This window comes from Marinoscillum luteum (genome assembly GCF_044005705.1).
GTDB lineage: Bacteria > Bacteroidota > Bacteroidia > Cytophagales > Cyclobacteriaceae > Marinoscillum > Marinoscillum luteum.
Genome location: NZ_JBIPKE010000016.1, coordinates 1 through 57,671, shown reverse-complemented (window position 1 = coordinate 57,671; position 57,671 = coordinate 1). Strand labels below are relative to the sequence as shown.

The window sequence follows — 57,671 nt, the reverse complement described above, 5'->3', positions numbered from 1 at the left end:
ATTTATATCAAGCCAGCCAAAGAGTATGTAAAAGTGGGTGAGCCCATGAATTTCTATACCATCCTGGAATCTGCTGCCCGAAAGAATGAAGTGGCCATTGGCTATCGTGTAATCAGGGAAGCCAAAGAAGCCAACAAAGGATACGGCGTATATGTGAATCCACGCAAGTCAGATATGTTTACACTCACCGATAAGGATATGGTGATTGTTCTTTCAGAGGATTAAAGACTACTATTTCTGTCCGCTGAGAGCCTCCCTAATTTGTTTCATAGCCTTTCTCCTGTACACTCTCGTGCTGTGACTCATTTTAGGAATTTTTTCCAGGTAGTTAAGCACCGCACTTTTTTGATTTCCGTTGAGTCCCTTCATTTTTGAAATGATCTCCGTTTCAAGTTCTGTATGATACATGATTTTGGTGGTTTGTTTATCTCCCTAATATAACGTGGAGATGTTATCGAGTGTTTAGATCAGCATCATGATATCATTATGATCCGAGAGTTTCCGTTACCCAAGTTTGATGACTGGCTCTATGTTTTTCTGTAAAAAACTTCTATCTTGAATAATCAATTTTCCCAAAAAACACCCGCAAATAATATGGCCAATCATTCGAAAAAAGTTGATGAGTTCATCCAGAGAATAAGTCAGCGTAATCCACATGAAAAGGAATTTATTCAAGCAGTAAAAGAAGTTGCAGAAACCATAGTCCCGTTCATAGAGGATAACCCAAAATATAAGCAGACCAATGTATTGGAAACCATGTGTGAGCCTGAGCGTGTGGTCATGTTCAGGGTGCCCTGGGTAAACGATCAAAATCAGGTTCAAATCAACAGGGGCTATAGAGTACAAATGAACTCGGCCATTGGTCCATACAAAGGAGGCTTGAGATTCCACCCTTCCGTTAACTTATCGATATTGAAGTTTTTGGCTTTCGAACAGGTATTCAAAAACAGCCTCACCACTCTGCCGCTGGGAGGCGGAAAGGGAGGGAGTGATTTCGACCCCAAAGGCAAATCAAACGGAGAGGTCATGAGGTTTTGTCAAAGTTTTATGACCGAACTATCCAAGCATATTGGTGGCTTTACGGACATTCCTGCAGGAGACATTGGGGTGGGCGGTCGTGAAATTGGCTTTTTGTTCGGCCAGTACAAGCGACTCAGAAATGAATTTACGGGAGTGCTCACGGGAAAAGGTCTTCAGTATGGAGGTAGCCTGATTCGTACTGAAGCCACCGGATATGGTGTGGTTTACTTTAGCAAAGAAGTTTTGGAAACCCATGGAAATAGTCTGGAGGGTAAGGTTTGCGCGGTATCCGGAAGTGGTAATGTTGCCCAATATACCATTGAGAAATTATTAGAACTCGGTGCAAAGCCGGTTACGGTCTCCGATTCGGGAGGGTGTATCTATGACAAAGAGGGTTTCAATGAGGAGAAGCTTGCATTCATCAAAGAGCTCAAAAATGAAAAAAGGGGCAGGATTAGTGAATACGCAGATCAATTCAAGGGGTCCGAGTTTCACGCCGATGTGACACCATGGAACTTTAAGGTAGATTTGGCGTATCCTTGTGCCACCCAAAACGAGCTTCCGCTGGAAGACGCCCAGTTGTTGGTGAAAAATGGATGTATTGGGGTTTTCGAGGGAGCCAATATGCCCACTACTGATGAGGCGCTGACTTTCATCAGAGAGAAGAAGATTTTCTTCAGCCCCGGCAAAGCATCAAACGCGGGAGGAGTGGCTACATCCGGTCTGGAAATGTCTCAAAACTCACAACGCTTGTATTGGACACGAGATGAAGTGGACTATCGCCTCAAAATGATCATGAAGAGCATCCATAATAACTGTGAAGAATACGGTCGTGAAAGCAAGAATTATGTGGACTATGTGAAAGGGGCCAACATTGCAGGCTTTGTGAAAGTGGCCGATGCCATGATTGCTCAGGGGGTGGTTTAAAGTTTGGATGAATGTTGGTTTAAACCTATGAGTCCGGTTATCTTTACACAAAAAAATAGCGCGTTATGGCCATGTTAGTTTTTATTCTTGTGTTGTTTGTTTTGGCAATCATTTGCCCAACGATCTTGCCAAATAGAAAAGTAAGCAAGCACGCAAAGGACGACGTATAATCTCCCCTATTAAGGTTTTGAAAAGTGTGGGAGTTTAGGCTGCGTGTACCCATCAGCCTGAACTGATCATCTGGGCATATCATATATGACACCAGATGTTCGCATCAGGAAGGGCACCAAGTCAAAAACCGAAAGTTTCCGCACCAGGCGCACTTAAATAAGATCAGTCTTTCTTCTGACTTTCCTTTCTCATATCTACGAGAGAAAGAGCTGCCCCAAAGGCAACAAGAAAAATAACGATATTCACGAATAGATTTACACCGTCGGTTACTGCAGGGTTAGTAATGTCCATGATTGTAATTTTTATTATGCGAATATAGAAAACGGTCAAGCCAAAATGAAAGAGGAGGTCATATTATTCCAATCCATTTCCGCACTTGATTCCGTGTTGAAGGATCGTAAAATCATTCAAATCAGCTACAACGAGCAAAAGTATGCTTTGACCAGGTTCGGCACCAGGATCTTTGTGTTTGAACCGAAGTGTCCACACTTTGATTATCCGCTGGTGGAAGCCAGCGTAAATGGGGCATGCAGAGTGGTGTGTCCGTGGCATGGCTATCAGTTTGACCTTAGTACAGGACAGGAATTAATAGACCGCTGCCGTCCGCTTTCCGTGCAGGAGGCCACCTGGAACGCTGATGGTCAACTCGTGACCCAGCTCTAAGAAAGACTGAAATGTCTGACGATGGAAACCAACCAATCTGCAATGGCCTGTGCATATTCATTACCAGCACCCCGACCTACAACATATAGGACAAACAGAAAATACAGAGCAAGAAGCAGGCTTGCCTTAAATCGACCTATATATCCTCCCCAGACGAATATAATGAGCACAACGGCCGTTAGTAACCAAAGTAGAAACCGCAGTTCACCGCTCAGGTCTACCATCTCTTGAGACATGGCAATGGGCCCGTGTATCAAAGTGAAGATAAAAAGCGGGAACCCAAGCGCAAAGCAGATATCAAAAATATTGCTACCCAGGGCATTGGAGATAGCGTCATCATATTGTCCCCTTTGGGCATCTTTGATAGAAATAATTGTATCAGGGAAACTGGATGCCGCTGATGCCAAAATCAACGCAACAAACATTACCGGAATACCTAACCCTTGAAACTCGCCCAAAAAGGGAACCGTGTAGGTGTCATCACCAATCCACTCACAGGCGAGAACCAAAAGATAACAAACTGCAGCAATACACACTGTGGCCGAAATGAGCAGAGACCAGGCATTCAGGTTGTTGATTTTTTTCCTTCCGATAAACACGCGGTGAAGGTCCAGGGTGAGCAACCCGACCAAAAAAGGCTTTTGTTTTGTCTGATCCACCTCAAAATCCTCTTCACTGATGTGACTTTCTTCGAGCATTATCTCCCGCTCCTTTTTGTCCATAGACCAAAACATGTAGACGATGTAGACCACATATACGAGCATGAGCAACAAACCATGATACCAATCTAAAGAAGAACCACTGATCAGCACGATGAATAACAATTCTGCGATGAGCAAACTCAGACCATCTCTGAGCATTACCTTTTTGGAAGCCCTTACCTTATTAGTAAGTCCCATACCAATCACTGCCAAAACAGCCACTGCCGGAATCACCATACTGTTGAAGATAGCAGAACCTGCTGTGGTGCCGATCCCACCGGAAAATCCTTCGGCATCCTGCATGATAAACAAGAAAAAGAATGAGGTGAAAACTTCCGGCATTGAGCTGGCTATGGCGTTGATAGTTGCACCCCTTACTCCGTCAGAAAGGTTGCGGCCAATGTACTCTGATGCAGTCATAAAGCCATCTCCCGCGCGCCATATAACAGCGCAACAAATGGCTATAAGAATTAAAGGTATGATGATGCCCATTTTTGACGGTTAACTTGATGGAAAATTGTAATATACAGCTGGAGGAGTGACTAATATAGTAATTTTATTTCTCCCACATGTGCCGTGCAGTGATTAATGACAAAGATATTGAATATGGATTCAAACACCCTTTTTGATCTGACGAGTGCCATTGCAGCGTGTGCATGGGCGCTAATGATTTTTACACCAAGGTGGAAATACACCCAGAGAGCGATTCAAACCATCGCAATACCTGGCGTGTTATCTGTTTTCTACTTAGGCATTGTTATCACTCATTTTTCCACAGGACTACCGGATTTCTCGTCCCTGAGGGAAATAAGGGTTCTTTTTTCCAATGACTACATGCTTTTGGCCGGGTGGATTCATTACTTGAGTTTTGATTTGGTCATTGGCTCATGGATTCTCACCAAGTCTCAGGCACAAGGATTTTCACATTGGTTAGTTGCCCCAGTTTTGCTCCTTACTTTCATGATGGGCCCTGTTGGGTTGTTGGCTTTTTTCATTCTTTATTATTTGAAAATCAGAGAATGGCCGTTGATAACAAATTGACCAATGGAGTCTTAATTTGCTGATGTTTAACTAATTTTCGTACGAATAATTTTAGGGATCAGATATGTACATCAACCTTTCAGGTCTAAATATATTAGTGACAGGCGCGAGTCGGGGTATAGGAAAGGCCGTGGCTACCAAGCTGGCAGAAGCAGGAGCCACCATTGCTATTCATTATAATAAAAACGTCCGTGAAGCAGAGAATCTCGCTCATATTTTGGGCAACGAGTCCAAGGCTTTTCAGGCGGATCTTTCCTTGCCAGATGAGGCCTCCAAGCTTTTCGACCGGATTGCTCTGGAGATGGGCAGCATAGAAATAGTTATTAATAACGCAGGAGTGGCCATTCCGGCACCCATCAATGCATCAGAGGAGGATTGGCAAAAGGCGTGGGATGACACCATGATGGTGAACCTCACTTCTCCGGCGGTCATTTGCAGAAAGGCGATCGACCATTTTCTGAAACGAAAATCTTCTGGGCGAATTATCAACATCAGTTCCAGAGCGGCCTTTCGTGGAGATCAGGCAGAGTATATGGCCTACGCAGCGTCCAAAGCCGGGTTGGTTTCCCTCACCAAGTCCATTGCCCGGGCATATGGCAAAGATGGGATCAAGGCATTTGTGATCGCCCCGGGTTTTGTGCGTACGGATATGGCGAAAGAATTTATGGATATGTATGGGGAAGAGCACACCAAAGGGGATGTTGCACTGGAGCGATTGACAGAGCCTAAAGATCTCGCCCCACTCATCACTTTTATTGCCAGCGGTATGGCTGACCATTCTACCGGGTCCACATTTGATATCAACGCCGGCAGCTATATGCATTGAGGTTGTCTTGAGTTGTGAGTTTTAATTTTTATATTTAAAACATAACGAGCCAACTTACTCAGCCATGGATAATTTTAAAAGCCACCTACAATCACTCATTCAGCTAGCCGTATCTGATCAAAACTTTAACGAGGAAGAAAAGCAGCTGATTTATAGCATAGGAAAAGCCAATAAAGTAGAGGAATCAGAGATAGATGCTTTGATCCACGAAAACATCTCCAGAAAAGGTGAGGTTGATATCTCCTTCTCTGCATTATCCTTTGAAGAAAAGTTCCAGTTTTTGTATAACATCATTCAGCTGATGAAGATAGACAGTAAGGTCTTCCTTAGCGAAATCAAATACTGTGAGGACTTGGCCCAAAGGCTTGGTTTTGATAAAAAAGTAGTCAAAAAATTATCTTCACAGATCTATTCTAACCCTTCCATCACCGGAAACAGGGACAAACTGATTAAAGAAGCGCGTAAATTTGAATTATAGGAATCCTTGTTTCTAATCGCGCGTAAATCTATCTTTAAAGTTAATTGATAACTGACCTTACTTAATTATGAGTATACAATCCCAACTAAGTACACTTATTCAGCTTGCTAAAATTGATGGAGAGTTTGCAGGAGAGGAAAGAAGCTTGATAATGATGCTGGGTAAAGCAAATGGTGTTTCGGAAGCAGAAATACTGAACCTCGTGGAAAACCCCCAGCCCCTTCCCCCTTTGTCCACGATGACAGATGAGGATAGGTTCGAGTATCTATACAACATTGTCCAGTTGATGAAAATCGACAGTCAGGTATATTTGAGTGAAATCAAATACTGTGAAGAGTTGGCTGAAAAGCTGGGCTTCAAGAAGGGAGTAATCTCCAAGCTTAGTTCCAAAGTATTTACAGACCCGAGCATTACCTCTAACAGAGAGGCCTTGAAAAGGGAAGTAATGAAATATTTGAATTAAATAATGAAAGGCCTTTAAGGCCTTTTTTGATTTCCGGCCACTACCATCCATGCAAACATTCGAATGGAGATCACTTCAAAAGACAGATCCGGATCATCTTCGTGCGGCCAGAGAACAGCTACATCAGGCCATTCAAAATGTGGCGGCTGTCGGTAGAAAATTTTCTCCTAAGTCCCGGTATGATGAATATGCTGTCCTCACTTGGGTACCTGGTCTTTCGCGGCTGGCTGGCCAGTGGGTGTCAGGATCCGTAACCTTTAGAAGCTCCCTCAGTCTGGAATCATTTACCATTTATCTGGTGGATCAAAAGGTGAACGTGTTGGGTTCCTATCCGGTGGAAGGTCAGACCCAGCTACAAATGATGATCTGGTTGGAGGAGCAAATAGGTAAACTTGGCCTCAATGCCGCCAACCTCACGATGAACCTCCCTTATGAATTACCTGAATACCCCACTCAGTCAGGAGAGCCATTTCACATGCAATATCCGGCGGCTGCTCTGGAGTTGGCCAAGTATTATCACAACTCCTATGTTTCGTTGCGGGAAATAAAAGTAAAAATGGGTGTTGAGAACAATATTCAGGTATGGCCTCATCACTTTGACCAGGCACTGGAGGTGGTGCTAAAAAACTCAGGTGACCCGGAAACGGATACGCATATTCTGCTGGGGATGTCACCTGGCGATCATCTTTTTGGCAGCCCTTATTTTTACGTGAGCACCTGGCCATTTACAGATACCGCCCAGTGTGGCCGACTAAGTAACAATGCCATTTGGGTGAGCGAAGAATGGACCGGGGCAGTGCTGTTTTCTAAACATCTTTTTGAGGGAGATCAAAAAGCAATGGTGGACTTGTTTTATGAAGAGGCTTCTGCTCAGTTAATTGAACTTTTGACGAAGTAGAGACCTCACGTTGATCTTGAAAATTTCCTGCAGCTGCGCCAAAAACTCATCTTCATTTAATATTTCAAGCTCCTTCTGCTCACCGTAAAGGGATCGCTTTATTTTGCGATCGGTCAGTGTTATCCGCCCTTCACTGAAAAGCTGGGTGATCAGCTTTTGTTTGGTGAAGTGTGACTGATCAGATTCCTGGTGAAAATTACAGCGGGGTAGGAACTCTATCATTTGGCGAGGTTGTAGCGTGAATACATAAATGGATTCATAGAGGCTGTTATCATTCGATTTTCTTAGTAGCCACTCCCCATCGGGGTTATGCTCAAACCGGAAATAGCGCGTATAGTCCAGCTGAACGTCACCGGTCACCAGGCGCTTGGGTTCGGAAAAGAGCTCACCAAAACCAACATCACATAGAAAGTTACCTTCATCCAGGGAAACAAAAACAACCATATGATCAAACTCCGGAGAAATAGACCCGTCCTGAAAAACCCTGGCGGACCCCAGGAAGGCCCGGAATCCAAGACGAGCCAGTAGGTGATAGAGTAACCCATTCAACTCATAGCAAAACCCCCCTCTGCGGTGGCGGATGATTTTGTCATAGATAGAATTGATGTCCAGAATGATCTTTCTCTGATAATGAATGTCCAGATTCTCAAAAGGGATTTGGAGGAGATGAGCCCGGTGTATTTTCTTAAGAAATGCCAGTGATGGCTCGTCTTTTTGCACCCCGATTCTTTTCAGATACAGATCGGTATCAATGGGTGGTACTTTTGGTCTGGTCTGAAAATAATTGAGGTCGGACATTACCTAAAGGCTTGATTGAGGTTGTAAATGAAGTTTTCAAGCCCCTGCTCCCAACTCACATCTGCGTCCCATACTTTGCCGGGATGTATGTCTTTTACGATGGTTTGTTTGACGTAGTATTTTGTCACATTCGCGTTGATGGGAATCCTCTTCAGTGCAGGACGGTTTTGAACATCAAAAGTGCTCGTCATATAGTGTGTTTCAGTAGCGGTGGTCGGGTAGTTAAGTACTTTTTTCACGGAATGGCCAGTGCTGGACAATGGCATCAGAGCATATTGATACCCGGCTTTATATAAGGCATCCTCATTGGTTTCGGTGACAATATCATATTTAAAAGGATATGCCGCCATGATAGCATCCAGGCGCTTGTTTTTCTCTTCTACTTGTTGGTTGTATGCAGCAATTTTCGAAGCTAGCTCAGCATCTTCTACATTGTCGCCAGGCACTTTCTGAAAAGCGACTACCGCCAGTTTCAGGCTTTTGAGACGACTGGGATAATTTTCGAGTCTTGTTCCTTCAAAAATGACCAGGTCCTGGAGATATTCTGGCTGCTCAGGTATGAGTAGATTGCTGCGCTCAATTTTCTGTCGGAGAACCTGCCTCCCAAGCCTCACCATCACCTGGTTCAGCTCCTGATCACTTTCTTTCCAACCATTCTGGCCATTTTTGATATAATTTTCTGCACTGAACCCGGTGATCAATATGGTGTAAGTCTCTTCCGGAAACAGACCTACCTGATTGAGGATAATCAGGTTTTTCACATTGCGCTTCTGAAACAGAGATAAGTAGGCGCTATTCACCTCTGGTCCCGCATTCAGATCGTCCAGATATACATACGCAATGGGATCTACACCTATTTTTCTGAAAGTCTTGTGTGCATTGGCAGCCAACTTTTTCCAGTCACCTCTTATCACAAAGCCATCCTTCATTTGGGTAGGAATATCCAGGATCACCACAGACCGCTCGGAAGTGAGGTTTTCAGGCAGTTGATTCGAAATATTAATAATGCTTGCGCCACCCACGTTGACCATTTCAGGTTGAGTGTAGGCCTGTTGGATGAGAAAGAAAGAAATGAAAAGAATTATTCCCCGTTTGATTACCATATGCTGCTTATGAAATCTAAATTTATATATTAACCAACAAAGCGCAAGCGTATTATCTATGGACAAGAAAAGATGCAGGTGGGCAGAGGGGACTTTTGACGAGTACATTCGATATCATGATGAAGAGTGGGGGGTCCCAAATCACGATGATGCCATTCATTTTGAGTTTTTGGTATTAGAAAGCGCCCAGGCAGGGTTGAGCTGGAGTACCATACTGAAAAGGCGAGAAGGTTACAGGAAGGCCTTTGCGAATTTTGAGGTGCATAAGGTAGCGGCCTTTGATTCCAAGAAGATCAATGAACTGGTGGGAAACACCGACATCATCCGAAACAGAGCCAAGATAGAAGCTGCTGTTAATAATGCAAAAAGGTTTTTGGAGGTTCAGCAGGAGTTTGGCTCCTTTGACAAATATATTTGGGGCTTTGTGGGCCATCAGGTCAAAATAGGCCGGTGGGAAGAAAAGGGAAGTATTCCGGCTACGACAGCAGAGTCGGATCTTTTAGCCAAAGACCTGAAAAAACGGGGTTTTAAATTTTTGGGATCTACCACCATTTATGCACATATGCAGGCCGTGGGTTTGATCAATGATCATACGATCGATTGTTTTCGATTTAAAGAACTGACATGAAAATAGCTTTCTTTTTTCTTGCACTAGCAGCAGGCTGCACCCGGACCTCCGAGGTGTGTATAGATGAAGACAAAATCAATGAGCAAGCCATTTGTACCATGGACTACAATCCTGTGTGCGGCTGTGATGGGCAAACTTACAGCAATGCCTGCCATGCCGAATCGCGCGGCCTGATCAGCTATGACCCGGGTGCCTGCGAATAACTACAACTTACTGACTACTGCTTTTTTGGGAATGATAATGCGCCACATCCCCCTGAAATTTCCCACCTCATAATTGACAGCTTCGTCGTTGGGGTACCGGGATTTGATCAGACTGTAATTTTCCGGTGTAATGTCGGAACCTACTTGCCCATGACAGTTGAGGCACAGCGTGGAGCCAATCGTTATGGGTTTGGTGTAAATAAGGCTTTCCGCATTATATTCCTGAATCTGTCCATCCAGATTCTCCGGCACATAGGCATAAGCTTCCCAGATGGCTTTGTCTGATTCCGAAAGCACGTTGGCCGGGTTTCTGGGCTTATCGGTCACACGGCTTATGGTTACTCCCAGGCTATCCTGCAGGCCGGCGGTAATGCCCGAAGCACTCAGTTGGCAGAAGTCAATAGCCCCACTGATCCCATTTTCCACAATCGCACGCTTGAGTGTATTGAGGTAAGCACTTGCTGTGGCCGATACTATTTCTTCTCCGAGTTCCTCACCTTTGAGCATCAGATCTGCAGGGACAATCCGTTTTAACTCGCGGGCGGCTTTTTCCTGACGAAAGCCTTCTCTATCCACTGGTTTCTTGGGTGTGCAGGAGTAGATGCAGAGGAAACCAAACACTAGAATCAAGGTGTTTTTAGTAGGTCGCATAAAAGTCTTTTGGCTTTATATAATTTTGCAGACTAAAGTTAACGGAGATGATTGATAAACTTGAAGCAATCAAGAAAAGGTTTGAGGAGGTAAGTCAGCTGATTGTGCAGCCAGATGCGATGGCTGATATGGGTAATTATGCCAAGTTGAATAAAGAATATAGTGACCTGGGGAAGGTGGTGAAGAAATATGATGAGTACACTCATCTGTTGGCTAACCTCAAAAGTGCCAAGGAGGTGCTCGAAACGGAGAAGGATGAAGAGTTTCGGGAAATGGCCAAAATGGAGTTGGATGAGCTGGCGCCCAAAAGGGATGAACTTGAGGAAGAATTGAAAATGATGCTCATCCCTAAAGATCCGAATGACAGTAAAAATGTGATTTTGGAAATACGGGCAGGTACTGGCGGGGACGAGGCAGCCATCTTTGCTGGAGACCTTTTTAAAATGTACGAGCAGTTTGCGGCGGATCAGGGTTGGAAATTTTCAGTAATGAGTCTTACCGAAGGCACAGCAGGCGGTTTTAAGGAAATTGTGACCAGTGTGGAAGGCGAAGACGTCTACGCCAAGTTGAAATTCGAATCGGGTGCTCACCGGGTGCAGCGTGTACCTCAGACTGAATCTCAGGGCAGGGTGCACACCTCGGCAGCCACAGTGGCGGTGCTGCCAGAGGCCGAAGAGGTGGATGTGGAGCTGAATATGGGTGATATCAGAAAGGATACCTTTAGGGCTTCGGGAGCAGGAGGTCAGCACATCAACAAAACAGAATCTGCCGTTCGTCTGACGCACGCACCGTCTGGTTTGGTGGTGGAGTGCCAGGACGGCCGCTCTCAGCATGCCAACTATGACAAGGCTTTGAAAGTACTGCGGTCAAGGCTCTATGAAATAGAACTTAAAAAACACAATGACGCCATTAGTTCTCAGCGAAAAACCATGGTGGGCTCCGGAGATCGATCTGATAAAATCAGAACGTATAACTATCCGCAAGGGCGGGTGACAGATCATCGAATCAACCACACGGTCTACAATTTGCCCACAATTATGAGTGGAGAAATAGGTGAGTTTATTGAGAAACTTAGAATAGCGGAAAACTCAGAGTTACTAAAAGCTGAGGGTCAGGAATAAACCCAGCGGTTTTCCGTTGATCTACAAATGAAAAAATTTTTACCTGTCTTATTTATTCTATTAACAGGAATACTGGCCTGCGAGCCTGAAGAAGAGAAGATCACCACTTCTCTGGACGTGAAGCTGGCGTTTAGCACAGACACCGTCCTCTTTGACACACTCCTGACGGAGCGCCTGAGCGTGACCAAGCGCCTGAGAATTTACAACCCCAATGATAAGGCAGTAAAAATTCACGATATCAGGCTGGGAAAAGGCAGGGCCTCTGACTATTCCATGATTGTCAACGGACAATCAGGTACCACCATCAAAGATCAGGTGCTTTTCGGAGGTGATAGCCTGCTGATATTAGTAAGTGTGGAAATAGATCAGCAAAACAAAGACCTGCCTTATCTGGTCAAGGACTCCATCACCGTCTCATGGGGCAAATACCTGGCTAATGTCAAGCTGGTGGCTTATGGTCAGGACGCCAACTTTGTGAATAGCCGCCTGATTTGTGATGAAGTGTGGACGGCAGACAGGCCTTATGTTATTTACAATTTTGCTTTACTGGACAGCCTGTGTACCCTCACCGTTCAGCCGGGCACCAAAATTTATCTCGACAATGGGGCTTCATTTTTTGTACAAGGGAGCCTCAAAATTCTTGGAGATTCTGGTAGGCATGTTACCATTAGGAATACCCGGTTCGATCCGGACTATCTGGAAGCCCCCGGTCAATGGGGCGGCATTTACTTTTTGGAGGGTAGCAAAGACAATGAAATCAGGTATGCAGATATAGAAAATGGTGAAATCGGCTTGCGGGTGGGCACTCCCGACAATGACGAAAAGTATGATCTGGAGATTTCCCATACCACCATTCGTCATATGTCGGTGGCTGGTATCCTGGCTTTTTCTTCAGATGTTTATGCTTACAACACACTCATTCACAATGCCGGAGGCTTTCTCGTCGGTAATCTGGCGGGAGGAAATTATAAATATGAGCATTGTACATTTACCAATGTGCCTAGTTTTTTCATCTCGGATGATCCTATGATCCAGTTTTCTGATAATGTGATTCTGGCGGATGATGACGTGCTGGTTGGTGACCTGTCTGTAGAAATCACCAACTCCATTTTGTGGGGAGAAGGAGTCAATCAACTTTTTGTAGGAGATGGAGGCGGAGCCACGGTGGTCACCAAGATTCAGTCGAATATTATCAAATCCAAAGAAGATTGGCCAGATAACTACGTGTCTCAGGAGCGAAACTATCCTGGCTTCAAAGATCCATTTACGTTTAATTACCAGTTGGATTCATTGGCTTTTGCCAGAGACAAGGGTGTTAATATTAGTATATCGGATGACATCACGGGTCATCTTCGCGATAGCAAACCAGACATAGGGGCGTTTGAAAGAATTGATCCAAAATGAAGACTTTCCAGCAGACGATTCACTTGCAGCCGTTCGGTCGTGGTTTTCATTTGATAACACGTGATGTATTGAATGCTATACCTGAAATCAGGGAGCTGAAAACAGGAATGCTTCAGGTTTTTATTCAGCATACCTCGGCTTCACTCACCATCAATGAAAATGCGGATCCAACAGTGAGAATGGATTTTGAGAGTCATTTCAACCAAATGGTACCGGAAAATGCGCCTTACTATCAACACAACTATGAAGGCCCGGACGACATGCCGGCACACATCAAAGCAAGCCTTTTGGGCCCATCGGTGCTAATTCCCATCACCAATGGAAGACTGAATCTCGGTACCTGGCAGGGAATTTACCTATGTGAGCACAGAGATTATGGTGGCTCGCGTCATTTGGTGCTCACTGCATGGGGTACATGACTTAGTCGTACTGATATGTGTTTAGCTTGGCTTTGAAGAATTTTCCATGGCGGGTGAGCTCTTTGTATTCCCAGTCACTGAATAAGCTCGGGGCCCACCGGGCATCAAAAACCCAGACCACATAAGAGATGTCTTTTTCATCGCAGTATCTAGTGATGGCTTCTCCATAGCGCTCATCACTGATTACGGGCACATGAGCGCCTCTTTCTTCTGCTCCCGAAAAGCCGATTTCTGTTAGAATGACAGGATATTTTTCTTTCATCCGGCCCCAGTCCATGGTCCACTGGCTTTCCCAGGGCTGGTTTCGCTTTTGAGGGTAGGGATGACTCACATAGCCGATCCCTACCGCCTCAATGGGATGCTCAAAAGCAGCGGATAAATCGTAAGCCCAGTTAAACCCGGCTACCAGCGGGATGCCCTGACCCCCACAGGCCCTGATGATGGTAATCATTTCTTCGTTGATGGCCTTCCACTCGTCCCATGAGCAGACCCCGAGCTGTCCATTGTTGGTCGTGGGTTCATTGAAGAGCTCATAAAAGGCGACTGTTGGATTGTCCCCATATTTCCTGGCGATGGTTTGCCAAAAGGAAAAGGTTTCATTGAGCGTGGTTTCATATCCGGGTCTGAAAAAGAGCCCTGACTTGAGATTGCCGATGCTGTGCCAGTCGAGAATCACATACATACTTTGCTCTGCTGCCCATCGGATACCACTATCCAGCAATGTTAGGTATGCAGACTCACCTCTTTCCCTCCATGCTCTTGGGTGTATGGGGAAGCGCACTACATTGGAGCCCCATGCTTTCATTTCCTGAAAATAGGCTCGTCCCCATTGTCCTTGTTTTTCCAGGTTATCCGGGTCGCTGGCATTATACCCTCTAAGGACTACCTTTTTGCCGGACTCATTGACAAATTGATTTCCATTGACCGTAATTCTTTCCAGGGATTGTTGTGCCAAGGCGCTGTTAACCACCAAAAACAATGTGCAAATCAAAAGTCTCATATCGTTGTAGAATTTACGAGACCAAAAGTAGGTCAGGATAGAATGCAGTTAGGTACTTAAATGTTCAGCATATAGGGCCGAAAAGGATAATTCGGGATACCGTTTTACTTATTGAGTTTTTTGAGGGGGAGTTTCTTAATCATACCACCCCGAATGTCCTTTACTTTGGACATCACCAAAAAGGCCCCCGGGTCTATTTTTTCTATCTCACCCTCTAGCTTGGAGACCTCCAGGCGAGTGATTACGGTATAGAGAATGTTGGTTTTGGCTTCTTCTTTCTGCTGCAGACTGAAGCCCTTACTTCCATGATAAATGGTAGCACCCCGTCTGAGCTTGGTCAAAATCATTTCGCGGACCTCCGCATGCTGATCCGAGATGATCGTTACACCAATGTATTCATCAAAGCCCTCCAGCACAAAATCCACCGTGCGAGATGCGGCGAAATAGGTGATAATGGAATAGAGGGCGGTATCCATTGACAAGAGGTAGGCGGCCACTGAGAAAATCACAATGTTGAAGATCAGAATGAGCTCCCCCACGGAGAAGCCGATTTTTTTGCCCAGGTAAATCGCTAACACCTCCGTACCATCTATGATCGCACCCCCTCGGATAGAGAATCCTATGCCCAGGCCCAGAAAGAAACCGCCAAATATGGCAATGAGCAATGGATCGTCTGTAATGACGGGAAAGTCAAAGAAATAGAGGATCAGTGCCAGAAGTGAGATACTGGCAAAACTCTTGATGGCAAAGCCCCGGCCTATCTGGATCCAACCCAGGGCCAGAAAAGGAATGTTGATTAAAAAGATAAATAATGATGGCCGACCATCAGTGACTATGGCGAGTAAAAGCGAGATGCCGGTGACTCCCCCATCGAGCACATCATTTGGGAGCAGGAAACTTTCCAGTCCAAAAACAGCACACATAACACCTATAAACATGAGGAATGCTTGTCTGAGGTAATGACGTACAGTTATATTGAGAGAGGAATGGTTTTCGGGCATACCCGTCAAAATTAAGCCCAAACCCTGACATATGCAGGAGAAACAATTTTCCATTTTAGCTGCGCCCAATATTTTGTAAGGATTTCCATCTGGAACACGAGCCATGTTAATTAGGGTGTCCATCAATGGCGGTTATTTCATACATTTGCGAAATGGGGACTAGGAAAATCAGTCTGAAAAGTAAAATACTCACCATGATGCTGGTTGTTCTCATTTTTCATGAAGGGCACCACTTCACGGAGCTTTCCAGCAAAGGGATTGATTTTTCGAATCACCCGGTGGAATCATTGGCTGGAATAGTGTGGTCTTTTATTACCGGCGACTATGACGAACATTCCCCGGCAGAACCACTCACCGACAACAGTCCTGAGCAGAATGAAGAATCTCAGGAAGAATCATCAGAGCAGGATGAGACTAAGAAATTATTTGAATCTGGCGCCGAAGGAATTCTGGGGGGTTTACAGATGATCAAGGACAAGGATTACTACCATATTTTGGAACTCACCAATCACCCACGGCAGATTCCGACCCCACCTCCCGAGGGATAAATCACCTCTTTTCCCACCCTGTTGATTGACACAGGGAAATTATTCGAATTTCTAGATCCGTGTTATAGCCTATCAGGAGAGGTACGCTTTGTAAGTGTACCATGTCCGGGCTATAGAAGGGTTCATTTTTACCAACATTCATGAATATTAAACAAGATCTATTTAAAGACCTGGAAAGAGACATGCTGTCCGGCGTGGTGGTTTTTCTGGTAGCGTTACCCCTTTGCCTTGGAATTGCGCTTGCTTCAGGAGCACCATTGTTTTCAGGAATCATATCAGGTGTTATTGGGGGGCTGGTAGTCAGCCTTCTTAGTAAATCCCAACTGAGTGTAAGTGGCCCGGCTGCTGGCCTGGTGGTGATTGTGCTTGGTGCCATTGAGACATTGGGAAGTTATGAAGCATTCTTAACGGCCATTGTGCTGGCCGGAGTTTTTCAGTTCCTACTCGGTCAGATGAAGGCTGGCATTGTAGGAATGTATTTTCCTTCGTCAATTATCAAAGGGATGCTCGCCGCGATTGGGCTCATACTGATTCTAAAACAGATACCACATTTGGTGGGATTTGATTCGGATGCTTTTGGTGAGATGGAGTTTATCCAAAAGGACGGCAGCAACACCATCAGTTCACTCTTTACTTCTTTTGAGCATTTGGTTCCGGGGAGTGTGACCATCGGTCTTTTTTCCTTGATTCTACTGGTGCTCTGGGAGCGTCCTCTTATCAAGCAAAACAAACTGCTCAAACATATACCCAGTGGATTGCTGGTGGTTTTATGCGGGATTGCGATCAATCAATTCTTCAAGTTTTCCGGATCAGATCTGGTTGTCAATAGTAGCCATATGGTGAATATTCCCATTATTGAGGGCTTAAGTTCTTTGAGTACTGTATTCAGGACGCCTGATCTGGGGGTGCTCGGTGATGTGAATGTCTATATCACCGCCGCTACTCTGGCTATTGTGGCCAGCCTGGAAACACTACTCAGCATAGAAGCGATAGATAAGCTGGATCCTCAGAAGCGACGGACGCCGCATAATGCGGAGTTGAAAGCGCAGGGAGTTGGGAATATGCTGTGTGGATTGGTGGGAGGATTGCCGATCACAGCAGTTATTGTGCGGGGTTCTGCCAATGTTGATGCGGGGGCCAGGTCCAAAAAGTCAGCGTTTATTCATGGACTGCTCCTCCTGATCTTTGTGGCGTTTCTGCCCCATGTGATCAACGAAATACCTCTTGCTTCTCTGGCCGCCATTTTGATCATGGTCGGATTCAAACTGACCAAACCGGCGCTGTACAGGCAGCAATACGGGTTGGGGCGCGAGCAGTTCATACCCTTTATAGTGACCATCATTGCCATTCTTTTCACGGACTTGTTGATCGGTATTCTCATCGGCATGGGTGTAGGTGTGTTTTACATACTCAGGGCAAACTATAGGGTGGCCTATCACTATGAGGAAAAGGAGCAAGATGGCCGGTCGGAAATTCACCTAAGGTTGAGTGAGCATGTATCTTTTCTCAACAAGGTGGGGCTGCAACTGTCACTGGATTACCTACCGGAGAACAGTCAGGTGATCATAGATGGCTCACAGTCTAAACAGATAGATCATGATGCCCTGGAGCTGATTCACAATTTCAAAAAAACTGCGCTGGAGCGCAACATCAATTTTACACTTAAGAATGTCCCGGAGTTGAACTCTGGATATTAACTAAATAAAAAAATCATGGAACAATACTATAGGAGTTTATTAGAGAATAATAAGAAATGGGTAGCCTCGAAACTTCAGGAAGACGCGGCGTTTTTTGACAAATTGGCCAAAGGTCAGAAGCCACCGGTGTTGTGGATAGGGTGTGCAGACAGCCGGGTGCCAGCCAATGAAATCACAGGCACGGCGCCCGGGGAAGTTTTTGTACACAGAAACATTGCCAACATGGTAGTACACACAGATATGAATATGCTAAGTGTGCTGGATTATGCCGTGAATGTGCTGGAAGTAAAGCACGTGATTGTCTGTGGTCACTATGGGTGTGGTGGTGTGATGGCAGCCATGGGCACGGAGGAGTATGGAATTATTGACAACTGGATTCGCCATATAAAGGATGTATACAGACTCCATAAAAAAGAACTGGACCAGATTACCGACAACAAAACCAGGACCAACCGGTTTGTGGAGTTGAATGTGCTCGAACAGGTAAAAGATTTGCATGAAACATCCATCGTAAGAAATGCCATTAAATCTGGTAAGGAGTTGCAAGTGCATGGCTGGGTATATGACATAGCCAATGGGCTGGTGAAGGACCTGGACTATGATTCAGCAGAAAATCAGGCACTATTGTTTCAATAGTCAGAAATCAGGAGTGTAGGGACGGGAGGTTCATCCTTGGGATGAACTTTTCGCTTCCGGATTTCTTTGTATGGATATGACCAAACATAGATTCCTATGAGCACTATCTTTTCAGAAATTGAGCATTGGGGCGATGCCCACCGGGCCAACTGGCTGGTTGTTTTGCGGGTGGCATTGGGCGGTTTTATCGTTTTCAAAGGGGCATACTTTGCACTGCACATTGATCAGCTGCAGGAGATGTCATTGAGTGTGGCTTACCTTTCTGTGGGGCTGGCACATTACGTACTTTTTGCACACCTCATCGGTGGGCCATTGATCCTGCTGGGATACTACACCCGCACAGCCAGCATCCTTCAGTTGCCGGTTTTGCTGGGGGCGGTCATTTTTGTGAATGCTCCTCAGGGGCTGGCCACAGTGGGGGGTAATTCTGAGCTGTGGGTATCAGTGATCACCCTTTTTATATTGATTGCTTTTAGCATCTTTGGAGCGGGCAAGTACTCGCTGGATGAGATGCGGAGAAAAGAGGAAATGCGACACTGAAAATTTTCCGGACACCACAGAAATTTAGAAACCCGGCCATTGGTCGGGTTTTTTTGATTCTGGTGACCTGTCCTTTGGGTGTTCAATAGTCCTGTTAAATCACCCGCTACCTTTTTTTATTCCTCAATGTAACCTTCCCTCTCTTTTCAGGTAACTTATCCGAATCAACAAAACCTAAACCGATCGATCTTGAGTAAGGAAAGTGATGAGCAGCTAATGTTGGCGGTGCAGACCGGGGCGCTGGAGAAGCTCAATGAGCTTTGTGAGCGCTATCAAAAGCGGATATATAACTACTGCCTCAAGTCGGTATTGGATGCGGACGACAGTGCTGATCTCACGCAAAACATTTTCATCCGGGTATTGAAGTACAGAAAGTCTTATAAGCCCGGAAGTAATTTCGAATTCTGGCTTTTTCAGATTGCCCGCAACCAGGTGAAGGATCATTTCAGAAAAATGAAAGTTCACCGGGATCAGTTTCAGGCGGCAGATGTGCTGCCAGACCATGCTGATGATTCGGATGAGGAGCAGCAGGAGAGAGAACAGCGGTTGATGCAGGCTTTGAGCCTACTGCCTGAAGAGAAGAGAGAGTTACTGGTGTTGAGCAAATTTGAAGGGATGAAATACGAACAAATCGCGGCCCTGAAATCTACCTCAGTATCCGCGGTGAAAGTGCAGGTGCATCGCACCATCAAGCAATTGAAGGAATTATATTTTGAGATTAAAAGCTGAAGCAATGGCACATTTGACAGACGAAGACCTGGTGGCTTATTTAGAAGGAGACCGATCACCTGAAAGGGAAGACCACCTGAGGAAGTGCGATACATGTCAAAGTCGCATGAAGGAAACGGAAGAGCTCCTGTTATTAATGGAGACTACAAGGGAGTTAGACCCTCCTGCGTCCATTGCCTGGAATGTGGCAGAGGCCATTCGGGAAGAAAGAAACGAGGGATCCCCGTCACGGAACATTCCTTTTTGGCAGATCGCCGCGGCGGTGGCACTGTTGGTTGTGGGTTTTGCGGTGGGACAGTGGTCTGTGACTGATCACAGAGATGAAGTGATTGCCTTGCGTTCGCAGGTGGATCTTTTGAAGGAAGTCTCCATGATCAATGCGCTTCAGACTTCCACAGCGAGTCAGCGCCTACAGGTGGTCAGCCGGATAGAGGAGGAAAAATCCGAAGCGAGTGACCAGTTGGTAGCTACGTTGATGAAAACCCTGAATACCGATGAGAGTCCCAATGTGCGCTATGCGGCGGCACAGGCTCTGGCCCGGTTTACTGATCAGGAGCAGGTACGTCTCGAGTTGTCAAAATCGCTGGAGTATCAGTCGGACCCGCTCATACAGATTGCGCTTATCAGCATTCTCATGGAGGCACAGGAAAGAAATGCTGTCCGACCACTCAAGAAACTCCTGGATGCCGAGGGGACATCTCCGGAAGTGAAACAACAAGCCAAAGTAGCATTGGAAATACTAAGTTGAGCACCTTCAGGTGCATATAGAAGAGCATTCAAAATGGCCAATTGAATATAGATTATCATAAAAACAAATTGGAAACTAAACATTGAAAAAGAAATGAAACGAGTTTATACACTTACCCTGCTGATGAGCCTGGTGGCTCTGGCGGCACATGCCCAGCAGTACAAGTACACCCCCAAAGGGAATATTGCGGAAACCATTGTGGTGATACAGAATCTTTATGCAGACATTTCTATAGAGGGTGTGTCCGGCAATGAAATCACCATAGAGACAGATGAGTACGAAGGAATACCTGAGAAAGCCAAAGGCTTGAAACCACTTTCTGCCACGGGCCCTGAAAATACGGGAATTGGTCTGAGCGTGGTGCAGGAGGGAAATAAGATCACCATAAGTGGCGCCAGCAGGAAAGCGGACGGAGAGTACAGGATCAAACTACCTAAAAACATGATGCTCAGGGCTGATCTGAATAGCTGGCAGTCAGGGGATTTTTATGCCAGAGGGTTAACCAACGAGGTGGAGGTAAAAAGTCAAAATGGGGATTTGATCTTTGAGGACATCACAGGCCCGCTGGTTGCCTACTCTTTGAGTTCCGATATTTCAGTACGCTTTTCCTCGCTCAATCAGACCACACCTACATCTATCTCATCTACCAGCGGTGATTTGGACATCACCTTGCCGGCAAGCTCCAAGGGCAACTTCAAACTATCCTCAGTGTCGGGTGAAATATACACGGATGTGGACTTCAAGTTTGGAGATGAAAAAGACCTCAAAAGATGGGGCGGGGGGATGTCTGCCAATGCTACCCTAAATGGTGGTGGAGTAGAGGTTTCTCTCAAGAGCATCAGTGGAGACGTCTACATTCGAAAAGCCAAGTAAACCACTCAGACTTTAACCAAACGGAAATGAAAACACTAATAACCGTGCTGCTCCTCGCAGCTACCTGGGTGGGCTATGCCCAGACTCAGGTGACCGAATCAGCGAATGTGGGAAAACAAGAGCTCCTGCAACTCAATTTTGATTTTGCAGATGACATCACCATCCAAACATGGGATAAAAATGAAGTGTATGTAGAAGTGAGTGTTTCCATCAACGATGGAGAATATGATCACATTTTCACATTGGATAAAATGGTCACCGAGCGAGCTATCACCATTTCCATGGACAAAGACATGTGGAAGAAAGTGGACCGAAAAGGGGAGAATTGTAATTTTCAGACGGAAATCGCCTATCGGGTTTTTTTACCCAGTCAACTTCGGCTTAAAGCCAATACAATCAACGGTAATTTCATCATTACTCCCATGACCAGGGAAGTGGAGTTGAAAACCATTTCAGGAGATATTGACATCACTGTCGCTCGAGAAGAAGGGCTTGATTTCAAAGCCAAAACCATCTCCGGCGAGATCTTCTCCGACCTGGAAATCGATTTCCCGGAAGGAAAGGAAGGCCTACGGCAGGTGGTAGGGATGAATGTGCGAGGAAAAGTGAACAGTGGAGGATCCCCCATGGAGCTGGAAACGATCAGTGGGAATATCTACCTGAGGAAAGGTTGAGAACAAAGCATCACAAAGACCTAAGAAACCCGACCTGAAGAGGCCGGGTTTTTTTGTAATCATCGCTCCCAGACTATCAGCTCATCGTCCATCACATTGCCTATGAAAACCAGGTTATTGAAGGGAACAGCTACCGTAGAGGCAGAAATAATGGACCCGTCATCCAAAAAGACAGAGTTGACATCATAATCACCAGTACTGCGATAGGTTAGTTGAATCACTTCTGAAGGGGCTATTTCTGATCGGCCTGATGCATAGCTGGCAAACTTCATCAGATTCGGATGCGCACCGATCCAAAGGGTTCCCGATTCATCAAACTCAATATTATCCACTCCTGTGCCTACATCTATATCCTCGATAAGGGACAGCTTTCCACCCGGATTGGTCGCATAGACTTTCACCAGAAAATCCCTGGGAGAAGCCACGAAAAGGAGGTTTCTGTTCTCATCATAGTTGATGCCGTTGGCATAGGCAATGCCATGCGCCACTTCACGGTAGGAGCTTCCATCTGAGTAAACCACATTGGACTGACGGAGGCCCAGATAATCTTCCATTAACCGCCAGGTGCCCGTGGTATGTCGGTGGTCATTGGTGAAATAGAAAGTATTGGCGGAGGTGGCTACTACATCATTGGGGCTAACCATTGATTCGTCTGAGAGGGTATTTTCATGTACCAGCCGATCACCAGAGAGTAGAAATTTTTCTATCGTGTGCTTTTCATTCACATGGTTGATGGCCAAAACCTGATAGCGCCCGGAGTCCAGGCGAAGGAGAGAAATGCCATGTGGGAAAAAGGGCTGCTCAAAACGCTCAGTGAGTAGTTTTGGCGAGAGGGGCTCCTCCCGGAGGTCTACGAGATAGAGGCCTCCTTGCTCTGGTTGACCGTCTCTTCGGGCAGCTCTGTTGTCGGACGAAACGATCAAAAAATGATCTTCCCGGCTGATGGCGATATCTTCTGCTCCCGGCAGTTTGATTTTTTGAATGATGTTCCCTTCAAAACCGGGAGCAACTTTTCTGAAGAAACCACCCGAGTGGAGGATTTGCAAAACAATGGCTGTCAATAAAACGAGCAGAATCAGGAGGCTGTATAGGAGTCTTTTCATGGTAGGCGAAATATATGAGAAATATAATTCTTTCCCGGCAATAAGGACTTTAAGAAGTAGTGATAGATCATCAATGATTCATCATAAATTGCATGGGGCAAGAGGCTTATTTTTATGAAAATTGAAGATGAAATCAAAGGAGAGGGTTTTATGTCTGTTCAGCATAAGTTGCGGGTAAACCTCAGTTTTACTCATGGCTGGACTTACGAGCGAATGCAGCAGTTTTTTGCCGGGTATGACCTTACCGCGCAGCAGTACACCGTACTGAGGATACTGCGTGGAGCTTTTCCTCTCTCTTATACCACCTCTCAGATTCTGGATCGCATGGCGGAGAAGAATGCCGGGGTCTCCAGGATGGTGGACCGATTACTGAAAAAGGAACTCGTGATCAAAGAGGTATCCTCCAAAGACAAAAGGCTGGTGGATGTGACCATCTCATACAAAGGCCACGCCCTCTGTGAGCGCATTGATGAAGAAATCAAGGAGTTAGACAATATATATAACAACCTGAGTCTTGAGGAGATGGATCAACTCAATGATTTATTGGATAAACTTAGGGGATAATCAAGCGGGTCGTGTTCGTAGAATAGAAAACCCAACCCGGGAATTGAATGTCTGGAGAAACTGCCAGACAAGACCATTCCGGATTGGGTTTTTCTGTCTTAGAGCGTTATAGCATTACTGGGCGAGCAGACTCACTGCAAACCCACCAGCGGCAACCATGTTCACAGGGATTTCATCTCCCTTTTTCACCTCCAGCTCCACAATATCAATGGCTGTAGGGTTGGTGACATAGTCTGTATCTTCAGCATCCCTATATACACTGGCGGTGTAAGTCTTTCCTTCTTCCAGAAAATCCAGCTTCAGGGTATAAGGTTTTGGGTTTTCATCTGTAAGACCACCTACAAACCAGTTGTCTGTGCCTTTCGCCTGTCGGGCGGTCACCACAAAATCTCCTACCTCACCATCGAGAACTTTGCTCTGCTCCCAGTCCACGGCTACATCCCGAATAAACTGAAACGCAGGATTGCCCTGGTAGTATTCGATAAGATCTGCTGCCATCTGGATAGGGCTGTAAATGACCACATACAGGGAGAGCTGTTGTGCCAGAGTGGATTTGATTGGGTGGTCTTCTTTGTAGGGTTTGAGCGTGAGGTTGAAGATACCCGGGGTATAATCAATCGGTCCGGCCAGCATTCGGGTGAAGGCTACGATGGGCAGGTGCTCTGGAGGACTTGCTCCTTCTGCTGCCCAGGCATTGTACTCTTGTCCTCTGAGTCCTTCACGCGCGATCTCATTTGGGAAAGTTCTTCGCTTTCCGGTTGCCTTGATTGGCTCGTGCATGTTGATAGCTACCTGATATTTGGCGCCAGTTTCTACGGTTTTTTGATAGTGGTTGACCATCCATTGTCCGTGGTGATACTCACCGTCCGGGATGATCGTACCCACATAGCCGGTTTTTACAGAGTGGATGCCCAATCTGTTCATGAGGTCATAGGCAGGCTCCATGCGTTCTTCATACCTGGCCACGGCCCCACTGGTTTCGTGGTGCATGATGATTTGCACCCCTTTTTCTTTGCCATACCTTGCCAATTCTGCCAGATCATAATCTGGGTATGGTGTGGTAAAATCGAAGATGGTATCGCGCATATTTGGGTCTGTCCAGGTTTCCCAACCAGTATTCCATCCTTCTACCAGCACTCCGCCAATTCCATTCTCCGCAGCAAAGTCCATGAGCTCTTTGGTATATTCAGTGGTGGCTCCGTGATTGCCACTGGCGTAATCCCAGGTTTTTCTACCGAGGTGCATATCCCACCAGATTCCTATGTATTTCATTGGCGTAAACCACGACACATCCCCCACCTGATTGGGATCATTTAGGTTGACGATCATCCTGGATTCTATCAGATCCCCGGCACGATCAGCGATTTGGACCGTTCTCCAGGGTGTAATAAAGGGCGCTTTTACCCTGGCTTTGATCCCACTTTTGTTACCTACCAGTTCGCTGACCATGCTGAGGCTGGTGGTGTCTACTTTGAGGGTCATTCCCGGGTAGTTGGTCAAATCAGCCTCGTGAAAGCTGAGGTATACGCCCGCGTCGCTTTTCATTGTTACCGGAGTATTCACGGCGTTGCTATGCAAGTATACCTGGCCCAGGTGATCACCCGGGATGAATACTGAGTAGGCGTTGATCTCTGAAAACCGGGTGGTGTTGTACAGGTACTCATAGATGTCCCAATCACCAGGGATCCACCATACCTGATGATCTCCGGTAAGGTTAAACTCTGTGAGTTCTTCTAAAATGATGGTTTCTCCATCCAGGGCAGGTTGCTTGGGAAATTCATATCTGAATCCCACACCATCGTTGAACGCCCTGAAAACCACATCAAATTTGCGGTTGGGGGGAGTTGTCTCTTCCAGAGATAGTTTCAGCTCATTGTAGCTGTTCTCTACTTCTCTTTGCTCTCCCCAGGGCATTTCCCAGGTTTCGCTAAAAGAGCTGGTGATGCCTGAAGTTACTTTGAGGTTACCCTGGAGTGCTGGCTGATCCTGAAACATAAAGCCGAGGAACGAGGTGTCGATTTGACTTTGTCCTTTATAGGACACCGCATAGGCTGGCTGGCCGCCTTGGGTAAAAAATTTCACCTCGATCTGTTTGTCTGGTGAGCTTACCATCCAGGCTTTTTCTGATTTGCCTCCACAGCCGACCATCATCAGACTGATCAGTGAGAGGCCAAAAAACTTTTTCATACTTACTTCTTTATACTTACAAAATGATTTTACGTGCCACTAAGCTAATAAAACCTGTATCAATTCAGACTTGATAAGAAAGCATGAAAACCCATATTTATACCTGACGGGTATAAAATTTTCTTTTCAGACGGAACCTCAGGCTGATAGGCTATGTGAGTATTGGAAAACTAACTACCGGCACTTTTACGTGATTGACAACCGTCTCCGTAAGACTACCCAGAAATGCTCTTGACAGCCCTTTGCGATGGTGTGTGGCAATTGCCAGGAGGCCAGTTTGGTTCATCTCACAATACTTCTCCAACCCTTCACCAAAGGAATGGCTGTCTATAATTTCAACGTTTCCCAGACTACCTGAGGCTAGCGCAATGAACCCCTCCATTCGCTCCTTTATGACCCATGAGCGTTGAAATTCCGAAGGAGTATTTACATAGAGCAAATTGATTTTTGCTCCGAGCAATTCTGCAAAATCTACCACATCTTCAAAGGGACGAATCATTTCATCTTCGAAATCAGAGACAAACAGAATGTTTGGAAAAGCCACACGTTTCAACTTTTGCTTGACAATGAGCACAGGGACCTCCGCATGGCGGACTACAGTTTGAGCATTGGAGCCTATAAAGAATTCTTTGACCCCCCGGGCACCATGCGAACCCATCACGATCATAGAGATGTTGTTGGATCTTGCGTACCTGGTGACAGCATCAGTGCTGTTGTCAAAGTCCATATAGGAAACACTTTGCAGACCATCAGCTTCTGCATTTTTTACAGCGGCATCCAGCTGGTTCTGTACCCGTTTAACCTCCTCTGTCACATCCGGGTATATGGTATGCTGGGCAAAATCAAGGTGCACCCAATCTACGGGCACGGATACGAAGTGATAAAAATGTAGTTCTGCATGATATCGCCTGGCAATTTCTTTAGCCACCTCGGTTGCATTCTGTGCGCAATCCGAAAAATCTGTAGGAACAAGAATCTTTTTCATTTGGGTAGTATTTAAAGGGTGTAGCATAAAACATAAAACGTAATGCTGCTCCTGAAAGCCCAAAGTCACCATATGATTTTGATCACCTCACGGAGACCTCTTTGCTGAAACCTTAGGTGATGGGGATGCTCACAACGGGTATTTCCATATGATTCACCACCTGCTCTGTGATACTTCCCATGAACATACGAGGCAAACCCTTTCGGTGATGAGTGGCCATGGCGAGGAGTTCAATTTCGTTTTCTTCACAATAGTTTTGCAGCCCCTCTTCCAAAAACAAACAATCGACAATTTCTGCTTTGGCAAGACTATCCGATGCTATGTCAATGAATTGATCCATGCGATCCCGGATCACCCAGGATCTTTTGAACTCAGCCGGAGTATTGAGATACACCAGGTGTATCTTCGAGCCTATTTTTTTGGCGTATTTCGCTACTAGTCTGAAAGCGTTAAGTGCCTCGGTGTGAAAATCGGAAGCAAATAGGACAGTCGGTGAGTCGCGAATTACAGGTTTATTCTTGATGATGAGCACGGGGATGTTGGCATGTTTCACCACGTTTTGAGCATTTGACCCGATGAAGAACTCCTTGATGCCTTTGGCACCATGCGACCCCATCACTATGAGTGAAATGTCCTGCGCAGCTGCATACCTGGTGATGGACTCCGAACTCGTGTCGTAGTCCATGTGAGTGACACATTTTATTCCCTGACTAAAGGCCTCGCTTTCCAGATTTTTTAATTGTTCTAAAACGCCTTTTTCCTCTTCCGAGATGTCTGGCAGGGAGCTACCATGACCAAAGTCTACCACCACCCAGTCTACCGGAACGAAAATGTGGTGGTAAAAATGCAACTCCGCGCCAGCTCGCTTGGCTATTTGCATGGCTGTATCGCTGGCGTATCTGGCGCAATCCGAAAAATCAGTGGGAACAAGTATTTTTTTCATGACATTTGAAGCTTTTCAGGTAGAAAGCTACGACATGTCAGGGGTAGAAAGATTGACCCTACTCAACCCAAAGCATGATTTTGGTCAGGACTGCCCCAGGGAGTTTTTTTTCTTCCAATACCTGATGAGCCCGGCCACACTCATCCAGCTGGGATTGGCGGCTTCATATTGCTTTACACCATGGGCTGACACCCCTAATCCGCTCAGTTGGTCAGCGGTATACTTCGAAAACAAAGGGGTCATTTCGTCTGCAGCCATACCAGATTCCCATTTCGGTTTTATCCAATTGGCCCAATCTGTAAGCATGGCCCTGAGCTCCTGAATATGAGATTCGATCTGAGTGATCTGCCCGTAGTGGGTCAGGTACAAGGTTTTGGCTTTTCGTTCCAGAAGGATGTCCAGTGATTGATTCCAATCCTCGAGGTTGATATCAGGAGGAGGACACGGAGGTACCACCGGGCCAGCCCCTATTTTTACTCCTGCCACATCTCCGGTGAAAATGACCTCCCCCAGCTCCCAGGCAATGTGATGCTGAGCGTGGCCTGGGGTGTGCAGGGCTGTGAATGTTTGGTCACCGATGGTGAGCTGTTCGGAATGCCCGAGCGTAATCAATTGGTCGCCAGGAATCTTTTCCATAGCCCCCCATAGAGGGCCCATCTGGTCTCCATAGATTCTGGATGCGGATTCGTACAGTTTGGTAGGATCTTCCATATGAGTGGCACCGAATGGGTGCAAGTATATTTTGGCACCGCTTTTGGCAAAAGCCCAGGCAGCTCCGGCATGATCAAAGTGGATATGCGTGAGCAGCACATGCCGAATGTCAGATGTTTTGTAACCATGCTGACGGAGGGCACTTTCCATGGAAGGAAAGGTGGAGTATGGTCCGGATTCTATAAGCACAGGGCCAGCACTGGTCTCAATGAGGAATGAAGCAATGGCGTGATCTATGCCCTGAAACTCAAGATCTAAAATATGAATCATATGGAGTCAAATTTGATAAAAAGGAGATCGTCAGAAAATCTAAAGTGATATTTTAATGGTTAAATTTAACGCATCGAAAACGAGCAGACATCTTGAAATTCAGATAAATGAAAAAAGACTATTTCCAACAGCATATGCCGGAAAACGTGTGCTTCGGCTGTGGGGAGAGCAATGAGGAGGGCTTGCATGTGCAGAGTTATTGGGAAGGTGAGGAAGCGGTTTGCACCTGGAACTCTCAGGAGAAGTACCATGGATGGGCCAATTTGCTGAATGGGGGTATTCTTGCCACCCTCATTGATTGTCACTGCATGGGTACAGCCATGGCTGACGCATATAGAAGAGAGGGCCGATCCCTGGACTCTGCGCCTACTTACCGATACGCTACGGGCACCATCACTGTGAAGTATATCAAGCCCACGCCCAATGATCACCCTATAGAGCTGCGTGCTCAGGTGACTGAGGTGAAAGGAAAGAAGACAGTCATGACCTGCACGGCTCAGGTGAATGGTGAAGTGACAGCCACAGCTGAGGTCATAGCCATTCGTGTGTTCGATAGCAGTACGCATCATGGAGCCAACCCCTTCAAATAACAAAACAACTACCCATTTTATCCAACTACCGATATGTACCCAGAACTATTTACCATTGGCGGCTTTACCATTCACACTTACGGCTTCATGATTATGTTGGGGGCTGTTGCCGGCTACTTTTATGTGTCCACAGTGGTGAAGCGTGAGCTTGGCATTTCGCCGGAAAAGATTCAAAACCTGGCCATTCTTATCATTGTAGCCGCATTTGTGGGGGGTAAGTTTTTCTTTTATCTGGAGAAACCAGATTACTACTTCCACCCGATTTCCAATATGTTCAAAGGATTCAGAACTGGTTTTGTGTTTTATGGATCCTTGCTCTTTGTCATTCCTGTCACGGTTTGGTATTTCAGAAAGCAAAAGTGGCCGGTCTGGCCTTTGATGGATCGAATGGCGATCGCGGGCTGTGTTATCCACTTATTTGGCCGGATGGGATGCTTTTTTGCGGGTTGTTGTCACGGCCTGCCTACAGAGAGTATTTTGGGGATCACTTTTACGGACCCGGAAAGCCAGGCAGAACCGCTAAACACCGCCCTGCACCCCACTCAGCTCTATGAGGTGGCCTGGATCGGTAGTACCCTGATTATTCTGTGGATGTTCAAGCGGTATAAACGTTTTGAAGGAAGGCTGTTTCTGGTCTACATCGTCCTATATGCCATTGGTCGGTCTGTGATTGAGATCTTTCGGGGAGACATCCGCCGAGGGTTCATCATCGACGGGGTACTCTCACACTCTCAATTCATCTCCCTATTGATCATTGCCGGGGCGGTGGGCACCTATTTCTACCTGCGGAAAACACAAAAAGGATAGCCGTACTATTTCAGCATTCGGATCCTCAAGGCATTTGGGAGTACCCCAAATTCGAATGGAGGGTGCCCAAAATATTCGCCATCGATGTGGGCTTCCAGGTGTGGATTTTCGTCTACCGTGAGGTGTTTGCAGCGGGATAGTTTGACCTCAGGGAGCCGATCGTGAGTTCCTTCTTTTAGTCGATGGATATTCAAAAACCTTCGTAGGCCACTGATTTTCCCGATTTCACAGACATCCAGGATGGTATCGTTGATCTCTGCATCCGGAGTAAGTTTAAAGCTTCCGCCAAAGGTGGTGCCATTGGCCACACAGAGGAGGATAAGATCTTTTTCGTAGGGGGATTTATCCTGGACAAACTTATACCGCCGAGCTTTGTAGCTAGCCAGTATACGCAGTACGTAGTAGTAATATTTGGTAGGACCTTTAAGAAAGCTTTTTTTGCGGAGCATGTCTGCAACAATCTGGCCGTCAAAGCCGATACCTACCCCGTTTACAAACTTTCTTCCATTGCACAAGCCCAGGTCTATCGTGTGTATGGCTCCTTTGTCCAGCACCTTCAGGTAATCATAGATGGATTTGCCCACAGGGTAATTTTTTACAAAATCGTTGCCCGTGCCATTGGGAATAATACTCACGGGCACGTCATATTTGAGTCCATTGATGGCCTCATTGATGGTACCATCGCCACCAATAATGAGGAGGTCAGTAAATGAAGGGTCGAAATTCTTCTCTACGGTCTTCCAGGCGTTGTGTTTTTTGGAGGTAAGGAATACCTCGTATTTGTACTTTTTATCATTCAGAAAATCGATGACATCATTGAGAATATCCTCGAGCCTGGTGCTCCCGGAAGCCGGGTTGGCCACCACGAAAAATAGTCGCTTCACATCCTAAGGTTAGTAGTTTTTAAATATAGGCTTAGAAAGGCAGATTCCCTAAGTCCACGTTTCCGCCGGTAAGGATAATGCCCACTTTCTTCCCGGCAAATTCATCTTTCCTTTTTAACAGGGCGGCAAAAGGTACCGCACAGGAAGGCTCCACGATGATTTTCATGCGCTCCCAGATGATCCGCATAGCATTGATGATTTCTGCTTCGGAGACTGTGATTACTTCTTTTACTTCCTTCTGAATGATTTCAAAATTACGCTCACCCACGGTTACCTTGAGTCCATCGGCAATGGTATCAGGGTTTTTCACCGGCATAATCTTCCCGGCCTTCATGGATTTGTATGTGTCGTCCGCTTTCTCGGGCTCCCCGAGAATCACCTCTATGTTTGGATCCAGGTATTTGGCTGCCAGTGCTGTACCTGCTGCCAGTCCACCACCGCCTACTGGGGTCATGATGACCTCCAGTGACTCTTCGGCTTCTATGAATTCTTTGGCCACTGTAGCCTGGCCGGCTATTACCCGATAGTCATCAAAAGGGGGCACAAAAATGGCACCTGTTTTGGCGATAATTTCATTACAGGTTTTGATCCTGGATTTTTCATTTGCTTCACAAAGGATCACCTCAGCCCCATATTCTTTGGTGGCTTTTATTTTTACCTCCGCACTGTTTTCGGGCATTACCACGTAGGCCTTTGTTCCGGACAGCTTCGCCGCGAGGGCCACGGCCTGTGCGTGGTTACCTGAGGAGTGTGTAGCAAAGCCATTGACTCGCTCTTCCGGACGAAAGCCAAGAATCATATTGGCTGCTCCGCGCATTTTAAATGCCCCGACTTTCTGAAAATTTTCACACTTGAAGAATACCGTGCAACCAGTCATTTCATCGATGGAGTTGGAGGTCATTACGGGTGTTTCCAGTATGATTTTGGAGATGCGCTGATGGGCTCTCTTTATATCGCTTAAGCTTGGTATGCTTTCCATGTATCTGTGTTGGGATTAATTAATGTGCCTCCAGCCAGTTATTGCCTCTGCCAAGACCTATTTCCATAGGAACTTCCAGCTGGATGGCAGTTTTCATAAACTCATCTACTTTGGTAGTGAGTAGGTCAATTTCACTTTTGTGGACGTCAAATACCAGTTCATCATGCACCTGCATGATCATTTTGGATTTGAGTTTTTCTTTTTTCATCCAGTTGTGCACATTGATCATGGCCACTTTGATCATATCTGCCGCACTGCCCTGAATGGGCGCGTTGATGGCATTGCGTTCTGCAAAGCCTCTCATCGTGAAATTTTTGGTGTTGATATTTCTCAAATATCGCCTTCTGCCCAGGATGGTTTCTACATATTCCTGCTTGCGCGCCTTTTCGATGACATCATCCATATAGGCTTTTACTTTAGGGAATTCCGTGAAGTAGGCTTCTATGATCTCTCCGGCTTCTGATCTGGAGATATTCAGGTTTTGTGACAGACCAAATGCCGAAATGCCATAGATGATTCCAAAGTTAACTTCTTTGGCTTTTCGGCGCATGCTCGACTCCACCTGATCCAAAGGCACTTTGAATACCTTGCTGGCAGTATTAGCATGGATATCCACACCTTCTTTGAACGCCTGGGTCATACTCTCATCACCAGAGAAGGAGGCCATGATGCGCAACTCTATCTGGGAGTAATCTGCGGAGAGTATTTCATACTCTTCACTTCTGGGGATAAATGCCCTTCTGATTTCCCTGCCCTTTGCGGTCCGGATAGGAATGTTTTGCAGGTTGGGGTTGTTGGAGCTCAGTCGCCCGGTGGCAGCGATGGTCTGACGGTAGTCCGTATGTACCCTCCCGTCAATTTTGCTCACCATTTTTGGGAGCGCATCCACATAGGTGGATTTCAACTTTTGGTATTCCCTGAACTCCAGAATTTTGGAAGCAATTTCGTGTTCGTTGGCCAGCCGCGAAAGAATGTCTTCGCCAGTGGCGTATTGTCCGGTCTTTGTTTTTTTCGGGTCGTCTATGAGCTTCAGTTTGTCAAAGAGAATCTCACCAAGCTGTTTGGGAGATCCGATATTAAACTCCTGACCGGCGATTTCGAAGATTTCAGTTTGGGCCCTGAGGCTCTCCTGCTCCAGCTCTTTGGACATTGCCGCCAGGGCTTGTTCATCGATTTTCACTCCTTCGTATTCCATGTCGGCCAGCACATAAGACAGGGGTTCTTCTACCTCATGCAGGAGTTTGCCCAGGTTAAACTCCTTGATTTCGGGTTCCAGTTTTTCTTTCAGCTGAAAGGTGATGTCTGCATCCTCACAGGCATAGTCCTTCACCAGGTTGATGTCTATGTCACGAATGTTTTTTTCTTTCTTGCCTTTACCTACCAGCTCGGAAAACGATATGGGTGTGTAGTTGAGGTAATTCTCAGCCAAGACGTCCATGTTGTGGGCCGTCTCCGGATCTATCAGGTAGTGGGCGAGCATAGTATCGAAAATAGCTCCTTTCAGCATGACGCCATAGTTGCGAAGGATCTGCATGTCGTACTTCAGGTTCTGCCCTATTTTGGTGGTTTTCTCATTTTCAAAAAGCACCTTGAATTCCTCCACAATCGCTTGTGCCGCCTTTTGATCTTCTGGAATCGTCACATAATAGGCCTCCCCTTTTTTGAAGCAAAACGAAATGCCGACAAGCTCTGCTTCGATGGACTCCAGGCTGGTAGTTTCTGTGTCAAAACAAAAAGCATCAAGCTTACTTAGTTGTGACAACAGTGATTTTCTGTCTTCGACACTATCCACCAGCTGGTAGGATACTTTTTTCTCCTCAAAATTTTCTTTGCTGGAAGCAGGAGGCGCGCTCATGGCACCTCCAAAAAGGCCGAGCTGCCCGGACTCTTTCTCGGCAGTAGTGTCTCCAAATACCCGCTTGGCAATGGTGCGGAATTCAAGTTCCTCGAAAAGCGGCTTCAAGGCTTCCGGATTAGGGTCTGAAAGCACCAGGCCTTCCTCATCAAACTCAATGGGGGAGTCAATATTAATAGTGGCCAGCTTTTTGGAAAAAATGCCCTGCTCACCGTGTGTTTCTATTTTGGTCTTGAGTGCGCCTTTGAGCTGATCCACATTAGCTACAATATTTTCTACGCTTCCAAACTCCCGCAAAAGTTTGGAGGCAGTTTTATCTCCGATACCAGGTACACCCGGTATATTGTCCACAGAATCTCCCTTGAGGCCCAATACATCGCGGACCTGATCCACATTGTCTATGTCAAATTTTTGCAATACCTCGGGGATACCCAGCACGTCTACGGCATTGCCCATATAGGCTGGTTTGTATAGGAAGATGTGATCCTCTACCAGCTGCGCAAAGTCTTTATCGGGGGTCATCATATACACCTCAAAGTTTTCGCGAGCGGCTTTTTTGGCCAGTGTGCCTATGAGATCGTCTGCTTCGAATCCGTCCAGTTCCAGAATGGGGATGTTGAAGCCGGCGATGATTTTTTTGCAATAAGGGATGGCCACACCAATTTCCTCCGGCTGAGATTGGCGAGTGGCTTTGTATTCGGCGAATTCTATATGACGAAAGGTGGGGGCATGGGTATCAAACGCAACAGCAATATGACTTGGTTTTTCCTTGGTGATGATCTCCAGGAGGGAATTGGTAAAGCCCAAAATGGCCCCGGTATCAACGCCTTTGGAGTTGACAATGGGGTTTTTACTAAGGGCAAAGTGAGCGCGATAAATGAGCGCCATGGCATCCAGTAGGAACAGTTTTTTCTTTTCACTCATGCGAGTAAAGGTAGTTCAACCGTCACTGAAATGAAATGTGTTTTCTACCGGCGGGCTGTTATAAAATCAACCATACGCTTGAAGTTATTAGTGGGGAGATTCTAAAACATAAGGGCCACCTGCGAGTCAGGTAATAATTTTTGTTCAGGATTCCTGAAAAGAAGGGAAAGAAACCTTGAAGCAGGTGCCGGGATCGAGTGCGGAGTACTCGATTTTACCGCCATGTTTTTTGATAATGCCATGGGAGATATATAAACCCAGCCCGGTGCCTTTGCCTTCCTCTTTGGTGGTGAAGAAGGGCTCAAAGATTTTGGAAAGATTGGCTGACGGAATCCCCGAGCCATTGTCTTTTATATTCACAATGCTCTGATCGTTTTCCCAGTAAACCTCCACGATGATTTTCCCCTTCTTACAATCCTGAACTGCGTCAATGGCATTCTTGAGCAGGTTCAATAGGACCTGATTGATCTCAGTAGGATTGCCCAGGATCACCAGTTTTTCGTTGCGGGCAATCCAGAAGTGGATCTCAGGGTGAGCATTTTGTAACAAAACACAAGTACGTCCAACGAGTTCGTTGAGGGAAATTTTTGCCACCTGATTTTCAACGGCCTTGGGTGAGATTTTGAGCAAATTATCGATTACGTCCGATGCGCGCTGTGATCCCTCGATGATGTTGAAGAGTAAGTTGTGGATTTCGGTAAAGGTCTGTTGGGTCTGTGCCAGCTGCCTGTAGGTCATGGCTTGTTTGATGTCTTCAAGGTCCTGGATGATGGGTTGTACATTTCCGCCGATGTAGTTCAGTGGGTTGTTCAGCTCATGGGCCAGGCCGGCAGTAAGCCGCCCGATGGAAGCCATTTTCTCAGACTCAATCAGACGGTCCCTGGTTTGACCGAGCTCATTGATGTATTGTTCCTTCTGGCTAATGGTTTCTACCAGTTTTTCGTTTAGTGCCTGCAATCTGATGTTTTGCTTCACCGCTTTGCGTCGCTCCTTATCAAACTCGGACTTGACCATATAGGTAATGATCAAAATGGCCATGGAGAAGATAATGTAATTAATGGGGAACACTGATTTGTCTATGGTACTGTCAATCCAGTTGGTTTGTAGCTGTACGATGACCAGTGTGATGATAAAGGCTGCCGAGAAAAGAAAGAAAAATATTTTTTTACGGGCAGGAGAAATGACAATAGCGACCAACCCCACAGAAATACCGGCGGTGGCCGTGGTACCATAAAAGCCCCCCAGCCGGTACCAAAAGAAGACCGAAGCGGCAAAAAGAAACCCGATTAGAGGGATGCGAAGAAGGTTGAAATATCCTTTGTATTTGGAAAGCAGATAAAAGAGGAGTCCGATCAGCGCCACAACGAGATCCATCAATGCCAGAGCGGTCCATCCAAAATTGAGCAATGCCCGGCTCATCAGGTAAGTCATGATGACAAACTGAATCAGACAGATATACTCGAAAAGGCGCTTTTCGAGCGCATTGGACTTAGGAAGATGGTCTAGCAAGGTTGAACGGTATTTCCCGGTCAGAAAGAAAAACAAAAAAACCGGACTAAGCCGGTTTTTGTTTAAAAATTAAATTCCTACCATCACGAAGGCCCCCCAATAATAGGGAGACTTCCATTTGGCCTTGAGCCTTTTCTGAGCAATGATGAATGCTTCTTGTTTGGTTTTTCCTCCAAGCCACTCTTCGTAAAAGATGGTCATGAGTTCCTGTGTAGCATCATCATCCACTGTCCACATAGACATGATGATGGCATCTGCACCGGCTACCTGGAAGGCTCGCTGAAGACCGTATACCCCTTCACCATTTTTGATTTCTCCAAGACCAGTTTCGCAGGCCGAAAGCACGACCAATTCGGTTTGATCAAGGTTGAGGTTCATGGCCTCAAAGGCAGTAAGAATTCCATCTTCATGATGATACACTTCGTCTGAAATTTTACCTTCACTGATATAACTATTGGCCCCAGCCAGGATCAGCCCGGACCGAAGCAGCGGGTTTTGTACGTATTTGTCCTGACCCTCCATTTCTTCCTCTTCACTTTCCAGGAAGAATCCGTGTGTGGCAATGTGAAGGGTGCGAGGGCTCTTCATGTTTTTAATGCTGTCTTCCAGGGCATCATTGCTGAGATAGGTGGTTACACTGGCGTTTTTCAGTTGATACAGGCTATCGATCAGGTTGACCTCCTTTTTAGTACCTGGCAGCAAGGCCAGCATCTGGTTGGAGCGCATGTATCTGAGCATATTACCTCTGATTCCTCTGGGTAGAGACCCGCCCCTACTCAGGGAGGCAATGTCTGTATCGTCTGCACCCCGGCTTCCTCTTACGCCCCGGCTCATTCCACGTCCTTCGCTGGCCGCATCCACAATACCTTTAGCTGTAGACCCACCCTCTTCCTTTTTACTGTCGAGCACACCCATGTTGTAGTTGGGGTAGCCAAACAAGTAGGATTTATTCTCGGAATTAGGGCTAGCATTTAGCGCTACGAGATCCTTGGTGTTGGTCACCAGCTGAATTTCTAATTCATCCAGTGTGAAATTACCAGTGGCGGGGTTTCGAAGGGTGTAAATACTGATTTGATTGAATACTCCGTCCGGAGAAAAATACACTTTTTTGATCCCTTCCAGCTTATTGGCTATTGGTCTCCAAAACAGTTTGTAAGAAAAGTCTTCGTCTATCTTATACTTGATGGCGTTGCGGTAATTGGAGAGGTATTTGGTCTCCATGAGCTTACCATTTCTCATCAGCACCATTTCCGGATAGTCCTTGGTTTGGTCGGTGATGATCAGTGCTGCATAATACACCTCGTCGGTAAACACTCCGGCAGAATCTGGTGTGAAATCTCTAAATCGGATGACTTCAACGGCTGCTTCGCCAGGTTTTAGTTTGGTTTGGATGTCTTTCCAGGTGAGGTTACGACTGGCCACCGTCTGCGCAAAAACAGAAGAGGCTTTGCTGAGCTCTTTTTCCAACGCATTGGAAGAAGCATTCAAAGAGTCAATCTTCTGATTACGGACGTTGGCCGGAATCTCGGAGGCACTAAAGAGTTTGGCCAGCTGCTCTTTTTGCTCAATCCACGTTTCGTATTTGCTGATAAGTGCCGGGTCATTGCTATTGACGATGGCATCTTTCACCTTGTTGGTCGCATAAAGGATCAAACCTTTGGTGGCGAGCTGGTAGTTATACATCTCGCTGATCAGCTCTTTTTCTTCTCGGCTGGTCTCTACGATGAATGAGTTGTACTGCTCAAAGGCGGGTTTCAGGTTGTTGTAATAAAACTTTGACTTCTCGTCTTCACTCAGGATGGGGAAGATCATGTTGATCTGGTCAAAGTAGTTTTTGAAGGTTTCTTTGTAAAACCCAAGGGCCACATCCAATTTGTTTTTGTTCCAGTTGAGGATGGCCATTTTGTTGGTGCTTTTGGCATAGTCTGAGTGACCGGTTCCCACACCTTTTTTTCTCAACTCCAACGCTTGAGCATGGTATTTTTCAGCCAATGGGATATTGCCATCCGTGAAGTAAGCATCACCCAGGTTATAGTAGGCAAATGAAATCTGATACAAGTTGTCTCCCGCGGCCTTTTCCACAAGGTCAATTGCCTTAAGGCCATTTTCTTTGGCTTTGTCCAGTTGGCGTGTCTGAGTATAGAGATAAGTCAGGTTTTGCAATACCCGGGCATAGTAGAGATTCTCCTGTCCCATATCCGCTTTGAAAACATCCGCGGCGATCATGAAGTACTTCTCAGCCTTGGCATATTTTTGCGCATACATGTAGTTGGAAGCAAGGTTATAGGCTTCCATGCCATATACAAAAGACTCGGTTCCGTAAAATTCTTCGTCGGCAGTGAGGTTTTCCAGGTAAATCTCTTCAGCCTCGTCGTAGTTGCCCAGAAGCTGGAGAATGAGCGCGAGGTTGCCTTTGAGTGCCAGCTCATAGTCTGAGTAATCTCCCTGTAGTCTGTCCATGATAGAGAGGGCTTCCTGATAGACTTCTTCTGCTACGGGGATTTTGCCGATGATGGTGTAGAGCCCTCCCATACTGTTGAGGACGGAGACGTATTCTACGGAGGCGTAAAGCCCATTTTCCCTTAAGATTTCCAATGATTCGAGCAGGGCTTTTTCGCTTTTTCGATTAGCACCTGACATCTGATAGAAATCACCCGTAAACTTCAAAAGCATGGCTTCTTCAAAGCTTTTTCGGTCTACATTCTTTTTCAGGTCTTTGATGAGGTCCAGGCCTTTGTTGAATTCTTCTGTAAACACATAGTGATCCAAAAGTGAGGTGGCAGAGATGAAATAGTCTTCACTTTTCACTCCGGAGGCGGCTTCTTCCAGCTGGAGGAGCTCCAGGTAAAGACTTTCTGTCTTACCATAAAAGCCAAGCTCATCCTGGATGTAACCCAAATTAAAAATAAGGTTCTTGATGTCGCCACCTTCTTTACCGAGGGCAGATCGCAACTCATATTCTTTCTGGTAGAACCCTAAACTCTTGTTCAGGTCATTTTCCCAATAAAGATAAGCCTCTCCCAGAAAGCCGTTCATCAGGGCCCCAAGGGTATCCTGTTTGCTCAGAAAGAGCTCTTTGATTTGGCCTTCGTTTTTTAAAATTCCCTCATAGTCACCCTCAGCATAATACTGCTCGAGTTTTTCGTAGAGTTTTTCAGCCTTCTTATTTTCAAACTGATACTGTGCTAGGGCAGACCCGAAAGAGGTCAGCACCAATAAAGCGAAAATGTATAATCGAGTCATGGCGGAATTAAATTTTTTTTATAAGAAATATAAAATAACTAATATTTTTTGAAGCAAACAAATATTGACACATCAGTAAAAATAAATAATAGGAACGGTTTTGAGGAGGAAATATTTTTATCCCAGTCAAGACCATGTTGATCGAAAGTTATTAGCTATTCCGCATAGATGAGGTATCCTTTGGTAGTTATTTGACTATGTAGACTGTGATTGACGGGAGGTTTTTCCGAGGAAAGGGTTATTTTTCCGTTTTTCACCCAACGCCGCGCCATGATGACCACACGCTCAATTGCCCATAGATCTGGAGCAATCTCCTTCAGATTGATTTTCCCATTGGCTTTTTTCAATGTTTTCGGACGGAGCAAAAACTTTCAAGCCAGCAGTAGGCTATACCCAACTGCTTTAAGAGCACTCGCTCTGGTTTTTTTCTTCTCCGTTTCATTTTTGGGTTTTGGTCAGAACTATTCCCTCAACTATTCAGGAGACGAAACAGTCTTTACGGATGGAAATGTTCCTGATTCTGTGGTTGCATCAAATGCCAGGACAATCGAGTTTTGGATCAAACCAGCCCTCGATAACGCTAGCTATAAATATATTTTTAATATTGGGCCCACTTCAGCGACCAACTTCTTTGCTGTTTATTATCGAAACGGCAATGTGATTTTTAATAATTATCAAACGGATATAACCATAGGTGCCGTGGCAACTTCCACATGGCATCACGTTGCAATTGTTTTTGATGGGGCATCAACAATTTCTACTTATTTAGATGGAGTAGCTGGTGGGTCAGGCGGAGCAGCAATCAACACCACTCAGACAGTACTGAGTATTGGGGCGCTGAACTACAATGGAACAGCCGAACAATGGTTCATTGGTCAGATTGATGAATTTAGGATATGGGATGTAGCCAGAGATATCACTGCGATCAACGCTACAAAAGACGTTTCATTAGTTGGGGATGAAAGCAATCTGGTGGCTTACTATGATTTTAATGATGGTACTGGATCGAGCTCTCTAACAGACCTGGCAGGCGGTAACAATGTGACCACAATTTCTGGGATCAACACCAGTACCGACTGGATGACAGGCGCACCGATTGATCTTAGTATTATTTATTGGTCAGAAAGCGCCGGGGGTTTAATCAAAGAATTTGATGGTAATAGTTCTTCAACACTGTTGTCTGCACTCACTAGTCCTAGCGGAGTAGCTTTTGGAGCCGGTACTATTTATTGGTCTGAATTAACAAGCATAAAGAAAAATGATGGAGCCACTAGTACACTTGTAACCGGGCTGGGAAGTGCACGAGATATTGGTTTGGATCTTGGCGCTAATAAAATATATTGGACTGATTTTTCTAATGGAAATGTTGGTAGGTCAAACCTGGATGGATCTGGCGTTGAAAATATCCTAACGAGTCAGACAAGTCCGTTTGGATTAGACATAGATCTCACTAACGGAAAAATATACTTTGTAGAATTAGGGACAAGCGTAAAAAGAGCCAACCTTGACGGTAGTGGTTTGGAGACTTTAGTGACCGGAGCAAATGCCAACGATGTAAGAGATGTGGCCGTTAGTCCAGCGACTAATAAAATGTTTTGGAGTTCCGGGTCTGATACCAGAATCCGACAATCTGCTCTTGATGGCACTTCACAGGTAGATTTTATCACTGGAATAGCCTCTCCCTACGGACTCGCAGTTGATGAAGAATATGGAAAAATTTACTGGTCTCAGGGAGGAACAAGCATTCATAGTGCCAATTTGGATGGTTCGGGTCAGATGACTTATGTAAGTGGCCTATCTAGCAATTCTTGGATCAGTTTGGCAAGCCCTAATGTGCCGGATGTGACCGCTCCGACTCCATCAATTTCAAGTACTACAACGGAAATAACCGGATTGAGCACTTTTGAAATCACCATTGATTTTGGAGAGACCGTCCAAAATTTTGAGTTGGGAGACATTTCTGTTGGGATGGGTACCGCATCCAACCTGCAAACAAGTGACAGCATTTCATTCACAGCTGACATTACACCTGCTACAGCATTAGGTGTAAAAGTGGAGATAATCGAAGGTGTTTTGACGGATTTAGCGTCAAATGCAAACAATACTTCCAATCAACTGATTGTGCCCTTTACTGTTAACACGGTTTCTGTAGTGGGCCTACCTGGTGGAACGGAGTATTTAACTTTCCAGCAGAACCTTAACGCCTGGGAAGTTGTGTTGGAAGCGTCCAATGGAAATAATTTCGCTTTTAGGATCAATGATGATGCAGCCTTGGATTTTGGAGATGATCCTGGGTATGACGGTGTCCCCGATTTAGGGGGCCAAAACCTGTATCTCGGAGCAGATGGGCTCTACGTATTAAATCTTGGTGATTCTCTGGCCTGGTATGGAGCGACACTGATCAATTCTCTTGGAATGATAGGAGATGCGCTTCCGGAGGGATATGGAGGGCCAGATACAGACATGACCTATCAGGGTTCAGGGGTTTATAACCTGAGCAGCATTGATCTATTGACTGGCACATGGACGGTTCGTGCAAATAACGATAACTCAAGAAATTGGGGAGATATTGGACCAAATGGTGTTTTGGATCAGCAAGGGCCGGCAATAGCAGCTACGGCTGGTGTATATAATGTGACTGTTGACCTTATCACCCGTACGTATTCCGTTACGGCACCACCCAATTACGTCCTCTCCTTTGATGGGGCCAATGACAGGGTTGAACTCACCCGCACTCAGGTGACAGGAGGGTTGACCTATGAAGCCTGGGTTAAACCGGCTGCTTCAGTGGGGGTTTCTGGGTATGATGGGAGCTCTGGGATGACCATTATTGGAGATATGAACAATGATGTGGGTTTCAGTTTTGGACTCACAAATAGCCAACTAGAAATGCATCATTTCAACGGGTCATGGCAAAGCGTCATTGGATCGACCACATTAGCAACCGATGGCACCTGGTATCATGTGGCGCTCACCCACGATCAGTCTTCGGGTGATGTCGTGCTTTATCTGAATGGAGCTGTGGAACAAACAGGTAACATCCCCTGGAATGCCAATGCTACCTATCATAGTTTTAACCGGATTGGTTCCAGTCATTCGACAGGAGGTATTGAAGGAGATTTCTTTCAGGGAGAAATTGACGAAGTGAGGATTTGGGATGACGTAAGAACTGCCACTGAGATTTCTGCTAATTATTTGAATGAAGTAACCGGCTCTGAACCTAATTTAATTTCCTACTATGATTTTTCAGACGGTTCCGGACCAACCCTCACTGACAAGTCAATCACCGGGAACGATGGTATTATTTCCGGGGCTGTTTGGAATACAACTGGTCCTCCTTTGGGGCCACCGATTTTAGATATGACAGCTCCATTTTTCACCAACTCCACACCAACCATAACAGGTGTAGACGACAATGACGCCACGCTTACAGTTCGATTAAATGAAACCGGGCAGGTGCATTGGGGAGTATATACCCAGGCGAATACCCTATCGGCCGAGGATGTAAAAAATGGGATAGGTACAGGTGGAGTTATTTTCGGAGCATTGAATGTCCCTACGGCCAATTTGGATGCGGTTCAGCTTATCAATTCCTTAGCACCAAGTACAAGCTACTATCTATACATAGCGCCTGAAGATAGTTCTGGAAATTTTGGGGCGCTTATAGAAGCTCAATTTACCACAGATCCTGCTCCGGAAAATGCCATGGCATTTGATGGATCGAGTGGTTATATAGCCCTCCCATCGGGTTTTGAGTCAATCATTACCCAGAATTTCACTGTAGAGGCATGGATTAATCCAAATAGTATCGACAGATATGCAGCGATAGTGGATCATATGGAGTGGACAGGAGGTTCATTGTCGGGCTATATGCTTACCCTACATGAAACAGGGGAGCTGGTAGCCCGGGTATATACGGGGACTGATGTAGTTAACGATATCAGAACTCCTATATCCGCAGGTTCATGGCAGCATGTGGCCATGACCTATGATGGTGTACAATTGAAACTCTATTTGAATGGAAACTTAGAAGAAAGTACATCAGCCAGCGGATTAATTGATTATAGCCCTGTGCCATCAAGCCACAATATTGGCCGATTCCATGACTCCAATGAGGAATACTTTTTCAATGGGCAAATAGATGAAGTGCGAATATGGGATGTTGCCAGGACCCAGGGCCAGATACAGTCTGCCTTTTCCACCTCCCTTACTTCTGGGTCAGGGTTGATTGCCTCATATGTTTTTAACCAGTCTTCCTATACGTTACTTGATCAGACCATTAATGGACATAATGGCGGCCTTAATGGCGGAGTATCTTACGTACCCTCCACAGCCTTAAGCACTGATATTACTGGGCCTGTTCTTAACAATCTTGCTTTTGCCAATATTGGCAGCACAAATGTTGATCTGCTATTTGAGTCAGATGAAGAGGCGGATCTTTATTACGTCTTTACCCAATCAGCCACACCGCCATCGGCACAGCAGATCATTGACGGGGAGAACGAATTGGGCGCTACCGCAACGGATCACGCCGGTACTTTCGAGTCGGCGAGTGCCGGGAGTCATGATTTTGGGATTGGTGATAACCCGGCGAGTCTGCCAGAACTTATCCCGAATACTCAATACTATGCATACATCGTAGCTGAAGATTCTTCCGGAAACCGTTCTGCTATTTTGACAGGAGATTTTACAACGAATCCCCTGCCTGTTGACCTGACTTTTACAACACTTAGCGTTGCAGGAACCACTTTGGAGCAAGGATCATCGGATAATTTGATCTATAAAGTACAAATGGATGTTTCTGCCGGTACGGCCACAATGATCGGGATGTTTTTCAGCCCGACAGGAACCTACATACCATCAGATATTACCCAGTTTAATTATTATCACTCCATTGGTGTGGATGATTTTGAAAACGCCGTTCACTTGCTGTCCAGAGGTTTTTTCAGTGGAGAGGCACCTGCACCTGATGGTGCATTGGGCCTTTTCTTCGACAGTGTCTATACGGATACTACCGTATACTGGTACGTTACAGTAGACATCTCAGCCACTGCCACTGGGGGCAATACACTCGGTATAGCAGCACCTTCTGTGGGCGGCAATTTTGGAATCAACGAATCCAGCAATAAAATAGATGGTGGGTTAGCTGCCTCTGGTACCTATACGATTACTACCCCACCTGAGAATGCGCTCCATTTCGATGGCTCGGATGATTATATTGATGGGGGTGATTTGTCAAGCCAAATGACAAGTACTGGTAATTTTACCATTGAAGCCTGGGTCAAGTCTTCAACCGGAGGCAATATGAATATTGTACATTTTGGAGGAAATGCCGGAGGAGACACAAACATTAGTCTTAAATCAAGCACTGGGAGCGTTTTCACCATTAACTCATCAGGTCACCCGGGCCCAATTGCCGGTTCACCCTCTACGAATGATGGAATATGGCATCATGTAGCAGCTGTATATGATGGCACAGATCTCACACTATATGTTGATGGTGTACCAGAAACACCCGATAACACTTTCGATTTTGACATTGATTACAGTATTTTCCATATTGGAAATAACTCTGCTCTAAATACTCCTTGGAATGGTGAAATAGATGATGTTAGAATCTGGAATGTGGCTCGCTCAGCCACAGATATCCTTGGAAACTTAACGACTAAGATTTCATCTGCACCAGGTCTTGTGGCCTCTTACGATTTCAATCTGGATGCCGGTACCGCGCTTACGGATCTGACGGGAAACGGTCATGACGGAACGCTTACCAACTTTGATTTTCTCGGGACTTCATCCGATTGGATAGCATCTACAGTACCTTCATGTGCACCCAATGGCAAATTCATTGGAGCAACGGATAGTAACTGGAATGATCCCAGCAACTGGTGTGGAGGTGTAGTACCTGCAGCCAACAACGTGTCAGAGAACATTGTGGTCTCCATTAATTCTGACATCACTGAAAATCAAGATTTAGTGCTGAATGCGAACGATTTTCAGGTAGCTTCAGGTGCAAGTCTGGTGCTCAATTTGAATAGTAATTCAGTACAACTGACGAACAATGCCACCTTCACTAACAATGGAACAGTAAGTGTTTCGAATGGTACAGGAGTCAATGCCACGGCCGGTTCATTTATAAACAATGGGGTATTTTTCTTCGAAGCAGGCACGCAACTGGCATCTCCTACAGGAACATTTGTTAACAATGGCATCCTGAAAGGCTTTTTTACGGTGACCAATGATTTCACCAACCCAGTAGCTGGCACAGTAGCCCCGGGAGCTTCTCCCGGTTGCGCGAACTTTGTGTCTGATTTCACCAATGCCGGTACCCTGGAAGTGGAGATAGACGGTACCAATCCCTGCTCACAATATGATCAAATCACAGTGGGCGGCACCGCCAATTTGGCTGGTACGCTTAATGTGACCCTTGGCTTCACGCCGATTAGTGGAAACGAATTTGTGATTATTGATGCCGCTGCCATTTCCGGCACCTTTACCACGGTGAACTTACCGGATGCCAACTGGTCAATTGCCTATGATTTTCCGGGAACTGGTCAGGTAAGTCTTACCTATATAGACCCTTCTGAAATGATTGGATCCACCGGACCTGGTGGTGTGGGTTCTACTGATGGCACTTCACCATTGCAGCTTTGGGTAAAGGCAGATGCTGGCACAAACACCACTGTAGATGCCGGAGCCATTACCACCTGGAGTGACCAATCAGGTTATGGACGAACCATGACAAATGGTACCTCTCCCACTTATCAAGGAAATGTGATCAATGGGCAGCCAGTGGTCCGCTTCAGTTACGGTCAGTATGTGGAAGCACTCGGGTTTACGGATAACTTTACTTCTTCAGGGTTTACTGTGTTTACGGTGGCTCAATGGACTGGGACTGGGACTCAAGGTTATATTGGGTTCAAGAGTCAGACTGGTGCTGGTTTTAATGGAGGAACCACGTTCTTTCTTGATGATTCGAATGGATCGCCCACTGATTTGAGGATTTCTTCCCCATCAAGTGGAGTACTCGGGAACAATCAGTGGTCAGCAGATAATCGGTCTCCCAGGTTACTCTCTTTTACCAGGTCTACCTCCTTGCTGAACGGATATGACGGGGGTACCAATGTAGTCAGTAATGTGAATGAAGGAGCTATATATGACGGTACTCAGCCTTGGATGATCGGCCGATACAACAACGACAACCTCCTCTATTTTACAGGAGATGTTGCAGAATTCATATTATTTGAAGGCGTACTAAATACGGCCTCACGAACTGTGGTGGAGAATCACCTTTCTGCCAAGTATGACATTGCACATACAGTGGATTTGTATGCCGGAGACACTGGCCCCAATGGTGATTTTGATTTTGATGTCATCGGGATCGGAAAGGAAGCTGATGGATCGGATCCCGAAGGAAGTGCGCAAGGCCTGGCCCTAACCAACGCCGGATTCCTACAAGATAATGGAGACTATATATTCGCAGGTCATGATGGTACGGCACATGCGATTGTGCAATCAGATCTTCCCGTTGGGTATGCGAATAGGTGGGCACGAAGCTGGTATGTGGATGTGACAGACAGTACGACAATAGGTACAGGTGGCTTAGCTACACTTACGTTTGATTTTGATGAAGCAGGGTTGGGATTACCCAATGCCAATCTTGCACTGATCACCAGACCAGGGACTACTGGTAGTTACGCTGTGGCATCAACTGACTTTTTGATTGCTGGAAACAAAGTGTCTTTCACACTGGATGCATCGGCGATCATAGATGGACATACTTATACCATAGCAGATGATTTTGAGCCGAATAATGCCCTTCTATTTGACGGAGTAGCTGGAAACTATGTTCAAGGCCCTAGCTTGGCCGGCCAAATCACCAACGATTTTACCTTTGAAACATGGTTTAGGACTACAGCCAGCGATCATCGCATGATGATAGCGCTGGGTGATCACCTTGGTGGTGCCGGAGCGCAGGCACAGCTAAAAGTGAACTCTAATTCAGTACTTTTTGGAGTGAATGCTGTGTCAAGCGTCGTTTCACCATCAGCAACTTATACTGACGGGAGTTGGCACCACGCTGCGGGAGTCTATTCCGGTACGTTACTTACACTCTATCTGGATGGTGAGTTAATTGATACGACAAGCGCTGCACTCAGCATGGATTTATCGGCTTTCAAAATTGGCGACCACTCAGGAGGAAACCTGGTTTGGGATGGCGAGCTTGATAATATGCGGATTTGGAATGTCGCGCGTACACAATCTGAGATTATAGCAAATGCTTACAACACCTTGTTGTCCGATACAACCCTGGTTGTTTCCTATGATTTTAATTCATCCTCTGGGACCACTTTGTTTGACGGGACGGTCAATGGTTTGGATGGAACATTGGTAGGTACACCTCCTGCCTGGGTCAGTTCTACAGCATGGGATATCGATATATTCGCCCCAATATTCGAAGCGGGCTATCCAACAATTACCAACATCAACGAGAATGATTTTGACTTAACTGTTCAGCTCAATGAAGAGGGCACAGTTTACTATGTGGTGCTACCAGACAGTGCCACAGTGCCATCAAATGACGACATAAAAGCAGGTACGGATGGACTGGGTGGTGCCGCAGTGGTGGCTTCCAGTTTCCCTGTCAATCTTATTGGTTCTGAAGTCATCGCCAATATTACTGGCTTATCGGAAGGAACAAGTTATGATGTATACATAGTGGCCGAGGATGATGAAGGAGCGCCAAATACGCAAAAAATGGCAACGGCATTTGACATCACTACCTTAGTTTTTCCTGAAAACGCACTTTCTTTTGATGGAACCGATGATTACGTGGAAGTAGCCGCAAATGCTGCTTTTGAATTTTCTTCGGGAACCATTGAAGCTTGGATCAAACCCGCATCGAATACAGAGAACAAGGTCATCGCTGGAGTCAGAAGTTCAGACACACAAACCAGATGGAGTATTCATGTCAATGCAGGAAATGATTATTTCTTAATTTGGAATGGGTCAGGATCTGCAACAGTGCCCGTCCCAATCGAACCGGGTACCTGGTACCATGTAGCTTTCAATATCTCCGGATCCGATACAGAAGTATTTGTTAATGGAGTTTCATATGGTTTTGCCGGGATCGGAATGTCTGCTTTAACTGGAGAGCCGCTTTTGATTGGATCCCCTGGAAGTACCCAGCCATCAGAGTTCTTTGAAGGAGAAATGGATGAGTTGCGAATCTGGAATACCCACCGTACTCAATCAGAAATATTCAATAACATGAACCTTAGCCTGGCCACTGGTTCCGGTCTGGTTGCTTCTTATGATTTTAACACGGGTCTTCCTGGAGGAAACAATACAGGATTAAATACGCTGATGGATATTTCCGGAAACGGATATGATGGCACCTTAAATGCCTTTGACCTGGTGGGAGACACTTCCAACTGGGTGGCTTCCGAAGCCTTTGCTCCAATCATTTATCAGGTGTCTGCCGCTAACCTTAATAACCTCAGTGTAAACTGGCAACCAACGAACAGGGGACAAGTTTATGTAGACATTAACGACGCCTCCAATTTTGCCGGGGTCCCTTACGCAACAGGGCATCAAATTGGTAATGGTTCGAATTCAACTAGCATCGTTACCGGATTGTCCCTGTCTCCAAATACCCGTTATTTTGCACGTATCTACTATCAGGATGGCGGGTTCACGAGTCCATACTCGGACACAGTGGAGTTTATGATCAATGCGGGTAGTGCCCTGAATTTTGATGGAACTAATGATTTTGTTGTAGCAAACGAAACAGAAGGGACCTTTAGTAATTTAACTATTTCAGCATGGGTAAGACCTACAAGTTTAGCTGCAAGCCAATGGATTTACTGGAGAGGAAATACAGGGTCTCTCGATGGTGCTGAGTTATACATTACCAATACAGGTCAGCTTGTCTATGGAGAAAGTGATGGCACCTACGAGGCAGCCACAAGTGCCGGAAGTTTGCCAGTTAGTCAATGGTCTCACGTCGCAGCCACTAAAAGTGGAACCAATGTTCAACTCTATATTAACGGTGTTCCTGATGGCAATAATGCAGCTGTCTCCGGAGTTCCCCCTTCTGGTCATTTTGCAATAGGTGCAAGACATAGAACAACCACGGCTAATTATTTTGTAGGAGATATTGATGAAGTGAGCATTTGGAATATAGCACGATCACAAGCTGAAATCCAAGCCACGATCAACAACACCCTGAGTGGAAATGAAAATGGGCTGGTTGCTTACTACCGGTTTGATGAGGGAGACACTGCTGCAGTAAACACCGGTATCGGTGCACCGGAGATTATTGATCTTTCGGGAAATGGGAATGTTGGAACCATGTCTGGGTTTGCCAAAACGGGAGCCACTTCTAACTGGGTGGCATCAGGAGCATTTACTCTGGATAATAATACAGCGCCTCTGGCTCCTACGGAGGTAATTGCCTTTTCAAGTTCACTCAACAATATTACCCTCCAATGGAAAGACAACTCTTACAATGAGACCGGTTACCTCATTGAAAATGCAGATGACTATGATTTCACACTGAATGTAGACACGATCGTTGCAAATCTGGGAGTGAATGCTACCTCTTTTGTGCATTCAGCCGGAGCAGACCAGGGCTATTTTTATCGGGTTACTCCCGTTAATGGGTCTGAAACAGGAGCCAGCACTTCGGAGGTGGAGTTTGCTACAACAAAATCATTCCCTGGCTATGCGCTGAGTTTTGATGGGATAGCGGATTCTGTGGATATGGGATCTACCGGAGATCTCCAGATTTCAGGAGCGTTGACTTATGAGGTTTGGATTAAAACCACGCAGACCCAGGGGTTCATTTTTGGGAAAAGAAATGGTAATGATTTGGGAGACCTGGCGTCGAGCATTGAGCTGGATGGAACAGGGAAAGTCCAGGGTTCGATTTATGATGGAAGCGCTGGTTTTCCTGATGTGATTCAGAGTAACACTGCCGTGAATGACGGAGAATGGCACCATGTGGCTTTTGTGTTTGAGCCGGCAGTTGCCTTAAGACTTTACATTGATGGGGCGTTGGACAAAACCTTTGGGATCAGTTCTACCACTATCAATGGCGCATCTTACCCCTTCAGGGTTGGAAAGTATCCTACTTCTTCTTCTGCCTTTTTTGATGGAGAAATGGATGAGATTAGGGTGTGGAATGACGTGAGGTCGGACGCCGAAATTTCTGACAATTTATATCACGACCTGAAAGGAAATGAATCGAACCTGGTTGCATACTATCCTATGGATGAGAACTCCGGCACTAAGTTGGTCGACAGAAGTGTGAATACAAATAATGGAGATATTGGTGGAGCTGGATTCATTGTTTCTGATGTTCCGTTAGGTCCTCCGATGAATCTTTTATCTAGTACTCCATCGGTCAACGAGACCAACATAGCAAGAGGCGCCAACATTCAAATGACTTTTGACGCTAATGTAGATGCAGCAACTTTGACCGGGAATATTGTAGTGATGGGCAGTCACTCAGGGATCACAGCAGGAACATTTACTGGAGGAGGTACTTCTGTTATCACGTTTGATCCAGATGAGGACTTCCTGGCCGGTGAGTATATATCTGCCACTATTACGGAAAATGTGAGGGGACTTGATGGGGAAGTAGCTGTTCCATACAATCTGCAATTTGCCGTTGCCACTGGGCCATTTCAGGGAGCTTTTGTTGAGCAAACTACTGGTCTGGAAGGCGTGGTAGATGGTGCTGCTGCCTGGGCAGATTATGATGGTGATGGTGATTTGGATGTAGCCGTCAGTGGTTATGGTTTTGACTACACTTTTGTGATTGCCAAGATTTTCAATAATTCAGGAGGGACTTTCACAGATATTGGCGCATCTCTCACCGGTGTTTATGAGGGTAGCTTAGACTGGGGAGACTATGACAGTGATGGTGACCTTGATTTGTTCGCAACAGGGTTTAACGATGGAGGTAATCGCACGTCTATTTTATATCAGAATAATGCTGGAACATTTACTGATGTTGGAGGCCCTTTTCAAGGGGTGGCATTCTCTGAGGCTGATTGGGGAGACTTTGACAATGATGGAGATTTAGACCTCATTGTTCAGGGCCAGTATGACCCGTCCAATAATGCATCTACTATTGTGTATCGAAATGATGCTGGCACTTTTGTAAATCATACTGCAGGTCTGGTTGGTGTTTATAAGGGAGATGTGGCATGGGGAGATTATGATAATGATGGAGACTTAGACATAGTGAGCAGTGGATATACAAGTAATAATGATTCCATCAGAACAATCATCTATGAAAATGATGGCGGACTATTCACAGATATAGGCGCCGTACTAGAAGGGAAGGTTTTAGGAAGTGTCGGCTGGGGAGATTATGATAATGATGGAGATTTAGACTTAATGGTTTCTGGGTCTAACACAGACAGCACACCAATTATTTATCGGAACGATGCTGGTTCTTTTGTGGACATAGCGGCAGGCCTCTTGGAGAATTCAGAAGGAGAAATGGCATGGGGAGATTATGATGGAGACGGAGATCTTGATTTGGTGATTAATGGTTCAGGGACTACCAATGGCCCTACCACCACCCTCTATACCAATAATGCCGGAACTTTTGTGATCACGGATTTGGGCCTCAGAGATTACCTCTATTCGACGGTAGATTGGGGAGACTACGACAATGATGGAGATTTAGACTTGCTGCTAACCGGTACGGATGATTTCAATGGAGGTAGGATTGCACTATTTAGTAATGCCCTGGCTCCCCCGACGGTTCTAAACCCCACAAATGTATCTACCACAGGGTTCACACCCAATTTAATTGCCCCTTCCGGAGCGGTTGATTTGATAGTGGATGTATCTTCTGATTCGACATTTGGCTCGTTTGTGTCTCAAGGTGTGAGTGTGGGCACCTCGGGAGGTGTAGACATCACAGTAGCATTGACGGCTGGCACTGAATATTTCTATCGTGCAAAAACAGATTTTGGAGGTGGGGAGGAGAGCTCATATTATATATCCAATGGTTTCATGGTGCAACCGGGTAATGCTTTGCCATTTACTGGAAATGATTATGTAGAGGTTTTTGACAATCTTGTACTCGAGCCAACAGGGGATTTTACCATTGAGTTTTGGTTCAATACGGATGTGACCGGGAATGTAGTCTTCTTAGAAAAAGGAGTAAGTGATGCTGAATATTCGGTGCAACAGTCATCTGGAGATAAGTTGGGAATATACGTGAATGGAGGCTGGATGGAAACCAACTTGTCATACAATGACAGTACATGGCATCATGCAGCATTTGTATATAGAGGACCAGGTGATGGTACTATTTATGTGGATGGAGTCGAAGATGTTAATGCTGGTTCAGTGGCTGCGCTTGGCACACCAGTTTATTCTTTTGGAAGATTAACCATCGGAGATCGAAGGACTGGGGGCAGCTTTAATATAGAAGGTCTAATGGATGAGGTGAGAATCTGGGATGATGAAAGGACCTTCTCGGAAATCAATGATAATCGATTTTATACGCTGGTAGGTGATGAGCAGGGCTTGATTGCTTATTATCAATTTGATGAAATTGTTAACTCCACCAATCTTAGTAACCTCTCCACCAATAAATTTCTTGACGGAGAACTTAAGAATATGGATGGAATTGAGTGGATTTCATCCGGAGCATTGGGTGCGGTTGGTACGGTGGTCAGCATTACTGCAGATGAGGCGAACCCAGCTGGGAGTGCTATTGCTTCAGAATTGGACTGGAATATTCAATTTACCTCACCAGTTACGGGACTTACTCCTGCCAATTTTACACTGAATAGCTCAGGAATAGGTGGAGGGTCATTTATATCATCGGTAACTGAGGTTGATGGATTCAACTGGACGGTCACAGCGACAGTAGATACTGGGGATGGAACCATTGGTGTGGATTTCACGAATGACACAGGTCTTAATGCAACCATGACTAATGCCCCATTTGTGGGTGAGGTATATACGGTAGATAGAACTGCACCTACAACGACGCTTACAAGTTCAGAGCCCGATCCAAGTAATTCAGGGAGTTTCACAGTGGACATCACCTTTAGTGAAGGAGTCACCGGCCTGGGGCTTGGGTCTGTCAGCGTTGGTAATGGTATCGCAAGCAATTTAATTGACATAGATGGCATCAGCTATACGGTGGATATTGCGCCGAGTACTGATGGTGTGGTATCAGTGGACTTGGTCGCGGGTGCTGCGCAGGATATTGCCGGCAATGATAATTCAGCAGCAAGCACTTTCTATATCAATTATGATGCTACTAGCCCGACTCCTGTAATTTCGAGTTTGGAACCGGATCCTACCAACAGCTCACCTTTCATTGTCAATATTGATTTTAGCGAGCCTGTTACTGGCTTTGATCTTACGGATGTGAATGTGACCAATGGCGCTAAAGCGAACCTGGTGGAGACACTGAATTTTGCTTATGATTCTCAGTTTGGATCGGCAGGATCAGCGGATGGTCAGTTCAATGATCCATATGGAATTGTTGAAGATGGTTCTGGTGATATCTGGGTGGCAGATCGCCTGAACAACCGAATTCAGGAGTTTGATCCTGCTGGAAATTTCATGCAGTCAATAAGTTTTAGTGCCCCTATTGGATTGGCTGTAGATGGATCAGATAACCTTTATGTAACCAGAACGAATAACCTTGTCTATAAAATAGATCAGTCCGGGGCTGCGTTGTTGACAATCGGAACATCGGGCTCAGGAGCTGGACAGTTTGCCAATCCTTCAGATGTGGCCATAGACCACGCTACCGGAGATATTTATGTGACGGATTATAATAACGCCAAATTTCTGAAGTATAATTCAGGGGGAGACTTCCAGTGGGAGGTCGGGAGCAATGGTTCAGGAGATGGTCAATTTAACTACCCTACCGGAATTGTGGTTTCCGGATCTACCGTTTATGTAACGGATGATAATAACAATAGGGTGCAGGCATTTGATACCAGTGGTAACTTCCAGTTCGTTTTGGGAAGCCCGGGAACAGGAGATGGTCAACTACAGGGAGTTGATAAAATTGATGTGGATGGAGCTGGAAATGTCTACGTGTTGGATAGAAACAACCACCGCTTTCAGGTATTCACTTCAGGAGGTAATTATTTGAGCCAGTTTGGAAGTGGAATAGGCTCCGCTGATGGCCAGTTTAACTTCCCAAGAGGTATTTCCTTTTCCGCAAGTGGAGATGTGTTGATTTCTGACGGAGGAAACAACAGAATTCAAAGGATTAAAGGAGGTCCCTCGGGTAATTTTAGCTTCGAACTTACACCGAGTGCGGATGGATCAATTACTGTCGATGTAGGAGGAGGAGCGGCTACAGACCTGGCCGGAAACGTAAACAACTCTGCAACCCAGTTTAGTATCACGGCAGATTCTCAGGGACCTGATGTCACAATTGATCAGTCAGGTGCTCAGTCCGATCCTACCAACGGAACAATTGTCTACGATGTGATTTTCTCTGAACCGATTTCAGGGTTTACAGATGATACCAATGTGGACTTTGCTTCAAGTACGGTAGGTGGCTCATTATCTGGCTCCGTTACTGAAGTGGCTCCGTTTGATGGTACTACATATACACTCACAGTTTCGGGCATGACCGGAACTGGCGATGTAGTTGTTAACATCCAAGGGGGCGCTGCCACCGATTTGGCTGGTAATTTCAACTCAGTGAGTACCAGCACTGACAATACAGTGACCTATGATGATGTGCCGCCTGGTTTGACCATCACCACACCAATTGCATCTGATAACTACGTGAATTCTGCCGAGGCATCCTCGGTGATTATAAGTGGAACCAGTGATGCGGAAGATGGACGAACAGTGACTTTGACCATTTTTGATGGTTCTACGACCTTAAATCCAACTTCGGTAGTTAGCGGCAGTTCATGGAGCGTTCCTGTTGACTTTTCTTCTTTGGCTGATGGTAACGTAACCATCACCGCGGATGTGACAGATCTGGCGGGCAATGCAGCCACCTCGGTGAATGCGAATGTTACGCTGGACCGTACGTCCCCTGCATTGACATTGAGTAGCCCAATTTCGGGAGATGACCAAATCAATAACTCTGAGGTGTCTTCTGTGACCTTGAGTGGAACTAGCGGAGCGGAAGATGGGCAGACGGTCAATTTGACAATCTTCGATGGAAGCACCACATTGTCGCCAGGAGCAACGATGAGTGGAGGCGCTTGGAGTATCGTGGTGGACTTCAGCTCTCTTGCTGAAGGGAACGTCAGTATTACAGCCGATGTGGATGATTTGGCAGGTAATTCCGCCACATCAGCTAGTGCCAATGTCACCGTAGATCGAACGGTTCCAACACTTACTATCAATAGTCCCATCGCTGGTGATGATATCATCAATATGTCAGAAGTTTCCTCAGTGACTGTCAGTGGAACCAGTGATGCGGAAGATGGAAGGACAGTGACGTTGACCATTTTTGATGGCTCCACTACCTTAAATCCGAGTGCGGTAGTTAGTGGTAGTTCATGGAGCGTTCCCGTGGACTTTTCTTCATTGGCCGATGGAAATGTAACCATCACCGCCGATGTGTCGGACTTGGCAGGAAATCCAGCTACATCAGTGAATACCAATGTAACTTTGGATCAGACCGCTCCCTCGGTTCTTGTTTTCAGTTCCGAACCCAACCCCACGAATTCTTCGACCTTCACAATAGATGTTTCGTTTGACGAACCCGTGACGGGATTTGATATTTCAGACATCTTAGTTGTTAATGCCAGTTTGGGAAATTTTGTTGACCTTGACGGATTGAACTATACAGTGGATGTTAGCCCGGATGCTGATGGTGTGGTGACAATAGATGTGGCTGGATCAGTGGCTCAGGATGCTTCTGCTAACGACAATAGTGCAGCTACTCAGTTTACCATCACTTCAGATAGAACTGCTCCGACGGTAGTTCTGAGTACAACCGAACCTGATCCAACGAATTCAGGTATTATTCCCGTCAGTATTGCCTTTAGTGAAGGAATGAGTGGGTTTGATTTGACGGACTTGACTGTAGGCAATGGTGCGGCAAGCAACTTTGTAGACATAGATGGGACTAATTATTCGGTAGATGTATATCCTTCTTCTGATGGTTTGGTTACAGTAGACATTAGTGCAGGCTCTGCATTTGATGCTGCGTTTAATGGAAATGTTTCTGCTTCACCACTTTCTATCACTTACGACTCTAGCGCACCAACTTTGGATTTTGTGGGAATCTATTCCTCCAACTCTAACTACATCTGGGCGATGGTCGGAGATGACGTATTTGTTGATTTTACTTCTTCGGAGGACATTGAGAATGTAACCGTGTACATAGCCGGAAACTTGGCCGTTATTGATGACCTGTCTGACGCAGATGATAAAACCTGGAGCGCCTCTTATACGATGCAGTCCGGTGATACAGAGAGTTCCATTCCTTTTACGATTGATTTCCAGGACTTGTCTGGGAATGCGGGCGTTCAGGCCACTTCTACCACCGATGCCAGTGATGTAACTTTTGACAAAACAGATCCGGGGATAACAGGAAATGGCACCCATAACATTATTGAGAATACTTCAGCTATTGGGACCTATTCTTCTGGAGAAATTGTTATTTGGAGTCTTTCTGGAGATGATGCAAGTACCATGACTATAGATGGGTCGGGTAACCTGAACTTCGTTAGTCCACGTGATTTTGAGACGCCAGGAGATTTTGATGGAGATAACGTTTATGATGTTGTATTGGAGGCTACTGATGAGGCAGGCAACATCGGCACACTGGCTGTTTCAGTAACGGTAACAGATCTGGATGAAATCAACCCTGTGATCAGTGGCAATGGGACACCATCAGTACAGGAGAACACGACTTCTGTCGGAACTTATACTGCGGATGAATCAGTGACCTGGAGTTTGAGTGGCACTGACGCTTCTGCGTTCAGCATTACCTCGGGCGTGTTGACTTTCGTCAGTGCACCTGATTTTGAAAGTCCAGGGGACGGTGGATCGAACAATGTTTATGACGTGATAGTGACAGGTACCGATGGATCTGGGAATGTGGGCACGTTGGCAGTTTCGGTAACGGTGACAGACGCGGATGAGATCAATCCAGTGATCAGTGGCAATGGGACACCATCA

Annotated in this window: 43 protein-coding genes (1 of these 43 running past the window's edge); 25 read left to right on the top strand and 18 right to left on the bottom strand. The window is 45.9% G+C overall.

The window, feature by feature from the left end; genetic code table 11:
• On the top strand, nt 1-225 hold the final stretch of the coding sequence (locus tag ACHKAR_RS10180) for a CASTOR/POLLUX-related putative ion channel (RefSeq protein ID WP_395417340.1). The gene continues 1,677 nt to the left of window position 1, outside the view; 225 of the gene's 1,902 nt are visible here — the last part of the coding sequence; its start codon lies off the left edge, out of view; the stop codon is at nt 223-225.
• A 6-nt stretch (nt 226-231) separates the two neighbouring features.
• On the opposite strand, the gene ACHKAR_RS10175 is transcribed toward ACHKAR_RS10180, so the two are convergent.
• On the bottom strand, nt 232-408 hold the full coding sequence (locus ACHKAR_RS10175; RefSeq protein WP_395417339.1) for a hypothetical protein: 177 nt from the start codon (nt 406-408) through the stop codon (nt 232-234).
• A gap of 186 nt (nt 409-594) precedes the next feature.
• Here ACHKAR_RS10175 and gdhA point away from each other — a divergent pair, with 186 nt between their 5' ends.
• The gene (gene gdhA / locus ACHKAR_RS10170; RefSeq protein ID WP_395417338.1) at nt 595-1,947 is read left to right on the top strand and encodes an NADP-specific glutamate dehydrogenase; all 1,353 of its coding nucleotides are present in this window, start codon (nt 595-597) and stop codon (nt 1,945-1,947) included.
• Between the two features lie 333 nt (nt 1,948-2,280).
• Here the strand turns inward: gdhA and ACHKAR_RS10165 are convergent, their stop codons facing one another.
• On the bottom strand, nt 2,281-2,409 hold the full coding sequence (locus tag ACHKAR_RS10165; protein WP_255465342.1) for a hypothetical protein: 129 nt from the start codon (nt 2,407-2,409) through the stop codon (nt 2,281-2,283).
• A 45-nt stretch (nt 2,410-2,454) separates the two neighbouring features.
• Here ACHKAR_RS10165 and ACHKAR_RS10160 point away from each other — a divergent pair, with 45 nt between their 5' ends.
• The gene (locus tag ACHKAR_RS10160) at nt 2,455-2,781 is read left to right on the top strand and encodes a Rieske (2Fe-2S) protein (protein WP_395417337.1); all 327 of its coding nucleotides are present in this window, start codon (nt 2,455-2,457) and stop codon (nt 2,779-2,781) included.
• Here ACHKAR_RS10160 and ACHKAR_RS10155 read toward each other — a convergent pair.
• Nucleotides 2,778-3,974: a sodium:calcium antiporter gene (locus tag ACHKAR_RS10155; protein WP_395417336.1), complete on the bottom strand. Its 1,197-nt coding sequence runs from the start codon at nt 3,972-3,974 to the stop codon at nt 2,778-2,780. The genes ACHKAR_RS10160 and ACHKAR_RS10155 overlap by 4 nt on opposite strands.
• Before the next feature lie 96 nt (nt 3,975-4,070).
• On the opposite strand from ACHKAR_RS10155, the gene ACHKAR_RS10150 reads away from it, so the two are divergent.
• The 5 genes from ACHKAR_RS10150 (at nt 4,071) to ACHKAR_RS10130 (ending at nt 7,188) form a co-directional block, all read left to right on the top strand.
• Nucleotides 4,071-4,523 carry an ABA4-like family protein gene (locus tag ACHKAR_RS10150; RefSeq protein WP_370519068.1) on the top strand — a complete coding sequence of 151 codons (453 nt, stop codon included), beginning with the start codon at nt 4,071-4,073 and terminating at the stop codon, nt 4,521-4,523.
• 64 nt (nt 4,524-4,587) lie between these two features.
• Nucleotides 4,588-5,349, top strand: coding sequence for an SDR family NAD(P)-dependent oxidoreductase (locus tag ACHKAR_RS10145; RefSeq protein WP_159582458.1), 762 nt, complete (start codon nt 4,588-4,590; stop codon nt 5,347-5,349).
• A gap of 64 nt (nt 5,350-5,413) precedes the next feature.
• Nucleotides 5,414-5,827: a TerB family tellurite resistance protein gene (locus ACHKAR_RS10140; RefSeq protein ID WP_395417335.1), complete on the top strand. Its 414-nt coding sequence runs from the start codon at nt 5,414-5,416 to the stop codon at nt 5,825-5,827.
• Nucleotides 5,828-5,894: 67 nt separating this feature from the next.
• Nucleotides 5,895-6,290 (top strand): TerB family tellurite resistance protein, encoded by a 396-nt coding sequence (locus ACHKAR_RS10135; RefSeq protein WP_159582456.1) that lies wholly within the window; start codon nt 5,895-5,897, stop codon nt 6,288-6,290.
• Between the two features lie 49 nt (nt 6,291-6,339).
• Entirely contained in the window at nt 6,340-7,188 is an 849-nt protein-coding gene (locus ACHKAR_RS10130) for a hypothetical protein (protein WP_395417334.1), read from the top strand.
• On the opposite strand, the gene ACHKAR_RS10125 is transcribed toward ACHKAR_RS10130, so the two are convergent.
• Together ACHKAR_RS10125 and ACHKAR_RS10120 are read right to left on the bottom strand one after the other, a co-directional pair.
• Nucleotides 7,165-7,986, bottom strand: coding sequence for an arylamine N-acetyltransferase family protein (locus ACHKAR_RS10125; protein WP_395417333.1), 822 nt, complete (start codon nt 7,984-7,986; stop codon nt 7,165-7,167). The two genes, ACHKAR_RS10130 and ACHKAR_RS10125, sit on opposite strands and share 24 nt — an antisense overlap.
• On the bottom strand, nt 7,986-9,089 hold the full coding sequence (locus ACHKAR_RS10120; protein ID WP_395417332.1) for a hypothetical protein: 1,104 nt from the start codon (nt 9,087-9,089) through the stop codon (nt 7,986-7,988). The genes ACHKAR_RS10125 and ACHKAR_RS10120 overlap by 1 nt, the downstream gene beginning before the upstream one ends.
• Before the next feature lie 58 nt (nt 9,090-9,147).
• Here ACHKAR_RS10120 and ACHKAR_RS10115 point away from each other — a divergent pair, with 58 nt between their 5' ends.
• Together ACHKAR_RS10115 and ACHKAR_RS10110 are read left to right on the top strand one after the other, a co-directional pair.
• A complete protein-coding gene (locus tag ACHKAR_RS10115) occupies nt 9,148-9,717 on the top strand; it encodes a DNA-3-methyladenine glycosylase I (protein ID WP_395417331.1) in 570 nt (189 codons plus the stop codon).
• Nucleotides 9,714-9,920 (top strand): Kazal-type serine protease inhibitor domain-containing protein, encoded by a 207-nt coding sequence (locus tag ACHKAR_RS10110; protein WP_395417330.1) that lies wholly within the window; start codon nt 9,714-9,716, stop codon nt 9,918-9,920. Before ACHKAR_RS10115 ends, ACHKAR_RS10110 begins: the two co-directional genes overlap by 4 nt.
• Here the strand turns inward: ACHKAR_RS10110 and ACHKAR_RS10105 are convergent, their stop codons facing one another.
• Entirely contained in the window at nt 9,921-10,571 is a 651-nt protein-coding gene (locus tag ACHKAR_RS10105; RefSeq protein ID WP_395417329.1) for a Tll0287-like domain-containing protein, read from the bottom strand.
• A gap of 47 nt (nt 10,572-10,618) precedes the next feature.
• Between ACHKAR_RS10105 and prfA the strand changes: the two genes are divergently transcribed.
• From prfA to ACHKAR_RS10090, 3 genes are read left to right on the top strand one after another with little or no spacing between them, the layout of a single operon-like run.
• A complete protein-coding gene (gene prfA, locus ACHKAR_RS10100; protein ID WP_159582449.1) occupies nt 10,619-11,692 on the top strand; it encodes a peptide chain release factor 1 in 1,074 nt (357 codons plus the stop codon).
• Nucleotides 11,693-11,719: 27 nt separating this feature from the next.
• On the top strand, nt 11,720-13,096 hold the full coding sequence (locus ACHKAR_RS10095) for a right-handed parallel beta-helix repeat-containing protein (RefSeq protein WP_395417328.1): 1,377 nt from the start codon (nt 11,720-11,722) through the stop codon (nt 13,094-13,096).
• Nucleotides 13,093-13,515 carry a secondary thiamine-phosphate synthase enzyme YjbQ gene (locus ACHKAR_RS10090; RefSeq protein WP_395417327.1) on the top strand — a complete coding sequence of 141 codons (423 nt, stop codon included), beginning with the start codon at nt 13,093-13,095 and terminating at the stop codon, nt 13,513-13,515. Before ACHKAR_RS10095 ends, ACHKAR_RS10090 begins: the two co-directional genes overlap by 4 nt.
• A gap of 1 nt (nt 13,516) precedes the next feature.
• Here the strand turns inward: ACHKAR_RS10090 and ACHKAR_RS10085 are convergent, their stop codons facing one another.
• Nucleotides 13,517-14,515 (bottom strand): glycoside hydrolase family 5 protein, encoded by a 999-nt coding sequence (locus tag ACHKAR_RS10085; RefSeq protein ID WP_395417326.1) that lies wholly within the window; start codon nt 14,513-14,515, stop codon nt 13,517-13,519.
• Between the two features lie 104 nt (nt 14,516-14,619).
• Entirely contained in the window at nt 14,620-15,639 is a 1,020-nt protein-coding gene (locus ACHKAR_RS10080) for a YitT family protein (protein ID WP_395417325.1), read from the bottom strand.
• A gap of 29 nt (nt 15,640-15,668) precedes the next feature.
• Between ACHKAR_RS10080 and ACHKAR_RS10075 the strand changes: the two genes are divergently transcribed.
• The 8 genes from ACHKAR_RS10075 (at nt 15,669) to ACHKAR_RS10040 (ending at nt 21,961) form a co-directional block, all read left to right on the top strand.
• Nucleotides 15,669-16,064, top strand: a complete 396-nt coding sequence (locus ACHKAR_RS10075) for a hypothetical protein (protein ID WP_159582444.1) — start codon at nt 15,669-15,671, stop codon at nt 16,062-16,064.
• Nucleotides 16,065-16,204: 140 nt separating this feature from the next.
• Nucleotides 16,205-17,761, top strand: coding sequence for a SulP family inorganic anion transporter (locus ACHKAR_RS10070; RefSeq protein ID WP_159582443.1), 1,557 nt, complete (start codon nt 16,205-16,207; stop codon nt 17,759-17,761).
• Nucleotides 17,762-17,776: 15 nt separating this feature from the next.
• Nucleotides 17,777-18,397 carry a carbonate dehydratase gene (can, locus tag ACHKAR_RS10065; protein WP_395417324.1) on the top strand — a complete coding sequence of 207 codons (621 nt, stop codon included), beginning with the start codon at nt 17,777-17,779 and terminating at the stop codon, nt 18,395-18,397.
• A 96-nt stretch (nt 18,398-18,493) separates the two neighbouring features.
• A complete protein-coding gene (locus ACHKAR_RS10060) occupies nt 18,494-18,937 on the top strand; it encodes a DoxX family protein (RefSeq protein ID WP_395417323.1) in 444 nt (147 codons plus the stop codon).
• A 189-nt stretch (nt 18,938-19,126) separates the two neighbouring features.
• Nucleotides 19,127-19,666, top strand: coding sequence for an RNA polymerase sigma factor (locus ACHKAR_RS10055; RefSeq protein WP_395417322.1), 540 nt, complete (start codon nt 19,127-19,129; stop codon nt 19,664-19,666).
• Nucleotides 19,667-19,670: 4 nt separating this feature from the next.
• Nucleotides 19,671-20,414, top strand: coding sequence for a hypothetical protein (locus ACHKAR_RS10050; RefSeq protein ID WP_395417321.1), 744 nt, complete (start codon nt 19,671-19,673; stop codon nt 20,412-20,414).
• Nucleotides 20,415-20,507: 93 nt separating this feature from the next.
• Nucleotides 20,508-21,287 (top strand): DUF4097 family beta strand repeat-containing protein, encoded by a 780-nt coding sequence (locus ACHKAR_RS10045; RefSeq protein WP_159582438.1) that lies wholly within the window; start codon nt 20,508-20,510, stop codon nt 21,285-21,287.
• Nucleotides 21,288-21,313: 26 nt separating this feature from the next.
• Nucleotides 21,314-21,961, top strand: coding sequence for a DUF4097 family beta strand repeat-containing protein (locus ACHKAR_RS10040; protein WP_395417320.1), 648 nt, complete (start codon nt 21,314-21,316; stop codon nt 21,959-21,961).
• Between the two features lie 59 nt (nt 21,962-22,020).
• On the opposite strand, the gene ACHKAR_RS10035 is transcribed toward ACHKAR_RS10040, so the two are convergent.
• Nucleotides 22,021-23,064, bottom strand: a complete 1,044-nt coding sequence (locus ACHKAR_RS10035) for a strictosidine synthase family protein (protein WP_395417319.1) — start codon at nt 23,062-23,064, stop codon at nt 22,021-22,023.
• A 114-nt stretch (nt 23,065-23,178) separates the two neighbouring features.
• On the opposite strand from ACHKAR_RS10035, the gene ACHKAR_RS10030 reads away from it, so the two are divergent.
• A complete protein-coding gene (locus ACHKAR_RS10030) occupies nt 23,179-23,628 on the top strand; it encodes a MarR family winged helix-turn-helix transcriptional regulator (protein WP_395417318.1) in 450 nt (149 codons plus the stop codon).
• A gap of 114 nt (nt 23,629-23,742) precedes the next feature.
• Here ACHKAR_RS10030 and ACHKAR_RS10025 read toward each other — a convergent pair whose 3' ends face one another.
• The 4 genes from ACHKAR_RS10025 to ACHKAR_RS10010 form a co-directional block, all read right to left on the bottom strand.
• A complete protein-coding gene (locus ACHKAR_RS10025) occupies nt 23,743-25,815 on the bottom strand; it encodes a glycoside hydrolase family 97 protein (RefSeq protein ID WP_395417317.1) in 2,073 nt (690 codons plus the stop codon).
• A gap of 151 nt (nt 25,816-25,966) precedes the next feature.
• Nucleotides 25,967-26,800 carry a universal stress protein gene (locus ACHKAR_RS10020; RefSeq protein WP_395417316.1) on the bottom strand — a complete coding sequence of 278 codons (834 nt, stop codon included), beginning with the start codon at nt 26,798-26,800 and terminating at the stop codon, nt 25,967-25,969.
• A gap of 112 nt (nt 26,801-26,912) precedes the next feature.
• Complete coding sequence (locus tag ACHKAR_RS10015; RefSeq protein WP_395417315.1) at nt 26,913-27,743, bottom strand: universal stress protein; 831 nt, start codon at nt 27,741-27,743, stop codon at nt 26,913-26,915.
• 84 nt (nt 27,744-27,827) lie between these two features.
• Nucleotides 27,828-28,724, bottom strand: a complete 897-nt coding sequence (locus tag ACHKAR_RS10010; protein ID WP_395417314.1) for an MBL fold metallo-hydrolase — start codon at nt 28,722-28,724, stop codon at nt 27,828-27,830.
• Nucleotides 28,725-28,831: 107 nt separating this feature from the next.
• On the opposite strand from ACHKAR_RS10010, the gene ACHKAR_RS10005 reads away from it, so the two are divergent.
• Together ACHKAR_RS10005 and lgt are read left to right on the top strand one after the other, a co-directional pair.
• Nucleotides 28,832-29,314: a PaaI family thioesterase gene (locus tag ACHKAR_RS10005; protein ID WP_395417313.1), complete on the top strand. Its 483-nt coding sequence runs from the start codon at nt 28,832-28,834 to the stop codon at nt 29,312-29,314.
• 33 nt (nt 29,315-29,347) lie between these two features.
• Nucleotides 29,348-30,121 (top strand): prolipoprotein diacylglyceryl transferase, encoded by a 774-nt coding sequence (gene lgt, locus ACHKAR_RS10000; RefSeq protein ID WP_395417312.1) that lies wholly within the window; start codon nt 29,348-29,350, stop codon nt 30,119-30,121.
• A gap of 5 nt (nt 30,122-30,126) precedes the next feature.
• On the opposite strand, the gene ACHKAR_RS09995 is transcribed toward lgt, so the two are convergent.
• The 5 genes from ACHKAR_RS09995 to ACHKAR_RS09975 form a co-directional block, all read right to left on the bottom strand.
• Nucleotides 30,127-31,005 (bottom strand): diacylglycerol/lipid kinase family protein, encoded by an 879-nt coding sequence (locus ACHKAR_RS09995; RefSeq protein ID WP_395417311.1) that lies wholly within the window; start codon nt 31,003-31,005, stop codon nt 30,127-30,129.
• A 31-nt stretch (nt 31,006-31,036) separates the two neighbouring features.
• On the bottom strand, nt 31,037-31,984 hold the full coding sequence (locus ACHKAR_RS09990; RefSeq protein ID WP_159582427.1) for a threonine ammonia-lyase: 948 nt from the start codon (nt 31,982-31,984) through the stop codon (nt 31,037-31,039).
• A 19-nt stretch (nt 31,985-32,003) separates the two neighbouring features.
• Nucleotides 32,004-34,763 (bottom strand): DNA polymerase I, encoded by a 2,760-nt coding sequence (polA, locus tag ACHKAR_RS09985; protein WP_395417310.1) that lies wholly within the window; start codon nt 34,761-34,763, stop codon nt 32,004-32,006.
• A gap of 144 nt (nt 34,764-34,907) precedes the next feature.
• The gene (locus ACHKAR_RS09980; RefSeq protein WP_395417309.1) at nt 34,908-36,272 is read right to left on the bottom strand and encodes a sensor histidine kinase; all 1,365 of its coding nucleotides are present in this window, start codon (nt 36,270-36,272) and stop codon (nt 34,908-34,910) included.
• Between the two features lie 69 nt (nt 36,273-36,341).
• Nucleotides 36,342-39,515, bottom strand: coding sequence for a CHAT domain-containing protein (locus tag ACHKAR_RS09975; RefSeq protein WP_395417308.1), 3,174 nt, complete (start codon nt 39,513-39,515; stop codon nt 36,342-36,344).
• 270 nt (nt 39,516-39,785) lie between these two features.
• Between ACHKAR_RS09975 and ACHKAR_RS09970 the strand changes: the two genes are divergently transcribed.
• On the top strand, nt 39,786-57,671 hold a 17,886-nt coding region (locus ACHKAR_RS09970; protein ID WP_395417307.1), incomplete at its 3' end, for a LamG-like jellyroll fold domain-containing protein.

Bases quoted from the DNA above. Each gene is read 5' to 3' on its own strand.
- ACHKAR_RS10130 (WP_395417334.1), top strand. From the start codon at position 6,340: ATGCAAACATTCGAATGGAGATCACTTCAAAAGACAGATCCGGATCAT.
- ACHKAR_RS10025 (WP_395417317.1), bottom strand. From the start codon at position 25,815: ATGAAAAAGTTTTTTGGCCTCTCACTGATCAGTCTGATGATGGTCGGC.
- ACHKAR_RS10125 (WP_395417333.1), bottom strand. From the start codon at position 7,986: ATGTCCGACCTCAATTATTTTCAGACCAGACCAAAAGTACCACCCATT.
- ACHKAR_RS10005 (WP_395417313.1), top strand. From the start codon at position 28,832: ATGAAAAAAGACTATTTCCAACAGCATATGCCGGAAAACGTGTGCTTC.
- gdhA (WP_395417338.1), top strand. From the start codon at position 595: ATGGCCAATCATTCGAAAAAAGTTGATGAGTTCATCCAGAGAATAAGT.
- polA (WP_395417310.1), bottom strand. From the start codon at position 34,763: ATGAGTGAAAAGAAAAAACTGTTCCTACTGGATGCCATGGCGCTCATT.
- ACHKAR_RS10060 (WP_395417323.1), top strand. From the start codon at position 18,494: ATGAGCACTATCTTTTCAGAAATTGAGCATTGGGGCGATGCCCACCGG.
- ACHKAR_RS10075 (WP_159582444.1), top strand. From the start codon at position 15,669: ATGGGGACTAGGAAAATCAGTCTGAAAAGTAAAATACTCACCATGATG.
- ACHKAR_RS10140 (WP_395417335.1), top strand. From the start codon at position 5,414: ATGGATAATTTTAAAAGCCACCTACAATCACTCATTCAGCTAGCCGTA.
- ACHKAR_RS10155 (WP_395417336.1), bottom strand. From the start codon at position 3,974: ATGGGCATCATCATACCTTTAATTCTTATAGCCATTTGTTGCGCTGTT.
- ACHKAR_RS10145 (WP_159582458.1), top strand. From the start codon at position 4,588: ATGTACATCAACCTTTCAGGTCTAAATATATTAGTGACAGGCGCGAGT.
- ACHKAR_RS10010 (WP_395417314.1), bottom strand. From the start codon at position 28,724: ATGATTCATATTTTAGATCTTGAGTTTCAGGGCATAGATCACGCCATT.
- ACHKAR_RS10135 (WP_159582456.1), top strand. From the start codon at position 5,895: ATGAGTATACAATCCCAACTAAGTACACTTATTCAGCTTGCTAAAATT.
- ACHKAR_RS10050 (WP_395417321.1), top strand. From the start codon at position 19,671: ATGGCACATTTGACAGACGAAGACCTGGTGGCTTATTTAGAAGGAGAC.
- ACHKAR_RS10080 (WP_395417325.1), bottom strand. From the start codon at position 15,639: ATGGACACCCTAATTAACATGGCTCGTGTTCCAGATGGAAATCCTTAC.
- ACHKAR_RS10165 (WP_255465342.1), bottom strand. From the start codon at position 2,409: ATGGACATTACTAACCCTGCAGTAACCGACGGTGTAAATCTATTCGTG.
- ACHKAR_RS10115 (WP_395417331.1), top strand. From the start codon at position 9,148: ATGGACAAGAAAAGATGCAGGTGGGCAGAGGGGACTTTTGACGAGTAC.
- ACHKAR_RS10020 (WP_395417316.1), bottom strand. From the start codon at position 26,800: ATGAAAAAGATTCTTGTTCCTACAGATTTTTCGGATTGCGCACAGAAT.
- ACHKAR_RS10150 (WP_370519068.1), top strand. From the start codon at position 4,071: ATGACAAAGATATTGAATATGGATTCAAACACCCTTTTTGATCTGACG.
- can (WP_395417324.1), top strand. From the start codon at position 17,777: ATGGAACAATACTATAGGAGTTTATTAGAGAATAATAAGAAATGGGTA.
- ACHKAR_RS10085 (WP_395417326.1), bottom strand. From the start codon at position 14,515: ATGAGACTTTTGATTTGCACATTGTTTTTGGTGGTTAACAGCGCCTTG.
- lgt (WP_395417312.1), top strand. From the start codon at position 29,348: ATGTACCCAGAACTATTTACCATTGGCGGCTTTACCATTCACACTTAC.
- ACHKAR_RS10120 (WP_395417332.1), bottom strand. From the start codon at position 9,089: ATGGTAATCAAACGGGGAATAATTCTTTTCATTTCTTTCTTTCTCATC.
- ACHKAR_RS10110 (WP_395417330.1), top strand. From the start codon at position 9,714: ATGAAAATAGCTTTCTTTTTTCTTGCACTAGCAGCAGGCTGCACCCGG.
- ACHKAR_RS10045 (WP_159582438.1), top strand. From the start codon at position 20,508: ATGAAACGAGTTTATACACTTACCCTGCTGATGAGCCTGGTGGCTCTG.
- ACHKAR_RS10040 (WP_395417320.1), top strand. From the start codon at position 21,314: ATGAAAACACTAATAACCGTGCTGCTCCTCGCAGCTACCTGGGTGGGC.
- ACHKAR_RS10070 (WP_159582443.1), top strand. From the start codon at position 16,205: ATGAATATTAAACAAGATCTATTTAAAGACCTGGAAAGAGACATGCTG.
- ACHKAR_RS10090 (WP_395417327.1), top strand. From the start codon at position 13,093: ATGAAGACTTTCCAGCAGACGATTCACTTGCAGCCGTTCGGTCGTGGT.
- ACHKAR_RS09990 (WP_159582427.1), bottom strand. From the start codon at position 31,984: ATGGAAAGCATACCAAGCTTAAGCGATATAAAGAGAGCCCATCAGCGC.
- ACHKAR_RS10175 (WP_395417339.1), bottom strand. From the start codon at position 408: ATGTATCATACAGAACTTGAAACGGAGATCATTTCAAAAATGAAGGGA.
- ACHKAR_RS10105 (WP_395417329.1), bottom strand. From the start codon at position 10,571: ATGCGACCTACTAAAAACACCTTGATTCTAGTGTTTGGTTTCCTCTGC.
- prfA (WP_159582449.1), top strand. From the start codon at position 10,619: ATGATTGATAAACTTGAAGCAATCAAGAAAAGGTTTGAGGAGGTAAGT.
- ACHKAR_RS10035 (WP_395417319.1), bottom strand. From the start codon at position 23,064: ATGAAAAGACTCCTATACAGCCTCCTGATTCTGCTCGTTTTATTGACA.
- ACHKAR_RS09975 (WP_395417308.1), bottom strand. From the start codon at position 39,515: ATGACTCGATTATACATTTTCGCTTTATTGGTGCTGACCTCTTTCGGG.
- ACHKAR_RS10160 (WP_395417337.1), top strand. From the start codon at position 2,455: ATGAAAGAGGAGGTCATATTATTCCAATCCATTTCCGCACTTGATTCC.
- ACHKAR_RS10030 (WP_395417318.1), top strand. From the start codon at position 23,179: ATGAAAATTGAAGATGAAATCAAAGGAGAGGGTTTTATGTCTGTTCAG.
- ACHKAR_RS10015 (WP_395417315.1), bottom strand. From the start codon at position 27,743: ATGAAAAAAATACTTGTTCCCACTGATTTTTCGGATTGCGCCAGATAC.
- ACHKAR_RS10095 (WP_395417328.1), top strand. From the start codon at position 11,720: ATGAAAAAATTTTTACCTGTCTTATTTATTCTATTAACAGGAATACTG.